Source organism: Mesorhizobium sp. M6A.T.Cr.TU.014.01.1.1, from assembly GCF_004022765.1.
Lineage (GTDB): Bacteria > Pseudomonadota > Alphaproteobacteria > Rhizobiales > Rhizobiaceae > Mesorhizobium > Mesorhizobium mediterraneum.
In genome coordinates, this window is the sequence record NZ_RZPG01000033.1 from 1 (window position 1) to 56,006 (window position 56,006).

The window sequence follows — 56,006 nt, forward strand, 5'->3', positions numbered from 1 at the left end:
CCTCCCCACAAGGGGGAGAGGGACGCTGCCGCGCGCCTTCTATTTATCGCTGGTGCCGAGACATCCGCTATTTGCCGTGGTCAGCGCCTACGAGAGTCCCCCTCCCCCTTGTGGGGAGGGGTTAGGGTGGGGGTACTTCCACATGCCTGCCTGGGCAGCTCTTATCCGCTCATCTTGAAGAAATCGACAAACGCCCTGAGTGCCGGCCGCATCTGGCGGCGGCTCGGGTAGTAGACGAAGAAACCGTCGAAGGGTTGGCACCAATCCTCCAGCACGCGAATGAGCCTGCCATCGGCAATCGCCTCGCGCACATAGTCCTCGAACAGAAAGGCAAGCCCGGCGCCATCGACCGCCGCATTGGCGATCAGATGATCCTCGTCGAGGATCAGTGGCCCTTGCACGGCGAGCTCGATTTCCTCGCCGCCCTTCTCGAATTCCCAGCGGTAGAGGATGCCGCTGGAGAAACGAAACCGGAGGCAGCGGTGGCCGGCGAGATCATTGGGATGCCGTGGCTCTGGCATGGTTCGGAAATAGGACGGCGCGCCAACCACGGCGCCGCGAATGTCGGGGCCGATGCGCACGGCGATCATGTCGCGCTGCAGGCTTTCGCCGAGCCGGACACCAGCGTCGAAGCCGCCTTCGACGACGTCGGTGAAGCGATCCTCGATGACGATCTCCAGCACGATGTCCGGATAGGCCGCGGCAAAGGCGCCGAGCCGTGGCGTCAGCGCCAGATGGGCCGCGGTGCGCGGCACGGTGAGCCTGAGATTGCCGGCCGGCCGGTCGCGCGCCTCGACCGCCGATTCCAGTGCAAGGTCGATCTCCGACAGCGCAGGGCGCAGACGCTCCAGCAATTGCGCGCCCTCCTCCGTCGGGGCGACGCTGCGCGTGCTGCGCGCCAGCAGGCGAACGCCGAGCCGCGCTTCCAGACTGGAGATCGCGTGGCTGACCGCCGAAGGCGCGACGGCGAGCTCCCTGGCCGCACCGCGAAAGCTGCCGCATTGGGCGACGGTTGCCAACACGGCGAGTTGGGAAAGATAGGTTCGGTTCATTGATCTATTCTTTAGAACAACCCGTGCGAATGAGAGCCGATTATCGAACGCGATGCAAGACGCTATTTCCGTCGCATCACAACAAGGAGACGCGTGATGCAAACCCGCAAGCTTGGAAATGAACTTGACGTCTATCCGGTCGGCCTCGGCTGCATGGGGATGAGCTTCGTCTATGGCGGTCAGCCTGAGGCCGACGCGATCGCCACGCTGCGCCGCGCCGTCGAGATCGGCGTCAATTTCTTCGACACGGCCGAAGTCTATGGCCCCTACGAGAACGAGACCCTGCTCGGCAAAGCGTTGAAGCCGGTGCGCGATCAGGTGACGATCGCGACAAAATTCGGCTTTAAGATTCTTGAGGAAGGCAACGGCGTCGAGCGCATGGCTGGCGTCGACAGCCGTCCCGAACACGTCAAGGCGGTCGCCGAAGCCTCGCTCCAGCGGCTGGGCGTCGAGGTGATCGATCTCTACTACCAGCATCGTGTCGATCCCAACGTGCCGATCGAGGATACGGTCGGCGCCATGGCCGAGCTGGTGCGCGAGGGCAAGGTGCGCGCGCTCGGCCTGTCGGAGGCTAGTGCGGCGACCATTCGCCGGGCGCATGCCGTGCATCCGATATCAGCCGTGCAGAGCGAATACTCGCTGTGGAGCCGCGATCCGGAAGAAGAGGTGTTTGCCGTCTGCCGCGAGCTCGGCATCGGCTTTGTCCCATACAGCCCGCTCGGCCGCGGCCTGCTGACCGGCACGATCGCCAAGCCCGAAGCCCTCGGCGCCGACGACTGGCGCCTCACCCTGCCGCGCTTCCAGGCCGACGCCATGGCCGCCAATGCGGCCGTTATCGCCACGCTGGAGAGGATGGCAACCGAGAAGGGCGTCACGCCGGCGCAACTGGCGCTCGCCTGGGTGCTGCATCAGGGCGATTTCATCGTGCCGATCCCCGGCGCGCGAAAAATCCGCCATCTGGAGCAGAACGCGGCAGCGGCACAGATCGCGCTGAGCCAAGCCGAGGTGGCGGCCATCGGCGACGCCCTTTCGCCGGAAAAGGTGGTCGGCAAGCGCTACACCGAAGCGGCGCTGGCGCTGGTCAACGGATAAACGGCGGGCTGGATGAAAATTCAAAGGAGGCGGTTTCGGCTAGGGCAATCGCTTCAGGCTTGAGTTCGCCCCCCTCATCCGGGGCGAGCCGCTTGTCTCGCCGCCGTCCAGCCTCGCGCGGCTCTCCCTTCTCCCTTTGTGGGAGAAGGTGTCGCCGAAGGCGACGGATGAGGGGTGCTCCAGCTTGGCACCGCCGCACTCCGTCCAACACCCCTCATCCGTCTTGGCGCTGCGCGCCAATCCACCTTCTCCCACAAGGGGAGAAGGCAAAAGCCGGCGCGGCGCCCCTTCTTGTTTCCAAATTTATGCTCGCAGCACGCCACCGGTCTGCTTGTGCACATTCTCGACGATGCGCTTGGCCAGCGCCTCGAAATCCTCGTCGGTCAGCGTCTTCTCCACCGGCTGGATCGACACCTCGATGGCGATCGATTTCTTGGCAGCACCCAGCGACGCCCCTTCGAACACGTCGAAGACCGAGACATTGGTGATCAGCTTCTTGTCGGCGGCAAGGGCGGCGCGGGTCAGCGTGGCGGCTTGGACCGCTTTGTCGACGACAAAGGCGAAATCGCGCTTGACCGCCTGGAAGGCGGACAGTTCCAGCTTCGGCTTTGTCCGCGTCGGCTTAGCCTTCGGCTCGGGCACGGCGTCGACGAAAACCTCGAAGCCGCAAAGCGGGCCGGAGACATCCAGCCCCTCCAGCGTCTTCGGATGGAATTCGCCGAATGTCCCCAAAATGACTTTAGGCCCGAGCCTGATCGTGCCGGAACGGCCGGGATGATACCAGGCCGGCCCGCCGGCCTCGATCTGCAGCCGCTCGACCGGCGCGCCGCAGGCTTCGAGCGCGGCGATCGCGTCGGCCTTGGCGTCGAACACACCGACCGGACCCGAATTGCCGGCCCAATTGCGGCCGGAGCCGTCGAGCTTGGCCGTGCCGCGCCGCACACCGGCAGCGACGCGTCGCTGCTGGTCGGCGCCGTCCCCTTCATAGGTGCCCGACACTTCGAACAGCGCGACATCGCCGATGCCCTTGTCGGCATTGCGCTGGGCGGCGGCGATCAGGCCCGGCAGCAGCGACGGCCGCATGTCCGACATGTCGGCGGCGATCGGATTGGCGAGCTTCAGCGCGGTCTGGCCGCCACCGAACAGTTCGGCATGTTTTGCCGGAATGAACGACCAGGTGACGGCCTCCATCATGCCGCGCACCGCCAGCGCCCGCTTGGCCGCCCGGGTGCGGATCTGCAGCACGGTCAGGATCTTGGCGTTGACGGCATCATGGGCGCCGAGCGGCTGCGGCGCGATATTGTCGACGCCATGGATGCGCATGACCTCTTCGACCAGGTCGGCCTTGCCGTCGACATCCGGCCGCCAGGACGGGACCGCCACATTGACGACATCGCCCGCGCCTTCCGGCTTGAAGCCGAGGCGGTTCAGGATGCCGAGGCTCTCGTCCCTCGGCACCTCGATGCCGGTCAGCCGCTTCACTTCCGACAGCGGGAAGGAAACGATCTTCTCGACATGGCCGGCATAGCCGACGACTTCGGTTTCGGTCGGCGTGCCGCCCAAGAAATCCAGCACCAGTCTGGTCGCCAGCTCCACGCCGGGCACCATGAATTCAGGGTCGACGCCGCGCTCGAAGCGGTAGCGCGCGTCGCTGATGATGCCGAGCGTCCTGCCGGTGCGGGCGGTGGTGATCGGGTCCCAAAGTGCCGATTCGATCAGCACGTCAGTGGTGTTCTCGTCGCAGCCGGAATGCTCGCCGCCCATTATGCCGGCGATCGACTCGACGCCGTCCTGGTCTGCTATCACGCACATATCAGGCGTCAGCGTGTATTCGCGGCCGTCGAGCGCCAGCACCTTTTCGCCGTCGCGCGCTCGGCGCACGACCAGGTTGCCGGCGACCTTGTTCGCGTCGAACACATGCAAGGGCCGGCCGCGGTCGAAGGTGACATAATTGGTGATGTCGACCAGCGCGCTGATCGGCCGCAGACCAATGGCGATCAGCCTTTGCTGCAGCCATTTCGGCGACGGGCCGTTCTTCACGCCGCGCACCAGGCGCAGCGCAAAACCGGGGCACAGCTCCGGCGCTTCGATCGTCACCTTGACCGGCGTCTCGCCCTTGCCGGGGATCGCCTCGACCGGCGCGCTCTTAAGTTGGCCGAGCCCGCTCGCCGCCAGATCGCGGGCGATGCCATAGACGCTGGTCGCATCCGGCCGGTTCGGCGTCAAATTGATCTCGATCAGCGGATCGTCGAGATGGGCATAGGCGGCGAAGCTGGTGCCGACCGGCGCATCTTCGGGCAGGTCGATGATGCCGTCATGCTCGTCAGAAAGCTCGAGCTCGCGCTCGGAGCACATCATGCCGTGGCTTTCGACGCCGCGGATCTTGCCGACCGTCAGCGTCACGTCGATGCCGGGAACATAGGTGCCAGGCGCTGCAAAGGCGCCGATCAGGCCCGCGCGGGCGTTCGGCGCTCCACAGACAACCTGCACCGGCGGCCTGCCGTCGCCGGTGTCGACGGTCAGCACGCGCAGCCGGTCGGCGTCGGGATGCTGCACCGCCGTCAGCACCTTGGCGATGACGAAGGGTTTCAGGCTCGCCTTGTCGTCGACATGCTCGACTTCGAGGCCGATCGAGGTCAGCCGCTCGACGATTTCGGCCAGCGAGGCGTCGGTCTCGAGGTGGTCCTTGAGCCAGGAGAGAGTGAATTTCATGACTGTGTTCCGTCTGGTCTTTGCCCGTCAGGCCTGGGCACGCTGGTCTTCAGATGGCGCGGCAAGTCGTCCGGCATGTGCACGAAGGGAAGCTGCTCGCGTACATGGGCGTGGTGCATCGGCTTGAAATAGGCCGGCATGTCCATGGCGCCGAGCATAAAATAGATGTGGTCGGCCAGCCGCTCGTCGACATAGGCGATCGGCGAGCCGCAGACACCGCAAAAGGAGCGCGTCACCGACCCGTTCTCGAACATCTTCAGCGCCTTGCCCGTAAAGGCGACCTGCTCAGTCAGGAACCCGACGAAGGCCGACACCGGCGCGCCACTGGCCCGCCGGCAATCGCCGCAATGGCAATAGCTGACATGGTGCGGTTCGGCCGAAGCCTCGAACCGCACGGCGCCGCAGCGGCAGCCGCCGGTGTGGGCCGCTGTCATGCGCTCAAGCCTGCGAATAGCGTCGGCATGTCGAGCGGCCGGAAGCCGTAATGCGACAGCCAGCGCACATCGGCGTCGAAGAAGGCGCGCAGGTCCGGCATGCCGTATTTCAGCATGGCGATGCGGTCGATGCCCATGCCCCAGGCAAAGCCCTGATACTCGTCGGGATCGAGCCCGCCATATCTCAGCACATTGGGGTGAACCATGCCGCAACCGAGGATCTCCATCCAGTCGGAGCCTTCACCGAAGCGCACCTCGCCCGGCCGCGAACGGTCGCACTGGATGTCGACCTCCATGCTGGGTTCGGTGAACGGGAAGAAGGACGGCCGGAAGCGCATCTTGACCTGTGGCACCTCGAAGAAGGCCTTACAGAACTCCTCCAGCACCCATTTCATGTTGGCGACATTGGCTGTCTTGTCGATCACCAGACCCTCGACCTGATGGAACATCGGCGAGTGTGTGGCATCGGAATCCTGCCGGTAGGTTTTTCCGGGAATGACGATGCGGATCGGCGGCTTCTGCGCCTCCATGGTGCGGATCTGCACCGGCGAGGTGTGGGTGCGCAACAGCTTGCGCTCGCCCTTCTCGTCCGACTGGAAGAAGAAGGTGTCGTGCATCTCGCGCGCCGGATGGCCTTCCGGGAAATTCAGCGCGGTGAAATTGTAATAATCGGTCTCGATATCGGGACCTTCTGCGATGGCAAAGCCGAGATCGCCGAAGATCGCGGCGATCTCGTCGCTGACCTGGCTGATCGGATGGATACGACCGCGCTCGGCCGGCGATTGCCGCACCGGTAGCGTCACATCGACCTTTTCCGCCGCGAGCCTGGCTGCGATCGCCACGTCCTTCAGCTCGGCGCGGCGCGCTGTAAGCGCCTCGGTGACGCGGTTCTTGAGGCCGTTGATAGCCGGGCCTTTTATCTGGCGCTCTTCTGCGCTCATCGAGCCGAGCGTCTTCAGCATTTCTGAGACCGAGCCCTTCTTGCCGAGCGCTGAAACACGCACGGCTTCGATCGCCTGCTCGTCGGCGGCCGACGCAATGTCGGTCATCAGGGAATTTTCGAGAGTTTCCATGTCACTCATGTTTCAGACTCGATTGGAAGCAAAGAAAACCCGCGCCAGCCGTGCCAGCGCGGGTTCCCCAAAATCAGAATTGCGAATGCTTGGGAAGCGCTGGCTTAGGCGACAGCGCTTTCAAAAGCGTTCGGCGTGGTGTTCTTGAGGTATTCAAGCGCGACCTTCGCCTTAGCCACAAGTGCGGCAAATGCCTGCGGCTCGTGGATGGCCATATCCGACAGGATCTTGCGGTCGATCTCGATGCCGGCCTTGTTGAGGCCGTCGATGAAGCGGCCATAGGTCAGGCCATGCTCGTGGGTCGCGGCATTGATGCGCTGGATCCACAGAGCGCGGAACGAACGCTTGCGGTTCTTGCGGTCGCGGTAGGCATACTGCAGCGACTTTTCCACCGCCTGCTTGGCGATGCGGATGGTGTTCTTGCGACGGCCGTAAAAACCCTTGGCGGCTTTCAGGACCTTCTTGTGCTTGGCGTGCGAGGTGACGCCTCTTTTTACGCGTGCCATGTCATGATCTCCTTAAAACGCTGTCCAGACCGAATGCCTTAGAGGCCGTTCGGCAGAAAATTCTTGATGACCTTCTTGCCATCCGGTTCAGCCAGAACCATCGTGCCGCGGGCATTTCGAATGAACTTGTTGGAACGCTTGATCATGCCGTGACGCTTGCCGGCCGCAGCCGACAGGACTTTACCCGTACCTGTGATCTTGAACCGCTTCTTGGCGGCTGACTTGGTCTTCATCTTGGGCATTTTGCTACTCCGTTTATATGCGCATCATCGCGCTTTTTGTTCGCTTCAGGCCGACCAAAGCCCAAAAAGAAAATGAAACCGCCACGGCATGCCCTGCCGGGCGGTTTTTGGGAACGGCGGTCCTATACGTCAAAGCGGGCCGGCGCGCAACACCCAGTGCTCAGCAACACCAGCGCTCATGGGAAACGGAACAGCACCGGCAGTATGCCCGACTGTTGGGCGCCGTCGATCAACTCGAAAAACGGCAAGGCAACGAGGAACACCAATCCGTCCAGCAGCGTCGTGCGCAGCAGGCGCGGCTTGAAGCTGCCGGTGTCGCCTTCCTGATACAGCGAAAGCTTCGGGAAGAAGCGCGGCACCCGCGCCACATAGGCCTGGAATGGAGTGCCGAGCGCCTCCTTCAGGAACTTCTCCTCGCGCAGGATGACGACATGAAAGGCGGCGGCGCAAATCACCGCGAAGCCTACCGTCGCGGTGATCGAGCCCATCTGCGCGCCGACGCCGGCGGCAGCCATCGAGGAGAAGACATAGAGCGGATTGCGGGTAATCGAATAGGGTCCGCCGGTGACCACCTCGGAGGATTTGCGTCCGCCGATATAGAGCGTCGACCACAAACGCCCGACAATGCCGAGAAAGATCAGCAGGATGCCGACCATTTCGATCGTTTCGTGCGGCACGCTTTCGGGAGGAAAGGCAGATTGGCCGAACAGCAGCGCCACGAACATGACGAGCACGAGCACGGCAAGCACCATCCTGCGCGCGTGCTGGTAGCTGCCCAGCGCACGCTTGGCCTGCGCTTGTTCGGCCTGCGCCGATTTAACTTCATTGAGCATGTCGGGAATCCGATCGTCGAGGAACTTTGCCGGCGATCGCAGCGTCTGGCTAAGAAAACAGGCGCCCCGCCGATCGCCGGGACGCCTTTGCAGGATAATTCAGGCGTATTTAATGCATGTCGCCTCTTTTGCCGGCATCCGCAGCTCAATACAGCCAGAAGAGGACGGGAATTACACCGCTTTCCTGTCCGGACTCGATGAGTTCGAAAAACGGTATGGAAGCCAGGAACATCAAGCCGTCGCGCAGCGTGTGATTGAAGACGCGCGGTGTGAAGGTGACCTTAGCCTGATCGCGAAAAAGCCGGGGATTGGGAAAAAACCGCGGCACCCGGGCGAGGTAGTCCTTGTACGGCGCCCCGAGCACGGTCGTCAAATGCCGTTCCTCGCGCAGCGTGACGATGTAGAACGCGGCCGCGCACAAAACCGCCGACGCCACCGAGACGATCACGCTGCCGGTCTGGGCGCCGATGCCGGCGGCCGCTACGGTAGAGAAAAAATACAAGGGGTTGCGCATCACCGAATATGGGCCGGTAGCAACCACTTCGGCCGACTTGCGATCGCCGATATAGAGGATCGACCAGAGCCGGCCGCCGATCCCGATCAGTATCAGGGCGACGCCGTACTGCCCCTCTATGCGTTCGTGGCCAAGCTCATCGTGCGCGGAGCCGCCGAAGATCAGCAAAGCGCAAAAAACGCCAACCAGCAGCGCCAGCAGGATGCGCCGGCGCCGCTGATAGCGGCCCATTTCGTCGAACGACTTTTCGATCGGAGAACGTGCCGCAGCGGCCATGGAACAATCCTTTGCCGCGAGGACCGGCAACCAGGTTCCTTGTCGATGCAACTTGCGGAGAAATCATGGGCAACTTGCGGAGAAATCATGGCGAAGACAAAAACAAAAACAAAAGGCCGCCGAAGCGGCCTTTGCTTTGACGGAATCGCTTTTAGCGGGGTGCCAGCACCATCATCATCTGGCGGCCTTCGAGCTTCGGTTCGGCTTCGACCTTGGCGATCGGCGCCACTTCCTCGCGAACCTTGTTCAGAAGCTGCATGCCGAGTTCCATATGCGCCATCTCGCGGCCGCGAAAGCGCAATGTCAGCTTGACCTTGTCACCTTCTTCGAAAAACCGCCGGACGGCTTTCATCTTGGTCTCGTAGTCATGACTGTCGATGTTGGGGCGCATCTTGATCTCCTTGATCTCGATGACCTTCTGGTTCTTGCGCGCCTCGGCCGCCTTCTTCTGGTTGGCGTATTTCAGCTTGCCGAGATCGAGGATTTTTACGACGGGCGGCACCGCGTTGGGCGATATCTCGACCAGATCGAGCCCAGCCTCTTCGGCCAGCAGCAATGCGTCGTTGATGGAGACATCGCCGTGGTTCTGGCCTTCGGCGTCGATAAGCTGGACCCGGGGGACCCGGATGTCACGGTTGGAGCGCGGGCCCTCCTTGGTGGGCGCCGTTGCTTTGAAAGGTCTGCGAATGGTCGTGGTCTCCTTGAGCCGTTTCGTTCAGGATTTTCAGTTCAGATTTGTGAACGCGCCAATGTGGTGAGCGCGCGGCCGGAGTCAATAGCACAGCGTTCACAGGAAATCACCTGTTCCCTGACCGCAGCCTGCACCAAACGAAGAAACTTGCCGAGCGCTTTTCGTTGAACCGCCAGCCGTGCCAAAAGACCTGCCTGAGGAGTTAGCCATGACCGCACCGATTTTTCTCGACGTCGACGGAACCAGCATCGCTGTCAGGCGCGCTGCGGGTGCTGCACCAGGCATTGTCTGGCTCGGCGGCTACAAGTCGGACATGCTGGGCACCAAGGCCGAGAAGCTGTCGGAATGGGCGAGCGGGCAAGGTCGTGCTTTCCTGCGCCATGATTATTCCGGCCATGGCGAATCGGGTGGCGCCTTTGCCGACGGCACCATCTCGAAATGGCTTTCGCAGAGCCTCGCTGTCTTTCGCCATTTCACACAAGGCAGGCAAATCCTGGTCGGCTCGTCGATGGGCGCATGGATCGCGCTGCGCATGGTTCAGGAATTGCACAAGGCAGGCGAGAACCGCATCGCCGGCCTGGTGCTTCTGGCTCCGGCGCCGGATTTCACCGCCGAGATGGTCGAGCCGGCGCTGACCAAAGCGCAGAAGCGAGACCTTGCCAAAAAGGGTTTTTTCGAGGAGCCGTCGAACTATTCGGCCGAGCCTTACGTCTACACCCGAGCGCTGATCGAGGACGGCCGCAACAACCTGACAATGACCGGGCCGATCGACACCCATTGCCCCGTCCACATATTGCAAGGGCTGGCCGATGCCGACGTGCCGTCGAGCCATGCGCTGAAACTGGTCGGCCTGCTGCCGGCCGACGACGTCACGCTGTCGCTGATCCCCGACGGCGATCACCGCCTGTCGCGGCCGCAGGACCTCGACATGCTGGTGCGGGCGGTCGACGCCATGGTGCGGCAGGCGGGCTAGAGACATGCGCATTTCCATTCCGGTATCCGCCTTCGTCGCGGCGATCGTCGGCTTCGGCGGCACGCTGGCCATCGTCATCGCCGCCGCCAAGGCGGTCGGCGCGACGCAGGTCGAAACCGCGAGCTGGGTGACGGCGATCTGCCTCGCCATGGCGATCGAGAGCCTGTGGTTGTCATGGCGCACCAGGATGCCGGTCATCGCGGCATGGTCGACGCCGGGGGTGGCGCTGATCGCGGCATCGAGCGGCTTTTCAATCGGCGAGGCTGTCGGCGCCTTCATAGTCACCGGGATTTTGCTGATCGCCACCGGCCTGTTCAGGCCTTTGACCAAGCTGATCGCCAGGATACCGGCCTCGGTCGCGTCGGGAATGCTTGCCGGCATCGTCGTCACCTTCGCCATCAACGCGGTGAAGGCCATTCCCGCCGACCCGTGGCTGATCCTGCCGCTGATCGCCGCCTTCTTCGTCATCCGCCTGTTCAATCCGGCGCTCTCGGTGCTGGCGGTGCTGATCGGCGGCGGCGCTGCCGCCTTCCTCACCGGCCGGGTCGGTGGCCTGCCGACGCCGGAGCTTTCGACTTTGACGCTGATTGCGCCGCAGTTCACCGTCACGGCGATCATCGGCCTGGCGCTGCCGCTTTATCTGGTCACCATGGCCTCGCAGAACCTGTCCGGCCTCGCCGTGCTGAGGGCCGCGGGCTACCACCCAGAACCCGGCCCGCTGATCGGTGTCACCGGCCTGCTTTCGCTGCTGTCGGCGCCATTCGGGGCCTCGACCACCAATCTGGCGGCGATCTCGGCGGCGATCTGCACCGGCCCCGACGTCCATCCCGATCCGGGCGAGCGCTGGAAGACCGGTCCCTTCTACGCGCTTGCCTATCTCGTCTTCGCCATTTTCGGCGCCTCGCTGGTGGCGATCTTCGCCGTGCTGCCGCAGAACCTGATCGTGCTGGTTGCCGGACTAGCGCTGATGGCACCGCTCGCCAACGCGCTGTCGATCGCCTTGAAGGAAGACGGCGAGCGCATGGCCGCCACCGTCACTTTTGCCGTCACCGCCTCGGGGCTGACGCTGTTCGGCGTCGGCGCGGCGTTCTGGGGCCTGATTGCGGGCCTGGTCATCCTTTTCCTTGAGACTCTCAAAAAGCGATAATCATTTCAGCTGCTTGTCCGGTTTTGGCTGACACTGTCTTGAATCGCCGTTTTTCCCTTCCCATTTCGATTCCACGCAGCCGGGATTGGCTGTCTCCAACTGAAGGATTGGGAGAAAATGAACACATCTGCATTGATCCGTCCGGCCTGGACGCCGGCAACCATCGCACTGATGGTGATCGGCTTCATGGTGTTCTGGCCGCTCGGCCTCGCCATGCTCGCCTACATCATCTGGGGCGACCGGCTTGAAGGCTTCAAGCGCGACGTCAACCGCGCCACCGACGGCATCTTCGCCGGCTGCCGCCGCAGTTCCGACAAAGCGGCGCGCTGGGGCCACGGCTCCGCCCGCACCGGCAACGTCGCTTTCGACGACTGGCGCGAAAAGGAACTCGAGCGGCTCAATGAAGAGCGCCGCAAGCTCGACGAGATGCTGAGCGAGTTCGACGAATATGCCAGGGAACTGCGTCGCGCCAAGGACCAGGAAGAGTTCGACCGCTTCATGGCGAACCGCAACAAGTCGACGTCGCCTACAACCGGTGGATCAACCGGCTCGACGGGGACCGGCAAACGCGGTGGCAAATCCACGCCAGGCCTACTGGACGAGTAAGGCACTTGCCCCGATAAATAATCAAAAAACGGCGTCGCGTCAGCGGCGCCGTTTCTTTTATGTTCTATTCGTTTTCCTCGAATCACGTATCGTCGCCCCATGTCATTCGGCTTCTTCCGCAACCTGACCAAACCCAGGCCCGCCCCCGTCGTGGAGCGAGAGCATTGTGTTGCCGGCCGCACGCTGCCGCTTAAGATCGTCGAGAGCGACCGGGCGCGGCGCCTGACGCTGCGCATCGATTCCGGCGGCCGTGGCTTGCGCATCACCGTGCCGCCGGGCTTGCGCCGTGGCGAAGTCGAAAAATTCCTGGACCGCCATCAGGACTGGCTGGAGCAGCGGCTGGCCAAGGTGCCCAACCGGCCGCAGGTGCGGCCCGGCATCAAGGTACCGGTGCGCGGCGTGCCGCATCGCATCGTTCATGAGCCTTCGAAACGCGGGACCGTCACGCTGTCGCGCGACGAGCGCGGTCCGCTGATGATCGTGCACGGCGATCGCGTGCACCTGCCGCGCCGCATCGCCGATTTCCTCAAGCGCGAAGCCAAGCGCGAGATCGAGGCGCTGGTGGTCAAGCATACAGGCGCGGTCGGCAAGCGCGCCAAGGCGATCCGCTTCAAGGACACGTCGAGCCGCTGGGGATCGTGCACCTCCGACGGCAATCTGTCCTTCTCCTGGCGCATCATGATGGCGCCATCGCCTGTTATAAACTATCTCGTCGCGCATGAGGTGGCGCATCTCAAGGAGATGAACCACGGCCCGAAATTCTGGAAATTGTGCGAGCAGCTTTGCCCCGACACCGAGCGCTGCAAGGATTGGCTCAAGCGCAATGGCGGCGCGCTGCAAGCGATCATGTTCGAGTAGATCGCCCGATCAATCGTCGTTGGCGGCGTTCAGCTCTTCGGGACGTAAGCCTTCGTCGGTATGGCGCGGCCATGGCAAGAAATTCTTCTCGAAGGCATCGTTGCTGAAATAGGCCAGCGCGCGATGTGCCTCGGCGCCGTTGAAGGCGGCCTTGTCCATCAGATGAGCGATGACCTCGTGGGCCTGGGCGATCTTTTGCCTTAGTTGGGCGACGGTTTGGTCTGCCATGCTTGTTTGCTCCCGCCTGTACTGTCTGAAGTAAGGTAGCGCGTTCCGCGCTGGTGGCAAACATGCGCTTTTTCTCGACTCTTTTGCCGTTTCGTGCCAATCCCGCGCCATGGCGCTCGACATCAAGATATGCGGACTGAAGACCGACAAGGCATTGGCCGCGGCATTGGCCGGCGGCGCCAGCCATGTCGGCTTTATTTTCTTTGCCAAAAGCCCGCGCTATGTCGAGCCGGCGGAAGCCGGCCGCTTGCGCGAAGCGGCAATCGGCAAGGCCAAGGCGGTTGCCGTGACGGTCGACGCCAGCGACGCGTTTTTGAATGAAATCGTCGGGAAAATGCGCCCGGACATGCTGCAGCTGCATGGTTCGGAAACGCCCGAGCGGGTGGTCGAGTTGAAGGCGCGCTATGGCCTGCCGGTGATGAAGGCGCTGTCGGTCAGCGAGGCTGTCGATCTGAAGCGGTTAAAACCCTTCATCGGCGTTGCCGACCGCTTCCTGTTCGACGCCAAGCCGCCGAAGGGTTCGGAACTGCCGGGCGGCAACGGCGTTGCCTTCGACTGGCGCATTCTGGCCGGCCTTGACGCAGGCGTCGATTACATGCTTTCCGGTGGGATCAACGCCGCCAACATCGGCGATGCCCTTCGGCTTGCCAACCCGTCCGGATTAGACATTTCCTCGGGCGTGGAAAGCGCGCCGGGCGTCAAGGATCCGGCGCTGATCGAACAGTTTTTCCGGGCCGTCAGGGCAGCACGCGACAATCGCGCCGCCTGAGGATAGAACCCGGAGCATGTCCCGGAAACGTGGAAACCGGTTTTCCGACAAGGACATGCTCCAAACAAGAAGTAGGAGATCGGCGATGGACAAGCCGGCGATACCCAATTCCTTCCGCACCGGACCCGACGAACAGGGCATGTTCGGCATCTTCGGTGGTCGTTTCGTTGCCGAAACGCTAATGCCGCTGATCCTCGACCTGGAACGGCACTGGAACGAGGTCAAGGACGATCCGGATTTCAAGGCTGAGCTGACTGACCTTTCGACCCACTATGCCGGCCGGCCGTCGAAGCTTTATTTCGCCGAAGGCCTGACCAGGCATCTTCGTGAGGTTTCCGCGGCGAAGGGCCTCGGGGGCGGTGCGAAAGTCTATTTCAAGCGCGAGGATTTGAACCACACCGGCTCGCACAAGATCAACAATTGCCTCGGCCAAATCCTGCTGGCCAAGCGCATGGGCAAGAAGCGCATCATCGCCGAGACCGGCGCCGGCCAGCACGGCGTGGCGTCGGCCACGGTGGCAGCGCGTTTCGGCTTTCCGTGCGTCGTCTATATGGGCGCAACCGACGTCGCCCGGCAAAGTCCGAACGTCTTCCGCATGAAGCTGCTCGGCGCCGAGGTGCGGCCGGTGACAGCAGGCCACGGCACGCTCAAGGACGCCATGAACGAGGCCCTGCGCGACTGGGTGACGAATGTCGAGGATACCTATTACCTGATCGGCACTGCCGCCGGCCCGCACCCCTATCCGGAGCTGGTGCGCGACTTCCAGTCGGTGATCGGCACCGAGGCGCGCGCACAGATCCTCGAGCAGGAAGGCCGGCTGCCGGACACCATTATCGCTTGCGTCGGCGGCGGTTCCAACGCCATCGGCCTGTTCCACCCCTTCCTTGATGACAAAGAGGTTCGCATCATCGGCATCGAGGCCGGCGGCCGCGGCCTCGACGGCATCGAGCATTGCGCCTCGATGAGCGCCGGCGCGCCCGGCGTGCTGCACGGCAACCGCACCTATCTCCTGCAGAACGCCGACGGGCAGATCATGGACGGGCATTCGATCTCGGCCGGCCTCGATTATCCGGGCGTCGGGCCGGAGCATTCCTGGCTGCGCGACTCAGGCCGCGTCGACTATGTGCCGATCCTGGATGACGAGGCGCTGGAGGCGTTCCAGCTGACGACGCGCGTCGAAGGCATCATTCCGGCGCTCGAATCCGCCCATGCCATCGCGCATGCGGTGAAGATCGTGCCCGCCATGGACAAGGACCAGATCGTCATCGTCAACCTGTCCGGCCGCGGCGACAAGGACGTGCATACGGTGGCCAATATGCTGGGCATGGAGATCTGATCATGACCACCCGCATCGACCGCCGCATGGCCAAGCTGAAGGCCGAAGGCCGCCCGGCGCTCGTCACCTATTTCATGGGCGGCGACCCGGACTACGACACCTCCCTGTCGATCATGAAAGCGCTGCCCGGCGCCGGCAGTGACATCATCGAGCTTGGCATGCCGTTTTCCGATCCGATGGCCGACGGCCCGGCAATCCAGGCGGCCGGCCTGCGGGCGCTAAAAGGCGGCCAGACGCTGGTCAAGACGCTGAAGATGGCGTCGGAATTCCGCGCCGGAGACAATGAAACGCCGATCGTTTTGATGGGCTACTACAATCCGATCTACATCCACGGCGTCGACCGCTTCCTGAGCGACGCGCTGGCCAGCGGCATCGACGGGCTGATCGTCGTCGACCTGCCGCCGGAAATGGATGGGGAATTGTGCATTCCGGCGCTCAAGGCCGGCATCAATTTCATCCGGCTGGCGACGCCGACCACCGACGACAAGCGCCTGCCCAAGGTGCTGCAAAACACCTCCGGCTTCGTCTACTACGTGTCGATGACCGGCATCACCGGTTCCGCACTTGCCGACACCGGCAAGGTGGCGGCGGCGGTCACGCGCATCAAGGGCCATACCGACCTGCCGGTCTGCGTCGGCTTCGGCGTCAAGACCGCCGAACAGGCGCGCGTAATCGGCGCCAATGCCGATGGCGTCGTCGTCGGCACCGCGATCGTCAATGCGGTCGCCAATGTTCTGGGGCCGAAGGGCGAAAAAACCGCCGACCCGGCCGAGGCGGTCGCCACGCTGGTCAGCGGGCTTTCGCAAGGCGTGCGTGCGGCTCGCCTTGCTGCCGCCGAATAGTCTTGATCTTCTGGTTGACCATGATCTTACCGAAAACCGGTTTCCACTTTTCGGGATCATGGTCTAACTCTTCGTCAGGACAGGAGCCGAAGCGATGAACTGGATCACCAACTACGTTCGCCCGAAGATCAATTCGATGCTCGGCCGGCGCACCGACATGCCCGAGAATCTCTGGATCAAGGATCCGGAGACCGGCGAGATGGTCTTCCACAAGGATCTGGAGCAGAACCAGTTCGTCATCCCGTCCTCCGGCCACCACATGAAGATCTCGGCCAAGGAGCGGCTGAAATTCTTCTTCGACGACGGCAAGTACGAGACGCTCGAAAACCCCAAGGTCGTGCAGGACCCGCTGAAGTTCCGCGACGAGAAGCGCTACACCGACCGGCTGAAGGACGCCAAGGCCAAGACCGGCCTGGAGGACGCGATCATCAATGCGCTGGGCACCGTCGAAGGCCTGCCGGTGGTGGTGACCGTGCAGGACTTCGCCTTCATGGGCGGCTCGCTCGGCATGGCCGCCGGCGACGCCATTGTTCGTGGCTTCGAGGTCGCCTTGCAACGCAAGCGGCCGCTGATCCTGTTCGCGGCCTCCGGCGGAGCCCGCATGCAGGAAGGCATCCTGTCGCTCATGCAATTGCCGAGGACCACGATCGGCGTCGATCGGCTGAAAGAGGCCGGTCTTCCCTATATCGTCGTTCTGACCAACCCAACCACCGGCGGCGTCACCGCCTCCTACGCCATGTTGGGCGACGTGCACATCGCCGAGCCCGGCGCGCTGATCGGCTTTGCCGGGCCGCGCGTCATCGAGCAGACCATCAGGGAAAAGCTGCCCGACGGCTTCCAGCGCTCCGAGTATCTGATGGAGCACGGCATGGTCGACATGGTGGTCTCGCGGCTGGAGATGCGCCAGACGATCGCACGGCTCCTGAAAATGCTGCTCAAGCTGCCGGAAGAGCAAAAGCCGATGGAACCGGAAATCCTGCCGCCGGCGGCGATCCCGGCGGAAGCACGCCCGCAAGCCTGACGCGACATCCTTCGTCGCGAACCGCGATTGCGCGCCATCTGTGGCGCGCCTAGGATTCTCCCATGACCACGCTTGCCGCCGACCGCGAAATCGAAAGCCTGATGTCGCTTCATCCGAAGGGCTTCGATCTTTCGCTCGACCGCATTTCGCGACTGCTGGAGCGGCTGGGCAATCCGCAGAACCATCTGCCGCCGGTCATCCACATCGCCGGCACCAACGGCAAGGGCTCCTGCGCCGCGTTTTCGCGGGCGCTGCTCGAAGCGTCCGGCCACCGCGTCCATGTCCACACATCGCCTCATCTGGTGAACTGGCATGAGCGCTACCGGCTGGCCGCCGACGGCGGCGGCAGGCTGGTCGAGGACAAAGTCTTTGCCGACGCCATCGCCCGGGTCGCCAAGGCCAATGAAGGCCAGAAGATCACCGTCTTCGAAATCCTCACCGCGGTCACCTTCCTGCTGTTTTCCGAACATCCGGCGGATGCCGTCATCATCGAGGTCGGCCTCGGCGGCCGCTTCGACGCCACCAATGTCATCACCGAGCCGGCAGTGTCGGTGATCATGCCGGTCTCGCTCGATCACGAATCCTTTCTCGGCGACCGTGTCGAACTGATCGCTGCCGAAAAGGCCGGCATCATCAAGCGCGGTTGCCCGGTGGTCATCGGCGCGCAGGAAAGCGAGACGGCGCTGCAGGTGCTTCTCGAAACCGCCGAGCGGCTCGACTGTCCCGCCTTCGTCTATGGCCAGGATTTCCTCGCCTTCGAGGAAAACGGCCGCATGGTCTATCAGGACGAAGACGGATTGATGGACCTGTCGCCACCGCGGCTGCCGGGTCGCCATCAGTTCGCCAATGCGGCGGCGGCGATTGCGGCGGTCAAGGCGGCGGGTTTCGAGATCAGCCATCGCGTCGCCGACAAGGCGATGGCCAATGTCGCCTGGCCGGGGCGGATGCAGAAATTGCCGCAAGGCAGGCTGACTGACCTGGCGCCGAAGGGCGCCGACATCTGGCTCGACGGCGGCCATAATCCGGGTGCCGGCGTGGTCGTCGCCGAGGCGCTGGCCGAGCAGGAGGAAAAGAACCCGCGGCCGCTGTTCCTGATTTCCGGCATGATCAACACCAAGGACCAGAGCGGTTATTTCAGCGCCTTCAAGGGCTTGGTGAGGCATGTCTACACGGTACCGGTGAGCCTCAGCGAGGCCAGCGTGCCGAATGACGAACTGGCAGTCCGCGCCGTCGAGGCCGGCCTGTCGGCCGAACCGGTGAGTTCCGTCGCCAATGCGCTGATGCTGCTGCGCGATACCTGGGACGGACCGCCGCCGCGCATCCTGATCAGCGGCTCGCTCTATCTGGCCGGCGCGGTGCTGGCCGAAAACGGCACGCCGCCGGTTTGAGGCTCTGGTTCACCAGGCCATGATGACGGACTTCGTCAAATCACCACGAGGAGTCAGCCATGATCAACGTAAAGCAGCTCGCTCACGTTTGCATCTTCGCAGATGATCTCGAAGTGACGCGAAGCTTCTATCGGGACGTCCTCGGCATGGACACCCAGTTCAACTTCCTGCGCGACGGCAAGATTTTCGGTTTCTACCTTAATTGCGGCAGCCGCAGCCACGTCGAGGTGTTCCAGAAAGACGGGGCCAACTATAGCGACTTGAACCAGATCAACCACTTCTGCCTTGAAGTGGAAAACCTTGACGCCGCGATCGCCCATGTAAGAGCGAAAGGCGTTGAAGTCACGTCAAAGAAACACGCATGCGATGATACCTACCAGGCGTGGATTCGCGACCCTAACAATGTGAAGATAGAACTGTTTGAATACACTGAGAAAAGTGCGCAGTTCGTCGGAGGCGATCGTATCGCGGATTGGTGATCGTCACGCCTATGGCGGAGACGGCCTCGGTGGGGACTACTTCAGCTCGATCTCGATGAAGGCGTATTCGCCCTCATTGGCGCTGATGACGTCGTGCTCGACGCCTTCCTTGCGGAAATAGGGCGCCCCCTTCTTCATTTCGGCGAAGGATTCGCCGTCCTTGGTCACGAGCTTGAGCTTGCCGTCCATCAGCGGCACGATGACATAGTCGTGGCCATGACGGTGCCAGCCGGTGTTGTCGCCCGGCGCGAAGCGATACTCGGTGACGATGACGCGCTCATTGTCGATGAAGACGGTGGCTTTGGCGGATCCGGTCATGTCGTTCTCCTGCTTTAAGCCAGACAAGAACATGACGCGGTAAGTGGCGAGTGCCAGATCGGCGGATTGGTGACACCAACAAAAAGCCCGGCGCGAGGGCCGGGCTCGTCTGCGAAATTTTCGGTCGGATCAGGCGAGATTGCCGTTGATCCAGTGCGACAGCGCCGTCTTCGGCGCGGCGCCAACCTTCATGTCGGCCATTTCGCCGCCCTTGAAGATCATCAGCGTCGGGATAGAGCGCACGCCGAACTGCGCGGCCAGCTCCGGATTCTCGTCGATGTTGAGCTTGGCGATCTTCACCTTGCTGCCGAGTTCGATGGCGATGTCTTCCAGCGCCGGCGCGATCATCTTGCACGGGCCACACCATTCCGCCCAGAAATCGACCACGACCGGCTCCTTGGCGTCAAGCACATCGGTCTGGAAGTTGCTCTTGTCGACCTTGACGGTGGCCATGCGAAAATCCTTTCGAGAGTTATTGTCGCACCAAATGTGGTGGTGATCGTGGCCTTCTTCAAGCAGCTGTTGTGTCACGCTCCCGTGAGTCGGGCAAGAGCGTCGTCCATGACCGCCGGCGGCAGCTCGATCAGCCGCGGCGCTTCAGTGAACAGCAGCGCCGCCGAGACCTCATGTCCGAGGTAAAGCGGCTGGAGCAGCGCGCGGTAGAGCGCGAGCTGCAGGACATAGGCCGGTGGAACGTCCGCCAGCGCTGCTGGCGCCGGCCGGTTGGTCTTGTAGTCGACGATCGACACCTTGCCTGATGTGACCGCCAGCCGGTCGATCTTGCCGGAGATGGAGCGCAGCTTGCCCTTGACCTCCAGGCTGCCCATGACCGCGACTTCGGCGCGCGACGATGATGCGAACAGCTGATCGAAGCGGCTGTCGGCAAGGATCGCCGCCACCGAGGCCAAGGCCTTGTCACGCTCGCTTTCTGGCCATTGCGCGCCGGCGCGCTTGAGATAGCGTTCCGCGGCATCCCGCCGTTCGGCCTCGGCAATGCCGGGCAGCATCTGCAACAATTTGTGCAGCGCCAGCCCTCGCATCACGGCAAAGCCAGGTTCCGCCTCGGTGTCCAGCACCGGCGAGCCGGTGTCGATCACCGCTTCCTTGGCTTCGTCGATCAGGGCCGAGGCGCCGGACGGCGACAGCGGTCGCGGCAGATCCTCGAAGGGCGGCAAGGGCTGGAACAGGGTCTTCGGCAACGGCTCGAACTGTTGCGTCTGCCGCGCCTCTTCGGTCGCCGCCTGTGCGACCGGCGGCAATTTTGTCACGTGAAACCGATGCACGGTCTCGCCGGTGGCGGGGTGCTGCCGCTCAGCGCTTTCGGGGGCGCCGACCAGCGCGCGGCTGGCGATCGAATGCCAGGTGCCGGCATTCGGCGCCCGCTTGCCGTGATAGCCGCAGACGATCAGGCGGTCCTCGGCGCGGGTCATGCCGACATAGAGCAGCCGGCGGTATTCGTCGTCGGACAGTTCGCGAGCGCGGACCGAAGCGGCCCGTGAAAATCCATTGGCGACATCGCTGGCCGAGCGCCAGAGATAGCCCTTGCCGTCCCAGTGCTCGCCCGAGCCATCGAACGGCATCAGTCTCGGCAGATGCTGGTCGCTGAACGGCGCCGAGCCGCCATCGACAAGGAATACGACAGGCGCCTCCAGGCCCTTGGCGGCATGCACGGTCATGACGCGAACCTCGTCGCGGGTCTGGTCCATTTCGCGCTTGATCTCCGGACCGGCATTTTCCAGCGTCGACAGGAAGGATTCCAGTCCCGGCAGGCCGGTCCGTTCCTCGGCCAGGCAAAAGCTCAGGAACTCGTCGAGGATGTCGCCGGCCTCCGGCCCGAGCCGCGCGATCATCTTCTTGCGCAGGCCGTCGCGGGCGAGAGTTCCGGCATAGAATTCGAACACCGGCTTGAATGCGGCTTCATCAGACCATGTGTCGAGTTGGGCGACGATTGCGGCCAAGGCAGCGCTTTCGCCGGCTTGCTGTCTGAGCGAAGCGATCAACGAGAGGCCGGACGGCCGCTCGCCCGCCAGCGCGAAAAGCATCTCTTCCGAAACATCGAAAACCGGGCTGCGCAGCAAGGCGGCCAGCGACAGATCATCCTGCGGCTGGATGAGAAAGTGGCCGAGCGCGATCAGGTCCTTCACCGCGATATGGCCGGGCAGGCTGAGCCGGTCGGCGCCGGCGACGGGGATGTCGCGGCGCTTCAGCGCGCGCGTCAGCGCATGGACGAAGCGATCGCGCTTGCGCACCAGCACCAGGACATCGCCGGGCCGAAGTTTCTTGCCGCGGCCTTCGATGATCTCGCCGGCGCCGATCCAGCCGGCAATGGTCGCCGCCACGTTCTCGGCAACACGTACCGCCGGCGCATGGGCGTGGTCGACGGCTTGCGTCCAGTCGTCGGGTTCGTCGACGACATCGGCGCCGAGCGACGGCCAGACCTCGACATAGCCCGGCGCATCGGTACGGATCGCCTTGTGGTCCAGCGGGTCGGGATCGTGGCTGATGCCGCGCCGCACGTTCGGGTCGGCAAAGACACGGTCCACCGCCGCAAGCACGTCGTCGGTCGAGCGGAAGGACCAGGTCAGCTTGAGGTCGGCGAAGGCGGCGTTGGCGTCGCGCACCCTTCCGGCAAACAGGATCCTTGAGTCCGCAAAGGAGTCGGGCGCCGCTCCTTGAAAGGAATAGATCGACTGTTTTTCATCGCCGACGGCAAAGACCGTGCGATGAACATTGTCGCGCGCGCCGAGCCCGGCAAAGAATTCCTCGGCCAGCCGCTTCACCACCTCCCACTGGTCGGGACTGGTGTCCTGCGCCTCGTCGAGCAAGATATGGTCGATGCCTTGATCGAGCTTGTATTGCACCCAAGGACCGGCGTCGGGCCGCGCCAGAAGATTAACCGTTCGGGTGATGAGGTCGTTGAAGTCGAGAAAGCCGCGGGCGCGCTTCAAGTGCTCGTAGCGGGCGATGAGCCAGTCGGCGATGGTCAGCGCGGCGCGCGTGCCCTCCAGCATCCTGAACAGGGCCAGCCGGTCGGAGATTTCGAGAATGGCATCGGCTGCCGCCAGATAGCGCTCGGCAAGATCCGGCAACCGGTCGAGCAGCGCCTTCTTGAAGGTCTTTGCCGGCTCATAAGGCTCGCCATCAGCCCGCAGGAAGGCTTTTGCCAGCAGATGCAGCCGGCGAACCGGATCATTCTCGGCGAAGGCAAGGTGGGCGTAGGGCAGCAAATTGTTCAGCACGATGCGGGCATCGGCGGCTTCAGCGGCGCGGGCAAAAGTGGTGAAATAGTCCGGCAGGAAGCCCGGCAGCGGCCAGACGGACGCCGCCAGGCCCTCGGCGGTCTGGCCGGCGCGAAACCTAAACTCGTCGAACAGCGCCCGGAAGCCATCGCCACCGGCCGCGCTGATGAAGGCGCGCAAGCCGTCGCGCTTGCGCACGATCTCGGCCAGCAATGCGTCGAGCCCATGTTCGCCGCCGCGCTCCAGAATGGTGGCGAATGCCTCTGCCAGTCCCGCATCGCCGGCGGCCGTGCCCGAGATCATGTCACGACGGGCGGCGGCGAAGAGCGACGCCTCCATCTGCGGATCGAGCATTTCGAAATGGGCCGGAATGTTGGCTTCCAGCGGGAACTGATGCAGCACCGATTCGCAGAAGGCGTGGATGGTCTGGATCTTCAGCCCGCCCGGCGTCTCCAGCGCCTCGGCGAACAGCCGGCGCGCGCGGCGCATGGTTTCGCGATCGGGCTGGCGACCGTCCAGCGCCTCTACCCTCGCCGCCAGATCGACGTCGGCAAGCGCAGTCCATTCCGACAGCGTCGAAAACACCCGGTTCGACATGTTGGCGGCGGCGGCACGGGTGTAGGTCAGGCACAGGATCTTCGATGGATCGGTGCCACGCAGCAAGAGCCTGATGACGCGCTGGGCCAGCACATGGGTCTTGCCCGATCCGGCATTGGCCGACACCCAGGCGGAATTTTTCGGGTCGGAGGCGCTTGCCTGGCTGGCGGCGGTATCGGTCGGGATGGGATAGGCCTTCTTCATGCCTCCCCTCCCTCGTCGTCGGCGTCGCCGCCGGCGGACCATTCGAGAACGCGGGCGAGATGGTCGTAGTCGCCATCGGTCTCGCCCTCGCGAAATGGCAGCGCCCGCGACAAATAGCCGGTCGTCGGGTCGGCGTAATGGATCAGCAGTTTTTCCAACCGCGCCCAGGCCTCCTCGGCGAGATCGGCGGCGGTTCGCGGCTTGCGGTTGTATTCGAGGATGGACTCCTCGAATACCTCGCCGTTCGGCTTCAGCCTGACGAAGGCCAACTGCGACGGCTCGCGCGCGCCAAGCCCCTTGAAGGCCCCGCGCCTCAGCAGTGCCCCTTCCAGCGCCAATTGTGGCGACAGCAGCGTGTGCGCCTGCGCCTTGGACGGCGAGGAGCCGGTCTTGTAGTCGAGAATGTCGGCCATGCCGCCGGCCAGCAGGTCGACGCGATCAGCGTAGCCGGACAGCGTCACGCCGGACCGGCCGACGCCGGTTTTCTCGGCGCGCTCCTCGGCGTGCCGCATTGTTACGGCAAGGGCGCGGCCGCGCTCCCATTCGATGATCCCGGCGGCGAGCTTTTCGAAGCGCGGCCACCATACCGCCTCGACATCGTGAGGAAGGGCCGCTTCGGCAAAGCATTGGCGGCCGGCGACGATGAGACCGTCAAGCGCCTCCGGCACAAGCGGATCGGCCACGGTCCGCGAGAAAAGATGCAGGATGGCGTGAAACAGCGTTCCGCGCTCGGCAGCACCCGGGTCGCGGATGACCGGGTCGAGCGGCATCAGGCGCAGGATCCTCCTGGCATAGATCGCGTAAGGGTCGCGGCGCAGCGTCTCGATCTCGGTGACCGAGAAATGCTGCGGCCGCACAGCCAGCGGCGGCTGCGGCTGCGGTCGCGGCGCGAAATCTCTCCTTTCGCCGGCATCGAGCGCACGTGCCCAGGACAGGAATTCATCACCACGCCGGCGCAGCACCGCCGCATGGTCCTTGCCGATGAAAGTCAGGAGGCGCTGCAGCCAGCGCGACGGCACCGCCGGCGCGTCGCCCGAGCGGGCGGAGCGCGCCAGCACCACTTTCTTCGCCCCCATCGCCATCTGGAAATCATGGGCGGCCAGGCCGATGCGCCGTTCGGGCGGTTCGAGATCGATGCCGGTCTTCATCAGCCGCGACATGAAGCGGTCGCTTTCCGGCTTGCGCGGCCACACGCCTTCATTGAGCCCGCCGACGACCAGCATGTCGACGCTCTGCAGCCGTGCTTCCAGCGCGCCCCAGATGGCGATGTTCCTGTCGGTGCCTTGTGCCGGCTTGACGGTTTCGGGCGCGATCAGCGCCTCCATCACATCGGGCCATTCGTCAGCCGCGAAGGAGAACGACGCCGAGGCGGCGACCAGCCCGCGCAAGAGCTCGGCGAGCTTCTCACCGGCATCGCCCGCATAGAGTTCGCTCAGGCTGCCATCCGCGGTGCGGCCGAGACCTTCGAGCGTGACGACGCTGGCCCGGGTCAATTCGGCAAGATCGGCTTCGGCTTGACTGCGAAAGGCGATCAGCGGCGCCAGCGCCGCGGCAAGACGGACGAGCAATTCGCGGGCGCCCTCGATGTTGCGCACGGTCAGGCGGGAAAACCAGAAGGGCGGGCGGGCATCGCCCAGGCTGGTGAGACGGATGTCGAAGAGCTCCGGCAACGATGCAATGTCGGGGCGGCCGGTGCCGCCACGCAGCGCCACCAGTTCGATGATCTCCGCCGCATGACGGACGCTTGTGCGTTCCAGGCCGAGGCCAAGCAGCGGGTGCTTGAGCAGCGACAGCAGGGCGACCGGATCGCCGGGCCGGAACGCGGCCTGAAGCGCCAGCCTGAGCAGACTGGCGGCTGGCGTGTTGATGAGCGGCGTGCCGCCCGAATCGTCGGCGACGATACCAAACCGCAACAGCTCGACCGAGACGCGCCGCGCCAGGGCGCGGTCGCCGGTGACGAGCGCCGCACGCTGGCCGGGCTGCTCGACGGCACGTTTGAGCGCGACGGCGATCGCCACCGCTTCGTCGCGTTCGCCGGCGGCTTCGAGAAGCGTCACGTCGGCGAAGGCATCAGTGATGTCCGCGGCGGCAAAGCCAGCGCGCGTCTGCGCCCATAGCTCAGTGGTTTCGGCCGGCCGCAGCGCCTCGCCGACAAGTGCGGCGCGCAGCGCGAGCGGCCTTTCGGCAACGGCGATCTCCTCGACATCGCCGCGCAGCACGCCGATCTTGCCGATCAGTTTTGCCAGGCCGTATTGCGGATGGCCAAGCAAGGCCGGGCGTGCTCCGGGCGCCGCGATTGCCTGGAATGACGGCTCATCCAGCATCAAATCGAGGCCGGGCAGCACGACGGCGCCGCTGGGCAGGCCGGCGATCACCGCAAGCAATTCGGCGGTGGCGGGAATCGACCCGGTGGAGCCGGCGGCGATCACCGGCCCAGTGGGCGGATTGCGCTTCAGCCGCGCCGCTTCCAGCCTTATCAGCGCATTGCGATGCGCGGCGGGGTTGGAGCGGTTGCGTTCCTCGAGGAGATCCGGCCAGTTTTCGGTGACGATGCTCAGGAAGTCGAGCGTCACTTGCCACCAGCCGGCAAGGTTGCCGGTGACCAGATCGGCGAGCCTGGTCCAGTCTGTGCCTTCGGTCTCGATCTCGTCCATCAGCCGGGCCAGGTCGCGCGCCAGCCAGATGGCGTCGGCGGCGGAGGCCGGCACGACGATCTCCTCGTCGAAAAGTGCCGCGACATGCGCTGGCAGGCGGCGCTTCCAGGCGCGCACCAGCGGCGCCAGCAGCAGCAGGCGCTCGATCGCGGCGATCGGCGGCGCAAGATCGATCGCGGCCGATGCGTCGGCCTCGAATGCAGCTTCGTCCTCGTCGAACTCGCCAAGCGGACGGATGACCGGCAGGATCGCCGAGCGGCTACCCAGACGGTCGACGAAGGCGCCGCGCAGCGCCCGCGCGGCGCGGCGCGTCGGCACGTAGATGGTGGCGTCGGCCAGCGCCAGCGGGTCGCCGTCGAAGCGGAAACCGGGAACAAGTCGCCCCGACAGCAGGGCCTCGGCCAGCGTCGGCAGAAACGGCGCTCCGGGCGGGATCGAGAAAACGCGGCGGGAGCCGCTCATTTCAACTCAGTGAAGGCGCTGGTCAACTCGGTAAAAGCACTGGGTGACTCAGCGAGAGCGGCGGCGACGGCGGCTTCCGCAAGCGGAATGGCGTCTGGCGTGCCGACGGTGATCCAATGGCCGTGCATCACCGTGCCGAACAGGCGGCCGGCAGCAATGGCCGCATCGAAATAGGCGTTGAGCGAATGCGGACCGGCCGGCGCATCCGCGAAAAGCCTGGGATGGACGATCGCCGCCCCGGCATAGATCAGGCCTGTCGGGTCGCCTTTCGAACGCCGCAAGGCGCCGTCCGGCGCCATCAGGAAGTCCGTGCCGCCGCTGTGTCCGGTTGCTGACTGGAGATCCGCGAGCATCAGCAGAATATCCATTTTCGCCGCGTCCCATGCAAGGGCGAGGCGGGCAAGGTTGGGCACGCCGCTGTCGATCCAGAAGGTGTCGGCGTTGACGATGTAAAAGGGAGCCCCTCCCAGTTCCGGCAAAGCATGGATGATACCGCCGGCGGAATCGAGCAGTCTTTCGCTTTCATCGGAAATGACGACTTTCGGGGCGCGGCGCGCGGCGACATGGGCGACGATCTGTTCGGGGAAATAATGGACGTTGACCATCGCCTTGTCGACGCCAGCCTGCGCCAGGCTGTCCAGGCTCCAGTCGAGCAATGTCTTGCCTGATATCTTGACCAGCGGCTTCGGCATCGTGTCGGTGATTGGCCGCATGCGCTTTCCCAGCCCGGCGGCAAGCACCATTGCGGTTTTGAGGTGTGTCGTCACAGCGACCGCTCCTCTAGCAGGCCGTGGGCGGTATAGAAATCCCGCAAGCTGGCCAGCCCGGGATGCGCCAGCGCTCGCCTGAGATAGTCGCGAATGCGCGGCAGATGTTTTAGATAATAGGGCTTGCCGTCGCGCTTTTCGAGCCGAACAAAAATGCCGAGTATCTTCGAATTGCGCTGCGCCGCCATGATCGCATAGGTCTCGACGAATTCGTCTTCGTTGAAAGCGCCAGCCTTATGGCGCGCAGCGATATAGGCGTTGAGCGTCCGCTTCTCGATCTCGGGCGAAAGCGTGACGCGCGCATCCATGGCAAGCGAGGCGAGGTCGTAGGCGGACGGGCCGATCAGCGCGTCCTGAACATCGACGATGCCGAGGCGATCGTGACCGGTGCGCTCGCCGCGCCAGATGATGTTGGGCGAATGGAAGTCGCGCAGCATGAGCGTGTATTCGCGCCCCTCCAGCCGGTCGAGGACCGCATTCCATTCCCTGTTATAGCCGGCGCGCAAGGCATCGCTTGCCGGGCCGCCTGATATCGCCGGCACATACCAGTCGACCAGCAATTCGGCTTCGATCATCATGGCGTCGCGGTCGAAAGGCGGCACGTCGTGAAAGACGCCGGGCGCGGCCTCCATTCGATCGGGCCATGATTGGCCATGCATCATGGCAAGCAGTTTGGCCGCCGCTGCGTACCGCTCCGCCACCGGCTGACCATGCTGGCCGAGAAATCCCTCCGAGCCGAGATGCTCCAAGAGAAGAAAGCCTTGGTCCAGGTCTTGCGCATGGATCTCCGGGGCGCTGAAGCCGCCGGCCCGCAACGCCCGGTCGATGGCGACGAAGGCCGAGACGGATTGCGCGGTGTGGGCGATCACCGCATAGGGCTTGCCATCGCGGACCGGCGGCCCGAGCACCAGCCTTGGTGAATTCATCAACACGCGCCGCGGCAGGCCGGCCAGCGAGACGATCTCATAGGAGCGGGCCGATGCGTCGCCGATAAAATATCGTCTCTGCGCTTTGCCCCAGCCAGCTCTTTCCAGAAAATCGCGCATCGCCAGCGATCGCGCCGCGCGCTCGAAGGCAGCGCCTTGTCCCGACAGTCTCGCCAGGCGGTCGTCGCCTTGATGGAGCAGCTCGATCTGGACCGAAGTCTTTGGCAAATAGGACCCTGCCCGTTCCGGCCATTCCACCAGGGCAGCGCCTTGCGCCAGCGCCTCGTCGAAACCCAGCTCGTCCAGCTCGGACGCCGAGGACAGGCGATAGAGGTCGAAATGATGGATGGGAACGCGCGCCTCATAGCTCTGGACGAGCGTGAAGGTCGGGCTCGGCACATCGAGACCGGAATCGTCGGTCATTGCCCTGATCAGCGCCCGCGCCAAACTCGACTTGCCGGCGCCAAGGTCGCCTTTGAGCGCCAGCACGTCGCCGGGGCGCAGCGACATGGCCAGATCCTCGCCCAGCCTTGCGGTCGCAGCCTCGTCGGCGAGAAAACGCTCCAGCACCACGCCTGCCATCGACCGCGCTACTCGGCCGCCGCGCGGATGCCGGACGGCGTGTCGGGAAAGGCACAAATGACCGTGGTGCCCCTGTCCTTGCCGGTCTCGATGCGGACGCTGCCGCCATGCAGCTCGACAAAGCTCTTGACGATCGACAGGCCGAGGCCGGCGCCGCGCCGGCGGCCACCATTGGTGCGCGGCTCGAAACGACGGAACACCGAATCGAGCAGGTCCGGCGGCATCCCGGGACCGTCATCGTGGACGGAGAATTCCACGCCTTCGGCAAGCGAGCGGCAGGCGAGCGTGATGGTGCTCGCCTCCGGAGCGTAGTTCGCGGCGTTGCTCAGCAGATTGTAGAGGATCTGGCGGACGCGGGTTTCGTCGCCGTGGAACGTCTTTGGCGCGGTGGCCGCGTCAATCTTGAGCCTGATCGCATGCTCCTCCAGCCGGTCGGCAACAAGCTCGGCGGCGGCGGCGATGGTCCGGTCGACGTGAACTTCGGAGATGTCGAGTTCCATGATGCCGGCATCCACGGTCGCCAGGTCGAGGATGTCGTTGACGATGGTGAGCAGGACCGAGGAAGACGAGCCGACATGCTCGACATATTCGCGCTGCTTCTGGCTCAATGGCCCGGTCGACGGCAGCGAGAGAAGCTCGGTGAAGCCGATGATGTTGGTCAGTGGCGAGCGCAATTCGTAGGAGACGTGCTGCACGAACTCGTTTTTGAGCTGATCGGATTTTTCCAGTGCCTCGTTCTTGTCCTTCAGGGCCCGCTCGACATTGACGCTGTCGGTGACGTCGACGAAGGTCATCATCACCTGCCCGTTGGGCAGTGGGATCATCGCGTAGCGCAGCACGTTGCCGTTGTTCAGCTCGGTCTGGCCGTGGCGGTCGCGGCGCTCATCGTCGAAACCGGTGATGGCGGCAACGAACCCGGCCCAGGGACTGTCGGCGGCGCGCCGGTCGCAAAGATCGCGGATCGTGGAGACGTGGACGTTGGGCTTGGCGGCGTCGGCGTCCAGTCCCCAAAGTGCTGCGAATGCCGGGTTCGACAATCTGAGCCTTCCGTCCGGGCCGAACACGGCCACGCCCTCGGCAAGATTGTCGAGCGTCTCGCCCTGGACCCGCACCGCGGTCTGGTAGCGGCTTTCGAGGTCCATCTTCTCGGTCAGGTTCTCGAACACCCAGGTCACGCCGCCCTTGGGCTGCGGATTGGCGACAACGCGGATGGTCTTGCCGTCCGGCAGATGCCACCAATGTTCCTGCGACTCGACCGCGCGATAGGCGCCTAGCAGGCTCTCCTTCCAGCGCCGCCATTCGGGCTGCTCGGCGATCTTGCCTTCGCTGCGCAGCCGGTCGAGCAACAAGGCGTTGTCTGGGGCGCTGTGCAGGAAGCCGCTGTCGAGGCCCCATAGTTTCTGGAACGCCTGGTTGAAAAACCGCAGCTTCTCGTCGGTATCGAAAATCGCCACGGCGGTGTTGAGTTGATCGAGCGTGTCGGCATGGCTCCGCACGGTCCGCTCGTACTCGTTACGGATGATCTCGATGCCGCTGGTGTCACAGGCAAGACCCGCCGAACCATCCGCGCCGGCGAAGTCGGTCACAGCGAACATGCGGCGGTCGCCTTCGATGACGGTGGAAAGCGCCTGCTCGAAGACGGGATGCGACTTGTGCTGCGCAGCGATCGCATCGCGCGCCTGGCCACCCAGGAATTCCTTCGCGTCGCGAACGGCCGCTTCGGCATTTTCCGCTTCGACTGCTTTGGCATAGGCGCGGTTGACCCATTTCAACCGCCCGTCGGCCGTGCGCAGCCATGACGGCATGCTGAGCGCGTCGAGAAGGCCGAGCATCGTGTCATAGTCGGTGGCGAGGCGCTGGTTCTCGATTTTCAGCCTGGCCTCGCTTCGCTGCGTTTCAGACAGCGAGACGAAGCGCACAAGCACGTGTGCTGCGCTCTTGCGACCGTGCACTTCGAGCGGCGCACCGACCTGCGATTCGATGACGAGATCGAACGGCCTCGCCTTTTCACGCAGTCCCGCCACGGCATTCTCGAGCGCCGCCGCCGAGCGCGGCATCAGCCAACGGCCGAAGGCGAGGAAAGCGGCGCGGTCTTCCGGGGCGCCGCTTTCGATCGGCAATGTCCCGACGAGCTCGGGTTTCTTGTTTTCCGAGGCCCATACGATGACACGCTGGTCGCGCAAATTGAGCAGCGCCTCGGAGCGCCGCAGCGCAGCGTTGACGTCGGCCAGGCGGGCTCTGAGTTCGACATTCTGTGCCGAGGTGCGCGCTCTTTCGCGGATCAGGGCGATGGCCGAGACAAGTGCCGCGCCCATGACGCCGACAAACATGGCGAGCTGCATGACCTCGACCGTGGAGACCGACAGCCCGGCTTTTTGCGCAGCGACGGTTTCAGCATGCGCCGCAAAACCGAGCAGCGGACCGGCGAGCGCGGAAGAGGCAAGCAATTTTCCGACGCGAGCGCCAGCGCACCATAAGAGGCTTCCGCCTGTTGCAGCGGAATCCGTGGTCACCGAATCGTTGTGGCCGCCGGAAACGGCCTGTCCCGCGCGAGGCGGGTTATCCCCCGGCATGTCTTGGTCCTCTTCGCCGCCTGAATGCAAGACCGCCCTGATGCGTGCGTCGGCCCTCGTCCCCGGACCCGCGAATCAGCACCATAGCGCTTGCGCGAATCGGCGTGAAGAATCAATCAGCGCAAAAATAAAGCCGGGCGAAAAGTCAATCGCCCGGCATCAATATCTAGTGGTAATTTAAGCTTTGGTTAATAGCGGTAGTGTTCCGGCTTGAACGGCCCCTGCGGGGTCACGCCGATATAGGCGGCCTGTTCGCCGGACAGTTCGGTAAGCCGGGCGCCAAGCTTGTCGAGATGCAGGCGCGCGACCTTTTCATCGAGATGCTTCGGCAGGACATAGACCTGATTCTCGTACTGGCCGGGCTTGGTGTAGAGCTCGATCTGCGCCAACACCTGGTTGGTGAAGGACGCCGACATGACGAAGCTCGGATGGCCGGTGGCATTGCCGAGATTGAGCAGGCGGCCTTCCGACAAAAGGATCATCCGCTTGCCGTCCGGGAAGGTGATCATGTCGACCTGCGGCTTGATGTTGGTCCACTTCAGATTGCGCAGCGACGCCACCTGGATCTCGTTGTCGAAGTGACCGATATTGCCGACGATCACCATGTCCTTGAACGACCGCATGTGGTCGAGGGTGACGACGTCCTTGTTGCCGGTGGTGGTGATGATGATGTCGGCCGTCGGTGCGGCATCCTCGAGCGTGACGACTTCGAAGCCGTCCATCGCCGCCTGCAACGCGCAGATCGGATCGACCTCGGTGACCTTGACGCGGGCGCCGGCGCCCTTGAGCGACGCCGAAGAGCCCTTGCCGACGTCGCCATAGCCGCAGACGACCGCGACCTTGCCGGCCATCATCGTGTCGGTGCCGCGGCGAATGCCGTCGACCAAAGATTCCTTGCAGCCGTATTTGTTGTCGAATTTCGACTTGGTCACGCTATCGTTGACGTTGATGGCCGGGAACGGCAGCAGGCCTTTCTTCTGCAACTGATAGAGCCGGTTGACGCCGGTCGTCGTCTCTTCGGTGACGCCGCGGATCGCTTCCTTCTGCTTGGTGAAGAAGCCGGGCGAAGCCGCCATACGCTTCTTGATCTGCGCAAACAGGATCTCTTCCTCCTCGCTGCCCGGATTGGAGAGCACATCCTCGCCGGCTTCGGCGCGCGCGCCGATCAGGATGTACATGGTGGCGTCGCCGCCATCATCCAGGATCATGTTGGAGGTGCCGCCATCGGCCCACTGGAAGATCCTGTCGGTGTAGACCCAGTAGTCTTCGAGCGTCTCGCCCTTGATGGCGAAGACCGGAATGCCGGCCTCGGCGATGGCCGCGGCCGCATGGTCCTGGGTCGAGAAGATGTTGCAGGAGGCCCAGCGGATATCGGCGCCGAGCACCTTCAGCGTTTCGATCAGCACCGCCGTCTGAATGGTCATGTGCAGCGAACCGGTGATGCGCGCGCCCTTGAGCGGCTGCGCCTTGCCGAATTCCTCGCGGCAGGCCATCAGACCCGGCATTTCGGTTTCGGCGATCTCGATCTCCTTGCGGCCCCAGCCGGCAAGAGAGATGTCGGCGACCACATAGTCTTTGCTACCCGTCATGGCAGTGCTCCGATCAAGAATTGTCTTCGGGATGCGCCCGCGCCAAAGGCGTTTCGAAGGGCGCGAGTTGCCGGCCTGACTAGCAGATCGCCGGTCGGACGACAATGGGATATAAAGAAATCTTTATCCGTGCATGTCTTCGGAAGCGATTTTCGGAAAGCACGATGCGCAAATTCGAGTCCAAAGGACGTGCGGCGCTCCAGGCGTCAGGACTCTTCGCCGAAGCGGGAGGCGACCAGTTTCTCCAGTGCGTCGATGACCTGCTCGGCCTCCGGGCCGCTGGCGGTGACGCGGATCGAATAGCCGGGGCTCGCCGCCAGCATCATCAAACCCATGATCGAGGTGCCGCCGACCTTGACGCCGTCCTTCTCGACATGGACGGAGGCGTCGAAGCCGCTGGCAACCTGAACGAACTTCGCCGAAGCGCGGGCATGCAGGCCACGCTGGTTGACGATTGGAAACTCCCGGACGATGTCATCCTTCTTGGCCGACAGCGCGTTCATTTGCTGCTCAAAAGCTGGCTGGCGACATTGATGTATTTGCGGCCGGCTGCCTGCGCCTCGTCCAGCGCTGCGCTCATATTGTCGCCCTTGCGAATGCTGGACAGCTTGATCAGCATCGGCAGGTTCATGCCGGCAATGACCTCGGTACGACCGGATTCCATCACCGAAATGGCGAGATTGGAGGGCGTGCCGCCGAACATGTCTGTCAAAACGATGACGCCCGCCCCCGTGTCGACACGGGCAACGGCGTCGACGATGTCGCTGCGGCGCTGCTCCATATCGTCATCGGCGCCGATCGCCACGGTCTCGAAACTGTCTTGTGGCCCGACGACATGTTCCACGGCATGGCGGAATTCGGCGGCCAGTTGACCGTGCGTTACAAGCACGAGTCCGATCATTCTTTGGTGGCTCCCGTCATCGCCGCTTCATAAGGCGTTTCATACTCGCCGGCCATTCCAGGCGGCGGGAGCGCTATCTTGTCGACGCGAGACGCGTTGACAAGCCCAAAATTGCATAGGCCTAGGCCATTTTGACGCATTGCAGCAAAAAACCGGAACCGGATCATAGAAAAGGCGCGATGGAGAGCCGTGCCATCACCGCCGGCAAGGCCGTGGCGGCGTTGCGCTCGGCAAGGTCGATACGCGGCACCGGACAGCCTGCCACCGGTTCGCTGATTTCCTCCTGGAAACGGGCCATTTCTGCCTTCGGCACCAGCCGGACATGCAGGTCGATCACTCCACCCGGCTCGAAGGGCAGCGGGCGCGGCATGAACCCAGGCACTTCGGCGAGACCGGCGATGGTCGCCGGCACGCCACAGACCAGCCGCCCGGCGTGGGCCACGGCGAGCAGCCTGTCATCGCCGATAAGCCGCGAAAACAGCCCGCGCGCGCGGCAATGATCCAGGAGCGTCAGCGCCAGCGTCGTCTTGCCGGCGCCGGACGGTCCGGTGATGAGGACGCCGCGCTCGCCGATCAGCAGCGCCGTTCCATGAATGTTTTCAGCGCGCATAGATCAGCCTTCGGCCGGCAACGTCACGACGAAGCGCGCGCCCTTGATTTCGCCGGGTTTGGTGCCCGGGATGTTCTCGGCGGTCAGCGTGCCGCCATGGGCTTCGACGATCTGCCTGCTGATCGACAGGCCAAGCCCTGAATTCTGGCCGAACGCCTCGCCGGCCGGCCGGTCGGTGTAGAAGCGTTCGAAGATGCGGTCGATGTTGTCTGCTCTTATACCGGGACCATTGTCGTCGATGGTGATGATGTTGACCTTGCCGGCGCGCGCCAGCGAGATAGTGATGTGGCCGCGCTCTTCAGGAACGAAGGAGCGGGCATTCTCGATCAGATTGGTGATGACCTGGCCGATCCTCAGATCGTGGCCGGCGACGAAGTAGCCCTTGACGCCCTGCGGCGGCTTGGCGACCTTGAACTCGATCTCGACCGTCTTTTTGTTGCGCGTGGCCGTGCGTGAAACGTCGACCAGATCCGTGATGAACTTCTTGAGATCCACGGTTCCTGCGTCTTCCCGCGCGAGCTCGGCGTCAAGACGGGAGGCATCGGAAATGTCGGTGATGAGACGGTCCAGCCGCCTGACGTCGTGCTGGATGATATCCATCAGCCGGCTGCGCGACGTGTCGTTCTTGGCCAGCGGCAGGGTCTCCACTGCGCTGCGCAGCGAGGTCAGGGGGTTCTTCAACTCGTGCGAGACGTCAGCCGCGAAACTTTCGATCGCCTCAATGCGGGCATAGAGCGCATTGGTCATGTCGCGCACGGCGATCGACAGATTGCCGATCTCGTCCTGCCGGTCGGAGAAATCAGGGATTTCCTCGCGGTTCTTGACGCCGCGCCGCACCCTGACCGCCGCCGCCGACAGCCGGCGCAGCGGGTTGGCGATGGTCGAGGCGAGCAGCATCGACAGGATGGCGGTCACAAGGGCGGCAATGCCGAAGACGCGCAGGATCGCCTTGCGCTCGGCCGCGACGATCCTGTCGATGTCGCCGCCTTCCGTCGACAGCATCAATACGCCGAGAACGGCGCGGAAGCGCTGGATCGGCACGGCGACCGAAACAATCTGCTCGCCCTGTTCCGAGATCCGCACGATGGTCGACGGGCTGCCGGTAAGCGCCTTGACCACCTCCGGAAATGCAGCGCCATTGCCGCCCGGCTGCTCATGATAGACCGGCAGCGCGGTGTTGCGGAAGAAATCGAAGACGAATTTCTGGATACGCTCCAGAAGGTCGGGCTCTTCCGCGGAGACCGGCGGCAGGTCGTAGCGAAGGATCTGGCCGCGCGAATAGAGATGGCGGGAATCGAGCAGCAGGTTGGCGTCGCGGTCATAGATGCGGGCACGCGTCCGCGTCGGCGAAATCAAGCGCCTGAGCACCGGCGCGACGCGCTCCGGATTGATCGGGAAATCCAGATTGTCGAGCTGATCGGAGCCGGGACCCAGGCTTTCGCCGGCCTGCAGTTCCAGCAGTTTTTCCGGATCGATGCTGATCGAATCGGTCTCGACCGTCGCCGATGCTGCGATCGCGCCGGCGATGATCTCGCCCTGGGTCATCAGGCTCTCGACGCGGGCATCGATCAGCCCGTCGCGAAACGTGTTGAGGTAGAGAATGCCGGTGACCAGGACGGCCAGGCCGGCGAGGTTGAGGAAGAGAATGCGCCGCGTCAGGCTGGAAAAGATATGATGTCCGAGGAAGCGGCGCATCGGCACCGTGATCCTCGACAGGAATGCGGGCAGAATCCGCGACGGGCGCCGGCCGCCCGTCCGTCTCACTCGCTCTACGTCCACTGCCATCGAATAGCAGCCCCCGCTCGGTCTTTAGTTTTGAGCACGTCGTTGTCCCAAAACCGGGACCACTTTTGGGCGACATGCAATAACGTTTTCGATGCATGTCGTTGTCCCCAAAACCGGGACCACTTTTGGGCGACATGCATCAATTCATGCTTCGCGGAACCGGTATCCGACTCCGTAAAGGGTTTCGATCATCTCGAAGTCATCATCGACGGCCTTGAACTTCTTGCGAAGCCGCTTGATGTGACTGTCGATGGTGCGGTCATCGACATAGACCTGCTCATCATAGGCCGAATCCATCAGCGCATCACGGCTTTTTACCACACCGGGACGCTGGGCCAGAGAATGCAGGATCAGGAACTCGGTGACGGTAAGCGTCACCGGCTCGCCCTTCCAGGTACAGGTGTGGCGCTCCTGGTCCATGACAAGCTGGCCGCGCTCGAGCGAACGTGCCTGCTGGTTGGGCGTCTTGGCCGACGCCTCGCGGGCGCTGGCACGGCGCAGCACGGCCCGAACCCGCTCGACCAGAAGACGCTGCGAGAAGGGTTTGCGGATGAAGTCGTCGGCGCCCATCTTGAGGCCGAAAAGCTCGTCGATCTCGTCGTCCTTGGACGTCAGGAAGATCACCGGCAGGTCGGATTTCTGGCGCATCCGGCGCAGAAGCTCCATGCCGTCCATGCGCGGCATCTTGATGTCGAGGATGGCGAGATTCGGCGGACGCGCCGCCAGGCCCTCCAGCGCCGATGCCCCATCCGTGTAGGTTTCGACGCGATACCCCTCCGATTCGAGGGCGATCGACACCGAAGTCAGAATGTTGCGATCGTCGTCGACAAGCGCGATTGTTGCCATTTCAAGTGGCTCCCTCATGAGCTGTCCCTTCTTTGGTCGAGAAGGGGCTTTTGCAGGACAAATTAGGTACAAAATGTGGCACAGGCTCAGTCCGCTGTCACGAGCGGCATGCCGGCGGCCACAATCTCACCTCGATATGGATTGGACTGATAAAGACCGCCAATCCTTTGGGCAACCGCCTGATTTTTTGCATATATAAACGATTTAAACAACTTTCAAAATATTTAAATCGATTAATTATTTGATATCATTTGGCTTTTCTGGTTCTGACGCTTACAGTCTCCGTCGTGGGGGCTCCGGAAATTCGCCGGCCAGGATGCTCAAATCGAAGAAGGAACCCTCATGTCGGAAGCCGGCAAACGCAATCCCGCATGGGCGATCGATCGGATCGGCCTGAAAACCACGGGCGCGGTGCGCTATAATTTCGGCGTGGCGGCCCTTTACGAGGAAGCGATCCGCCGCGGCGAGGCCCGGACAACCGCGCATGGCGCGCTCGTCGCCGAAACCGGGCAGCACACCGGCCGCTCGCCCAAGGACAAATTCATCGTGCGCGACGAGACCACCGGGCCGCATGTGTGGTGGGACAACAACAAGGCGATTTCGCCGTCCCAGTTCGACGCGCTGCTCGCCGATTTTCGCGCCCATGCGGCGGACAAGGATCTTTATGTGCAGGATCTGGTCGGCGGCGCCGACGAGGACTTGAAGCTGACGACCAGGGTCGTCACGGAGCTTGCCTGGCACTCCTTGTTCATCCGCAATCTGCTCATTCGTCCGGAAGCCGCCGAGCTCGAGCATTTCGTGCCTGACATGACGATCATCGACCTGCCGTCATTCCGCGCCGATCCCGTCCGCCACGGCACCCGCACCGAAACGGTGATCGCCGTCGATCTCTCGCGCATGATCGTGCTGATCGGTGGCACCTCCTATGCCGGCGAAATGAAGAAATCGGTGTTCACCGTGCTCAACTATCTGTTGCCGGCGAAGGGCGTGATGCCGATGCATTGCTCGGCCAATGAAGGCGCTGGCGGAGACGCGGCCATCTTCTTCGGCCTTTCGGGAACCGGCAAGACGACGCTGTCGGCCGACCCGTCGCGCACGCTGGTCGGCGACGACGAGCACGGCTGGGGTCCGGATGGCATCTTCAATTTCGAAGGCGGCTGCTATGCCAAGACGATAAAGCTTTCGGCCGAAGCCGAGCCGGAGATCTTCGCCACCACGCAGCGCTTCGGCACGGTGCTGGAGAATGTGGTGCTCGACGCGGACCGTGTGCCGGATTTCGACGACGGCAGTCTCACCGAAAACACGCGCTGCGCCTATCCGCTCGACTTCATCCCCAACGCCAGCAAGACGGGCCGCGCCGGTCACCCGAAAAACATCATCATGCTGACCGCCGACGCATTCGGCGTGATGCCGCCGATCGCCCGGCTCACTCCGGCGCAGGCGATGTATCATTTCCTCTCCGGCTATACCGCCAAGGTGGCAGGGACCGAAAAGGGCGTCACTGAACCCGAAGCGACGTTTTCGACCTGTTTCGGCGCACCGTTCATGCCGCGCCATCCGTCGGAATACGGCAATCTGCTGCGCGAGCTGATCGCCCATCACGGTGTCGATTGCTGGCTGGTCAACACCGGCTGGACCGGCGGCGCCTATGGCACCGGCAAGCGGATGCCGATCAAGGCGACGCGGGCGCTGCTTGCCGCGGCACTCGACGGCTCGCTGAACGGGGCCGATTTCCGCACCGACGCCAATTTTGGTTTCGATGTGCCGGTGGCGGTCGCTGGCGTCGACCGCGCCATTCTCGATCCGAGATCGACCTGGGCCGACACATCAGCCTATGACCTGCAGGCGGCGAGGCTGGTCGGCATGTTCGCCATCAATTTCGAAAAATTCGAACCTCATGTCGACGCCATTGTGCTCGGCGCCGCCCCGCGCATGCGCGAAGCCGCGGAATAATCGCCGGGCGGATATCCTGCACCTCAAGGCCCGGACCGGGATCGGGAACGCCCGACCCCGGGGATCGGGCCTTTTCTTTTTTCGCTTGCCGCGCCATGACTGCGGCATGAACGCCGACGACAAGATCATCATTGCCGACGATGCGGTGATCCATCCGGATGACCTGCATGAGGACTTCATCCGCTCGTCCGGCCCTGGCGGCCAGAACGTCAACAAGGTGGCGACGGCGGTGCAATTGCGCTTCGATGCGGCGAATGCGCCGGGCCTGTCGGAGCGCGTCCGCGAGCGAACCATAAAGCTGGCTGGCCAACGCGCCACCAAGGACGGCGTCATCGTCATCGAGGCCGGACGCTTCCGCACGCAAGAGCAGAACCGGGCTGACGCCCGCGCGCGGCTTGCGGAACTGGTCGCCAAGGCCGCCGAACCGCCGCCGCCGCCGCGCAAGAAGACGAGGCCGTCGAAAGGCGCGGTAGAAAGGCGGCTGAAGACTAAAGCTGGGCGCGGCACAATCAAGAAACTGCGCGGCCGGGTGGACGACGATTAGAGCGACGTGCGTCCACGATGTGGCAGGCGCGACATCGATCCCGCGGTCGAGACGGCTTCCAATTCAAGGTTGCAGATGGCAAGTTCTGTATTCGCCGCAGCAAGGGAGACCACAGATGGGCATGTTTGATTTCGTCAAGGGCGCGTGTCCAAGGTGCAGGCGGACGAATTGCAGGTCGCCGCACCCGAGTCCGGCACGCCCGCTACCGCGGCCAAGGAACCGACCTTCTACACGGTCAAGAAAGGCGACAACCTCTGGAAGATCGCCGAAAAGAGCTACGGCAAGGGCAAGGGTGCGAAGAACCCGATCATTTTCGAGGCCAACAAGCCGATGCTGAGCCACCCAGACAAGATCTATCCGGGGCAAGTCCTGCGCATACCGGACCTCGACTAAGAGACTGTTTGGAAACTCTACTCCGGCGGCCATCTGATGGCGTTTTCTGCGCTTCCGGTGCTCACGTGCTTAAGTACGCTCCGCTCCGGTTCTCGAAACCACCACCATATGACTCGCCAGAGCGAATTTCGAAACAGTCTCTAAGCCCGGTGCAATCGCGACAAGAGAAGAACGGCGGCTTTCGGGTCGCCGTTCTTGTTTGTTGGTGGCATTGTCCGCCAGATGAACCTAATGGAGCGACCAAGCTGATGCTCGTTCTGCCCAAAGGCGTCCGCCACATGCCCGGCTATCTGTCCCGTCCGGTGCAGGAAGCGCTGGTCGAGGATGTGAGACGGGTCGTACAGGGGGCTCCCCTGTTCGTGCCGGCCATGCCGCGCACCGGCAAGGAGATGAGCGTGCGCATGACCAATTGCGGCCCGCTCGGCTGGGTCACCGACAAGGAGCACGGCTATCGCTACCAGCCGACGCACCCGGTGACCGGAACGCCCTGGCCGCCGATCCCGGACGTGCTGCTCGAGTTGTGGCGGGACGTGTCTGCCTATCCGCATCCGCCGGAGGCTTGTTTGGTCAATTTCTATTCGCCGGACGCGAAGATGGGCCTTCACCAGGACCGCGACGAGGAGGATTTCGCCGCGCCGGTCGTGTCGGTCTCACTGGGCGACGATTGCCTGTTCAGGGTCGGCCAAAGCACGCGCGAAGGCGGCACAAAATCGTTCAGGCTGAAAAGCGGCGACGTCGTCGTGCTTGGCGGCGAAGGCCGCCTCTCTTTTCACGGCGTCGACCGCATCTATCCCTCGACCTCGGCGTTGCTCAGGAATGGCGGACGGATCAATCTGACGCTGAGGCGGGTGACGACGCCGACGTGAGGCGCCCGACCGTCAACGGGCCGGGGCGGACATAGTCCTCGCGTAGATAGATGCGCAGGGCACCGTCTTCGGCGAGCACGTGGTAACGGGCCAGGATCGCGTCAAAGCCAAAACGCTCGGTCAGTTGGCTTGTCCAGTTGGTGTTGTTTTTCTTGAAGATGATGACATCCGCGCGCAGGCGCTCAAATTCTTCGCGCTTGCTTTCGGCGTAGCGCACCATGATGGCTTGGTAACGTGTCGCCTCGGCGGTGTCACCGGAGAGGACCGCCTGCTGGGACAGGCGGAGCGAGAACGCTCCAAGCCAATCGCTGACATGGGTCGAAACGAACTGCCCGTCGATCATGCGGTTCAGCGGATGTCCAGAGGAAATGTCCGGGCTGATCAACGCAACGGTCGGCCGATCGGTCGCGGCGCGAATGGCGGCAACCAGCGCGGGGTCTGGCTTCTGAGTGCTCCAGTACGGCAAGAAAGCGATTGCCACCCCCGCCAGCGCCCAAGCTCGCGAAGGTGTCGTCACAAAAGACAACAGCCTTGGCTGCTGCTGCTTGATCCTGGGCAATGCCAGCAGGCAGAGAATGGCTGCCACGGCGCAAAAGATGGCGGGATAGGCATGATAGGCCCAGCCTTTCGCCTGGTAGAACAGCGGGAACATGCCGGCGACCGACGCGGTCAGCGCTACCGCCGCCAGCTCCGGAAATCGCCCGGCCGGCCACAGCCACCACGTCAGGAATACGAGAAAGCCCCACGTAAAACCGTAGACGATCACAATCGGCAGAAAGACGCTGACCTTTGCATAAACATCCGCCATCAGGGGATAAACGTCGCGCAGGAATTCCGGATGGATCAATGTGACCGCGCCGAAATAAGCGATGCAGACGCCGCCTATGACCCAGTGCTCCGGAGCGAAAACCGATTTCAGACTGCATTGGCGTGCTGCGACGAGCAGTGCCGGCGCCAACACCATGATCGCGTAGTAGGGCTTGATCAGCAACAGAACACTGCCCGACAGGCCGGCAAGGGCTGCAAGACCCAAGCCTGGTTGCGCCTTTGCATCTCGGCGCGCGCGCCAGGCATGAAGTGCGAGCAGCGGCATGAAAAGCGCTATGCCGATATGCTCTCGCTCGCTGAAGGCGTTGCCGGGAAAGACCACCAGCATTGCGTAGAAAGCTGGCGCCAATGCAAATAGTGATGCTGCTTCGGCGAAACCCGCACGCTTGACGATCACGCCCGAGAACGAAAGTCCGACAAGTGCGGCAAGATAGGTCCAGGCCTGAACCAGGACTTCCGGGGCGATTCCCAGCAACCTGGCCGCAGCCACTGGCGGCAGATAGAGCCATACGCTGAATGGAGGGTTGGTCTCGTAGATTTGCGTGTAGAGCCGCTCACCAGAGAGTATCCGCTCGCAGACGGTGATCAGCCAACTCGTATCCGGAATAGTTCCCCAGCGCACCTGACAGGCGATCGACAAGACTGTGAGCGCAGCAATCGCAAGGACATTGCGGCCAGGATGCAGCGACGCCGCAAAATCCCGACTGCCCCACCGGCCCCAGCCGCCAGTCTCGTTCGCGACGCTCACGGTGCTGTCCTGCCCCGGAACGTTGACATATGTGCTCTCCGATAAAACGATTGGATAGCCCTTACCATGTTCTCTGTAGCCTCTCCCTCGATCAGCCAATCGGCCGGACGGAACTAGTTCGAAACGGGCGTCAATTGGCGCGCGCCGCCGCGCAGAAAGACGGTGATCTCCGGCTCGGCGTGCAGCACGTGATAGTCGCTCAAGGCAGCCGCGACCCGCTCGTCCTGCAGCATCAAGGCAGTCCACGAGGGGGAGCCTGACAGCACGATATCGGGCTTCTCCGCTGATATCTCGGCGGCGTATTCGCCGATCACCCGATCGCGGATCCCTTCAAATTTCCGTTTCTGTCCGTGTTCATCGGCCTTGCGAGCAAGTATTTCCGCATTGAACACCGCCCAGGCGCCCGGGTGACGCGACATGAACCTGCCGCCGACCAGCCTGGTGAGAGGATGGCCCACCTGCATCCGATCCGCGATCGACATGATCGTCGGGTTTTCGATCGTGGCGCTGATTGTGGCGGCGGACCGCTCCATCGGCTCGTTGTCCGCAGTCAGCGCAGCGTATTGTGCTCTAATCGTTATTTGCAGCACCAACACGCAGCCGAAGACAAGGCCGGCTTTGCGAACGAAGCCTGCAGCGCGGAACTCACCGAACCGCGGAAGCTGGACAGCGAATGCAAGTACCGCCACAACCACCATCGGCAGCGCGTGATTGGGCCAACCCTTGCCCATGACGACGAAGGCGGGGATGAACCCGAGAGCGGCCAAGAGCGGAATCCGGACGTCCCAATGCAATCGCCTGATGTCGCCCGCTGCCAGCAGGACGGCCGCGGCCAGAAGCAGCACTATCTTCGGCCAGTTTGCCATCATCTCGACGACCGAAGCTCTCAGCGGCAGATACACCTCCCTGACGAAGGGCAGTATTTCGCTGAAATAGGCGCGGTCGAAGATCGCAATGGAAGCCACATAGATGACGATGACCGCAGCGCCGAGAAGATTTTCCACAGCGAAGAACGGCTTTAGAGACCGTCGATGGAGCGCAAGGCACAGCGAGGGCAGCAGGAAGGCCAGGGCAAAATGCGGCGGTTTGAGCATGATAACGGTGGCCGCGCCCAGCCCCGCCAGAACGCGCTCCACGGTCGAGCCTGCGACGAAGTCCGGCGTTCGCTGGCGTGCGCACTGCAATGCCAACCAGGGCAGAATGGCAATCAGCGCGAAATGCTCGCGCTGGCCGAATTGGTCCGGCAGGAAACACAGGACCATGAACAGCGCGACCGGAGCTGCCAAGAGAGCGTTAGGCTGTCGGTAAATCGGGTCGACGCGGGCGAGAATGCGGGCGGAAACAACCAGGCTGGCCAAGCTCAGGCAGACGACACCGAGCGTCAGCCAGACTTCGGCGCGTATGCCGCTAAGCTTTTCCAAGAGCATAAACGGCATGTAGAGAAAGATCGAGAAAGGCGGATTGGTCTCTATGATGTCGGTGTTCAGTCGCTCTCCGCCGAGCAACCGATCACACGCAACCAGGAGCCATGACACATCGACATTGGTCGGCGTCACAACCGTCGATAACCAGGCAGCATACGCCACGACCACGCCGGCCAGCAACAACGGAGCAGCACCTGCGCCGCCGACAAACCGCGAGAAACGGCCTATGGTAGGCAGCGGTTCACCGAGGGATCGCGCGCTAGAGACCACGAAACACCCAGCGCCCGAGGACGACATAGTTGATGACCGGCACGGCAATGCAGGTAAGCAGGATCGGGACTGAAGCAGGGACGCCGAGCATCTGGGTCAAAAACCCCGGCAGAGCGACCGCGATAGCGAGGCCCGAAGCGGTGAGCAGGAGGAAGCGAGGCAGTTCCATTGCGTGGCTGCCGCCAGAGATGAATGTGAAATATTTATGCCCGGTATAAGAGAACAGCGCGGCGATGGCATAAGCCGCAAAGGATGTGAGTGCTGCCGGCAGGCCAGCCGTTGCCTGTCCACGCGACAGCAGGAAAGCGCAAACGGCATAGATCAGCGTCGATGCAATCCCGATCAGGGCAAAGCGCGACAGGCGACGATACGAGCCAGTAGCCGACATGGCGCGGTCAGGCTGCCAGTTTCTCGTCGAAGCGACCGGTTTCGACGGCGCCGTCCTTGCGAAACACCGCCAGCAGCGAAACACCAAACGGCAGGCTTGCGTTTGGCACGATCCGGCCCTCCGCCGAAAACATGGCCTTCATCGCTGCATTGAGCGGCTTCGGCGGCGTCGCGTGGCCCGCTGGCCTGGCCGGTTTGCGCAGCCTGTCCACCAGTCGTGCCAACACTGCTGCGGGAAACAGCGCGGCATTGGTATAGCTCAGCCGGTCGATCGTGAAGCCGGCCTTTTCAATGCGCTCACGCAGCAGATTGCGGGAATAGCGCCGCATGTGGTGCAGCCCCACATCGTGGGTGCTCCACAGCCATTGATGTGCGGGCACGGTAAGGATGACGCGGCCGCCTGGTTTCAGCATTTGACGGATTGCGGCCAGCGATGCTTCGTCCTCCGCGACATGCTCCAGCACGTCGAACAGGCAGATGAGGTCGCAGCTTTGCGGCGCAACAGGAATATTGTCCGGCAGATGGCCGGCAAGAAAGTCGCGGCCGGTCTTTTCCCCGGCGATCTCGCGCGCGAGATCACTCATTTCCACCGCCGTCACCGCGCCGAACTGTTCCAGCATCTGGATGTTGCCACCGGTGCCGGCGCCGATCTCGACGATGCGCGCCTTTGCGGGCAGGTCGAGGTGGCGAATGACCGCCTCCGCGATGGCGCGCCGCCCACAGAACCACCAATGCTCGTCTTCGGTGGCGGCCATCTGTCGGTAGGCATCGAGCTCCATCAGTTCATCCCCTCATATTTGCGACGCACGATGTAGATCGGACGCTGCTTGATCTCGGCGTAGACCCTGCCGAGATACTGTCCGATGATGCCGATGCCGAGCAACTGGATGCCGCCAAGGAAAAGAACACTGACCAGCAGCGAAGCGTAGCCTGGCACATCCGCGCCAAAGATCATCGTCTTGGCGACGATCAGCAGGCCGTAGAGAAACGACAATGCCGAGATCGTCGCGCCGACATAGGTCCAGATTTCAAGCGGCGCGGTGGAGAAGCTGGTGATGCCTTCGAGCGCGAAGTTCCACAGCCTCCAGCCGGAGAATTTCGACTGGCCGGCGATGCGCCGATCGCGGACATATTCGACGGTTGCGGTGCGGAAGCCCACCCAGGCGAACAGGCCCTTCATGAAACGACGGCGTTCGGGCAAGGAGCGCAGCGCTTCGATGACCTGACGATCGATCAACCTGAAGTCGCCGACATCGTGCGGGATCTTCTGCTGTGCGATCCAGTTGTGAACGCGGTAGAACGTCGAGGCGGAGCGCTGCTTTAGAAAACTGTCGCTCGACCGATTGGCTCGCTTGGCCAGAACGACCTCGAAACCTTCGCGCCATTTTTCGACAAGCAGCGGAATGACATGCGGCGGGTCCTGCAGGTCGACATCCATGGGAATTGCGGCATCGGCATCGCAGCTGTCGAGACCGGCGGTCATCGCGGCCTCCTTGCCGAAATTGCGGGAAAGATCGATCACCCGAATACGCGGATCGGCTTGCCGGGCTTCGATCAGCCGTTCGAGCGTCGCATCGCTGCTGCCGTCATTGATGAAGATGAGATCGAAGGTAATGCCATTTTCCTGCAGCGGATCGATGCTTTCGCATACGGCCTTCAGAAATGGGGCGATCGCGCCTTCCTCGTTATGCACCGGCACGATCAGCGCAATCGTGGCGATCCCGCTCCCCGGATGTGCGACGCGGTCAGCTGCCGGTCGATCAATATGAAGGAAAGGCGCGTTCATTGTTTGCCGGAGCCCGCAGATCAGGCTCGACAATAGAGAGGCTGGGTTAAGATGACTTTAAGGAATGGCTCGGAATTTCACAGCTTCCTGAGCGCCACCTCCTCAACCAGATGATTGGCGCCCTTGCGCAGGATGAGATCGGCGCGGGCTCGCGTCGGCAGGATGTTCTCGCGCAAATTCTTCAGGTTGATGTTGGCCCACAAGCCTTCGGCGATGGCGCGGGCCGCTGCTTGCGAAAGTTGCGAATAGCGGTGGAAGAAGGAATCCGGGTTGCGGAAGGCAGTCTCGCGCAGCCGCATGAAGCGGGCGATGTACCAGTGATGGATCAGCTCCTCTTCGGCATCGATATAGATGGCGAAGTCGAAGAAATCCGACAGGAAAGGCACGATCTTGCCGTCCTTCGGCAGCTTGCCGGGCTGAAGCACGTTGATGCCTTCGAAGATCAATATATCCGGCCGGTCGATGGTCTGGAACTCGCCGGGAATGACGTCGTAAGTCAGGTGCGAATAAACAGGCGCGCGGACATTGCGCTGCGCTGATTTGATCCCCGACAGGAAACGCAGCAGGGCGCCGACGTCATAGCTGTCGGGAAAGCCCTTGCGTTCCATCAGGTTGTTGCGGCGCAGGATTTCGTTGGGAAGCAGGAAGCCGTCGGTGGTGATCAGATCGACCTTGGGGCTCGACGGCCAGCGCGCCAGCAATTCCTTGAGCACGCGCGCCGTGGTCGATTTGCCGACCGCAACGGAACCGGCAATGCCGATGATGAAGGGCGTTTTGACGATATCCACCGCGTTGAAGAAGGCCTGGCGCTGCCTGAACAGCAGCTGGCTCGCCTCGACATGGGCCGACAAAAGCCGCGACAGCGAAAGATAGATGCGCTTGACCTCTTCGAGGTCGACCGGATCGTTGAGCGAGCGCAGGCGACGGATCTCGTCCGCGCCCAGCGTCATCGGGGTGTCGGCGCGGAACTGCGACCATTGCTCCGCCGAGAAGAAACGAAAGGGTGAGTATTTCTCGGTGGGGGCGAGCTGGTCCATCGAGTTTCCTACCCTCCGCAGCGATCAGCCCCGGTCCTGCCGAGACGCCTTTTCGGCGATGCCCGAACGACTGGTGCGGCGCTCGAGTTCGGTCAGGACATCGGCTAGCGGAACGCCGGCGACGCCCAGAACGACGAGCCAATGATAGATGAGATCGGCGCTTTCCGAAACGAGCGCTTGTCTGTCACCCCCAACGGCCGCGATCACTGTTTCGACCGCCTCTTCGCCGAACTTCTGCGCCGCCTTGTCGATGCCGCGCGCGAACAGCTTTGCCGTCCATGAATCCGCATCGCCGGAATGCGCGCGCTCCCTGATGATTGTCTCCAGATCGGAGAGCGAAAACTCAGCCATGGCGCCATCTATCTGCTTGTTTAAGCATAATCTTTTCCGATAACCCGGTCCCCACTTTTCATGCTTTAGAGCCGATCGCCCGATGAGTCCAGCCGCATCGGCAGGCCGGCGCGGGCCATATGCGCCTTGGCTTCGGCGATGCTGTAAGTGCCGAAATGGAAGATCGATGCCGCCAGCACCGCCCCGGCATGGCCATCGCGAATGCCCTCGACCATGTGATCGAGCGTGCCGACGCCGCCGGAGGCGATGACCGGCGCACGCACGGCGTCGGCGATCGTGCGGGTCAGCGCAATGTCGTAGCCGGCCTTGGTGCCGTCGCGATCCATCGACGTCAGCAGGATCTCGCCAGCGCCGCGATCGACCATCTGCCGAGCGAATTCGACCGCGTCGATGCCGGTCTTCTCGCGGCCGCCATGGGTGAAAATCTCCCAGCGGTCGGCTTCGCCTTGGCCCGACACTTTCTTGGCGTCAATGGCGACGACGATGCACTGGTTGCCGAACTTGTCGGCCGCTTCGGTGACGAAATCGGGATTCTTCACCGCCGCCGTGTTGATCGACACCTTGTCGGCGCCGGCCAAAAGCAGCTTTCTTATGTCGGCGACCTGGCGCACGCCGCCGCCGACTGTCAGCGGCATAAAACATTGTTCGGCGGTGCGGGCGACGATGTCGAAGATGGTCTCGCGGTTGTCGGACGAAGCGGTGATATCGAGGAAGCAGAGCTCGTCGGCACCAGCGGCGTCATAGGCCTTTGCTGCCTCGACCGGATCGCCGGCATCGATCAGGTCGACGAAGTTGACGCCCTTGACGACGCGGCCGTTCTTGACATCGAGACAGGGGATGACGCGGGCTTTCAGCATCAAATCCTCTCAAGCGCGGCAAGAAAATCGCCAAGCAATTGCCCGACGACAGGCGGAACTTCGCCCTTGGCGTCAAAGGCAGGGTCGTAGGCAGACAGGGTGATGCCGACAATCGGGATCGACTTGGCCAGCCCGCAAACCAGTTGCCGCAGTTGCTCCGGGTTTGGGCCCCCCGACTGCGCATAGCGGTTCACTTGCAGCACATCCGGATCGTGAACGTCCAGATCCAGATGCAGGTGTACTTGGGCCGCGCCGGCCGCCTTCAGCTTTCCAACGTTGTCGAGCGCATCGGCCCATTGAGTGCGAATGATCGGCAGCGTCTCTAGAAGCCGCCCTTCATCGGAATCGAGGTCGCGCGCATCGACCAGCATGCACCGCGATGGATCGATCGCCTGGAAGCGGGGAATTGTGGCTGTCATCGGACGCCAGCAGAGCCCCAGCGTCGTCGCCAGCGCCATGCCGTCGAGGAAGCCGTAGGCGGACGTCTCGGGCGTGTTGAGATCGCCATGCTGATCGATCCAGATGATCGAATCCGCGGCGTCGCCAGCCACCGCACCGGCGGCGGTCAGGCAATTTCCGGCGAGCACGATGGGAAAACGCTCATCGTCGCGCGCCAGATCGACCTTGGTGGCGACTGCCCGGCAAACCGCGAAGCCTGTCGCGATTTCGCGTCTCTGGGCATCGCCGACCTCGCCGATGTCCTCGACGACGACATCGTGGCCGCGGAAGGTAAGTTCATCGACAAGGCCGCCGGCAATGATGGCGTCGGGACCCTGGCCAAAGCCGGCATGGTAAAGGCCACTGTCATAGGGTGCGAGGATGATCGAGAGTTTCATCGAGCCCTCGCCTTCTGCGATCCGGCCGCCAGGATCGCCAGTGCCTCGGCCGGATCGATACGCCCATCATAAAGCGCGCGGCCCGAGATGGCACCTTCGAGTTTTTGCGCATCGGGCATGGTCATGCGCACGATATCGGCGATCGAGGCCAGACCTCCAGAGGCGATGACCGGGATCGAAACCGCATCGGCGAGATCGATGGTGGCGTCCCAGTTGATGCCAGTCAGAACGCCGTCGCGATCGATATCGGTGTAGATGATGGCGGCGACGCCGGCGCCCTCGAATTTCTTCGCCAGTTCGATGACGCCGAGGCTCGAGGCCTCTGCCCAGCCCTCGACCGCCACCTTACCGCCCTTGGCGTCAATGCCGACGGCGATCTTGCCGGGGAATGCCTTGCAGGCCTGCCTGACCAGATCGGGATCGCGCACGGCCACCGTGCCGAGAATGATGCGGGCCAGCCCGCGATCGAGCCAGTCCTCGACCTGCGCCAGGGTACGGATGCCGCCGCCAAGCTGCACCGGATTTTTCGTCGCTTTGAGGATGGCGCCGACCGCCGCGCCGTTGACGCTCTGGCCTTCGAACGCACCGTTGAGGTCGACCACATGCAGCCATTCAAAGCCCTGTTGCTCGAAGGCCCTGGCCTGCGCTGCCGGATCATCATTGTAGATCGTCGCGGTCGCCATATCGCCGTGCTTCAGGCGCACGCATTTGCCGTCCTTGAGGTCGATGGCCGGGAACAGGACCACCGTTCAGGCGCCTTCGACAATGACGAAGTGACCGGTCGAGGCGGCAAGCCTGTACTTCAGGGCTGCCCGGTATTCAGGCGACTCGTAGCATTCTATCGCCTTGTCGTAGGACTCGAACTCCACCAGGACATGACGGTTGCCTGTCGGCCCTTCCGGGTTCGCGTGACGCCCGGCCCGCACGGGAAACTTCGCACCATATTTCGCAAAAGCCGCGGCGTTCGCCTCGATATATTGCTTGTAGACCTCGGGATCGCGGACATCGACCATCGCCATCCAGTAGCCTTTTTTGCTCATATCAGGGCCTCCAGCGCAGGAAATTGGTGATCAGCGCCAGGCCAAGCGCCTGGCTCTTTTCGGGATGGAACTGCGTGCCGGCGAGATTGTCGCTGATGACAGCGGCCGTAACCGGACCACCATAGTCGGCAATCGCCAGCACGTCGTCCGCTTTCCTGGCGTCAAGATGATAGGAATGAACGAAATAGGCGTGCAGTCCCTTGGCGCCGGTTGGAATGCCGGAAAACAGCGGATGCTTGTGCGTGAGCTCGATGGTGTTCCAGCCGATCTGCGGGATCTTCAGCGCAGGATCGGCCGGGGTGATCTCCTTGACGTCGCCGGCGATCCAGCCAAAGCCTTTTGTAACGGTCTTTTCCAGGCCCCGCTCCGACATCAGCTGCATGCCGACGCAGATGCCGAGGAACGGCCGCCCCTTGACGATCGCGACCTCCTCGACCGCTTCCCACATGCCGGCCACAGCGCGCAGCCCGGCCGCGCAATCGGCGTAGGCGCCGACGCCGGGCAGGACGATGCGGTCGGCGGTTCTGACACGCTCGGCATCGGCGGTCAGGTCGATGGCGGCGGCGATGCCGGCTTCGTGCGCGGCGCGCTCGAAGGCTTTGGTGGCCGAGCGCAAATTGCCCGAACCGTAGTCGATGATCGCGACCCGCATGTCAGGGTCTTCCCGGCGTGTGGTTCAGCCCTAGCGCTATGCCCATATGTGCTGGCCGGGCATGGGCGGCGTCGGGAACGATGCGTTGCGCGGGCGCTTGCTCATCCGAATGCGCTTCGACTTCCAGCACATAGCGCGTATCGGCATCATCGAGCCCGTCGGCCTCGACGACACCCCATTCATGCCAGCCACGGCGGCGCAGTGCGGCAATCCGCAAGGCCTGCCCTTCCAGCCCGACATAGAGCGATACAAGCAGCGACAGCAGCGGACCCGCCAGCCCCAGGCTCAATCCTTCCGCAAGCATCGAAAGGAGAGCCATGGCGACAAAGGCCAAGGCTGCCTCGATCCACAACCGGTGCCAGAGCAGCCACAGCGGCGGCACGAGAAAGCCGACCAAGGAAAAACCATCCCTGACAAAGACCGTCATATCAGACTTTTCGCTGCGGCCGGGCGGCTCCATAACGACATAGATGGCCATAAGGCTATCCCTTCAGAGATCCCTTGGTGGAGGGAACCGCATCCGGCTGGCGCGGGTCGCTTTCAAGCGCGAAACGCAGCGCACGCGCCACAGCCTTGAAGCAGGTCTCGGCAATGTGGTGATTGTTGGCGCCGTAGTGGTTGGTCACATGCAGCGTGATCCCGGCATTCTGCGCCAGGGCCTGGAAGAATTCGCGCACCAGTTCGGTGTCGAACGTGCCGATCTTTGGCGACGAGAACACAACGTTCCAGACAAGGAAAGGACGGCCGGAGACGTCGATCGCCGCACGCGTCAGCGTCTCGTCCATGGCGAGATCGATCGAGGCATAGCGCATGATGCCGCGCCGCTCGCCCAGCGCCTTGGCCAGAGCCTGGCCGAGCGCGATGCCGGTGTCCTCGACCGTGTGGTGGTCGTCTATGTGCAGATCGCCCTTGGCCTTGACCGTCATGTCGATCAGCGAATGACGCGACAGCTGGTCCAGCATATGGTCGAAGAAGCCGACGCCCGTCGAAATATCGGATTTTCCCGAGCCGTCGACCTGGACCGATACCGAGATGTCGGTTTCCCCAGTCTTGCGGCTTGCGTTGGCGGAACGGGGCGGCATGACCTCATCCTTGTCCAGAGTTCAGACGTTCCAAGCGTCCACATGCTTGAAAACGAGAGCCTTCTAGCAGCATGATCCGGCGATTGCCAGTTGCCATGCCAGGGGATATCGAGCCTGGCAGATGACCGGTTTGCAATCATCGGACCTATGCATACATATGGCCGATCAAGTCACTCGTAACGCACCAATTGCCTTCGGGATCGGTGCTGATCGGAGCAGAAAATGTCTGATAAACTGACCATGCACGCCACGACCATCGTGACGGTGCGCAAGGGCGGCAAGGTGGTCATCGCCGGCGACGGCCAGGTCAGTCTCGGCCAGACCATCATGAAGGGCAACGCCAAGAAGGTGCGCCGCATCGGCAAAAGCGGCAATGTCATTGCCGGTTTCGCCGGCGCCACCGCCGATGCCTTCACCCTTCTGGAGCGACTCGAGGCCAAGCTCGAACAATATCCGGAGCAATTGACGCGGGCATGCGTCGAACTCGCCAAGGACTGGCGCACCGACCGCTATCTGCGCCGGCTGGAAGCGATGATGCTGGTCGCCGACAAGTCGGTCTCGCTGGCGCTGACCGGCACCGGCGACGTGCTCGAACCCGAACATGGCGTCATGGCGATCGGTTCGGGCGGCAACTACGCGCTGGCCGCGGCGCGCGCGCTGATGGACAGCGACAAGGATGCCGAGGAGATCGCCCGCAAGGCGATGCAGATCGCATCCGACATTTGCGTCTACACCAACAACAATTTCGTCATCGAAACACTCGATGCCGGCTGAGCAGGCCGTGCCATGATCCCGAAAAGTGGAAACCGGTTTTCGGCGGAAATCATGGCCAAACAAGAGAATAGATATGATTTTCGGCCGGTGACCGAGGCGGACTTGCCGATGATCGCGGCATGGTTGGCCGAGCCGCATGTCGCCGAGTGGTGGGATGATCCCGAGACGGAGATCGCGCAGATCCGCGAGCATATCGACTCGATTTCCGTCGAACCGCTGATCATCGAGCTCGACGGCGAGCCGATCGGCTACATGCAGAGCTACGACCCGCATCTGGAGGACGGCCATCCCTATAGCGACCAGCCGTTCGGCACGCTCGGCATCGATCTGTCGATCGGCAGGCCTGAGCTTGTCGGACACGGCCACGGCTCGGCAATTGTGCGGCAGTTCGTGGAACAGCTGTTCGAGGAAGGGGCGCCGCGTGTCATCATCGACCCGGATCCGGCCAACGGACGAGCCATCCGCGCCTATGAAAAGGCCGGTTTCAGAGCTATCGATCGAAGGCAATCGGAATATGGCGACGTTTTGCTGATGGCGATTGATGTCGAAGTGGGCGACGCCGAAGAGGGGCAGTAACAGCATGAGCACAACCGGCGCCGACAAATCCGTCTCGGCCTACGAAGACAGCTGGCGGATGGGACTTCTGCTCGTCCTCGGCCTGATCATATTCCAGGCCGGAGCCCTTTACGGCATGGGCCGAACGCCAATCTGCACATGCGGCTATGTCAAGCTATGGCACGGCATCGTGCAGAGCTCGGAGAATTCCCAGCATATTTCCGACTGGTACACATTCTCGCACATCATCCATGGCTTCCTGTTCTACGCGCTGGCGTGGGCTCTGTTCCCGCGCTCGCCGATCGGGCTCAGGCTGGCATTTGCGGTCGTCATAGAGGGCGGTTGGGAACTTCTCGAGAACAGCCCTTTGATCATCGAGCGCTATCGCGCCGGCACAATTTCCCTGGATTACTATGGCGACAGCATCATCAATTCGGTGGCAGACACGCTGGCGATGGTGGTGGGATTTGTGATGGCGCGGAGGCTTCCTATATGGGTGATCGTGACCCTCGCTCTCATCTTCGAATTCGGTGTCGGCTACATCATCAGGGACAATCTGACACTCAACGTGATCATGCTGCTGCATCCGTTCGAGTCCATCCGGCAGTGGCAAAGTGGAATTTAGTGATATGAGCACATTCTCGCCCCGCGAAATCGTTTCGGAACTCGATCGCTTCATCATCGGCCAGAAGGACGCCAAGCGCGCCGTGGCCATCGCCTTGCGCAACCGCTGGCGCCGCCAGCAGCTCGAAGGCCAGATGCGTGAAGAGGTGATGCCCAAGAACATCCTGATGATCGGCCCGACCGGCGTCGGCAAGACCGAGATCTCGCGCCGCCTGGCACGCCTTGCCGGTGCGCCGTTCGTCAAGGTCGAGGCGACCAAGTTCACCGAGGTCGGCTATGTCGGCCGCGACGTCGAGCAGATCATTCGCGACCTGGTCGAGATCGCCATCGGGCTGGTGCGCGAGAAGATGCGCGAGGATGTCAAGGCGCGCGCCCATATCAATGCCGAGGAACGCGTGCTGGAAGCGCTCGTCGGCAAGACGGCGAGCCCGGCCACGCGCGACAGTTTCCGCAAGAAGCTGCGCGACGGCGAGCTCGACGACAAGGAGATCGAGATCGAAGTGGCCGACACCGGCACGGGCGGCATGCCCGGCTTCGAGATCCCCGGCATGCCGGGCGCCAATATCGGCGTGTTGAACATCAACGACATGCTGTCGAAAGCGATGGGCGGCCAGAAGACCAAGACGCGCAAGACGACGGTGAAGGAATCCTACACGCTGCTGGTCGGCGACGAGTCCGACAAGCTGCTCGACCAGGATGAGGTGGTGCGCAGAGCGCTTGAATCGACCGAAAACGACGGCATCGTCTTCCTCGACGAGATCGACAAGATCGCCTCGCGCGAGGGCGGCATGGGCGCCGGTGTTTCCCGCGAAGGCGTGCAGCGCGACCTGCTGCCGCTTGTCGAAGGCACAACGGTCGCGACCAAATACGGACCGGTGAAGACGGACCACATCCTGTTCATCGCATCGGGTGCGTTCCACGTCGCCAAGCCGTCCGACCTGCTGCCGGAACTGCAGGGCCGTCTGCCGATCCGCGTCGAGCTGCGGGCGCTGGAGAAGGACGATTTCGTCCGCATCCTGACTGAGACCGAGGCCAGCCTGATCAAGCAGTATATCGCGCTGATGAAGACCGAGGGCGTCGACCTCGTCTTCACCGACGACGCCATCGATTCGCTGGCCGGCATTGCCGTCGATCTCAACGCCAGCGTCGAGAACATCGGCGCCAGGCGGCTGCAGACGGTGATGGAGCGGGTGCTGGACGAGATCTCCTATGACGCGCCGGATCGCCACGGCACGTCGGTGACCATCGACGCCGCCTATGTGCAAAAGCATGTCGGCGACCTGTCCAGAAACACGGATTTGTCGCGTTTCATCCTGTAAGACGGCGCCGGCCAAGCCCGGTGCCCGGGCGACGGGCGATTTCCGGACATTCCGCAGTGTGTGGCCAAATGGAAGCATCTGGCCACCTTTTGTCTCAGTTGTCGAAGGGCTCTCGACTCGACCTGGGGCTTTACCTAGTTTGCCCGGCGACTATTACAGGCGGCGGCGCATGAAAAAACTGATCCTCGTCATTCTCGGGCTGACGCTGGCGACAGCCATGTTCGCTGCGCAAGCGGCGACGATGGTGCCGCCGGGCAACAGTCATGCCGAGCAGCCCAACATACCGGGCGCCTCGAGCCGGCGCACCCAGGCCACCAACACCACTTTCCAGGCAAAATACCGCAAGGTCTATGCGCTGCTGCAGAACGACGCCGATCTTCGCGGCAAGATCAGCCAAGCGGCGGCGACCTATGGCATCGATCCGATGCACATCGTCGGCGCCATCGTCGGCGAGCACACCTACAATGTCGACGCCTACGACCGGCTGCAGACCTACTACGTCAAGGCGATCTCCTATCTGTCGAGCAAGCTGTCCTTCGCCTATGAAGGCGAGGA

At 63.0% G+C, this 56,006-nt stretch carries 56 protein-coding genes and 1 pseudogene (1 of these 57 running past the window's edge); 20 read left to right on the forward strand and 37 right to left on the reverse strand.

From position 1 onward, the window contains the following. Positions 1–161: 161 nt before the first annotated feature. Positions 162–1,052 carry a LysR family transcriptional regulator gene (locus EN885_RS28435; RefSeq protein ID WP_095484445.1) on the reverse strand — a complete coding sequence of 297 codons (891 nt, stop codon included), beginning with the start codon at positions 1,050–1,052 and terminating at the stop codon, positions 162–164. A 96-nt stretch (positions 1,053–1,148) separates the two neighbouring features. Here EN885_RS28435 and EN885_RS28440 point away from each other — a divergent pair, with 96 nt between their 5' ends. After that, positions 1,149–2,144: an aldo/keto reductase gene (locus EN885_RS28440; protein ID WP_128243699.1), complete on the forward strand. Its 996-nt coding sequence runs from the start codon at positions 1,149–1,151 to the stop codon at positions 2,142–2,144. Positions 2,145–2,447: 303 nt separating this feature from the next. Here the strand turns inward: EN885_RS28440 and pheT are convergent, their stop codons facing one another. The 8 genes from pheT to infC form a co-directional block, all read right to left on the reverse strand. Beyond that, positions 2,448–4,856, reverse strand: a complete 2,409-nt coding sequence (gene pheT / locus EN885_RS28445) for a phenylalanine--tRNA ligase subunit beta (protein ID WP_126103979.1) — start codon at positions 4,854–4,856, stop codon at positions 2,448–2,450. Beyond that, the gene (locus tag EN885_RS28450) at positions 4,853–5,290 is read right to left on the reverse strand and encodes a GFA family protein (RefSeq protein ID WP_095484449.1); all 438 of its coding nucleotides are present in this window, start codon (positions 5,288–5,290) and stop codon (positions 4,853–4,855) included. The genes pheT and EN885_RS28450 overlap by 4 nt, the downstream gene beginning before the upstream one ends. Continuing rightward, on the reverse strand, positions 5,287–6,372 hold the full coding sequence (gene pheS, locus EN885_RS28455) for a phenylalanine--tRNA ligase subunit alpha (protein WP_095484450.1): 1,086 nt from the start codon (positions 6,370–6,372) through the stop codon (positions 5,287–5,289). Before pheS ends, EN885_RS28450 begins: the two co-directional genes overlap by 4 nt. Before the next feature lie 95 nt (positions 6,373–6,467). Then, the gene (rplT, locus tag EN885_RS28460; RefSeq protein WP_006201247.1) at positions 6,468–6,869 is read right to left on the reverse strand and encodes a 50S ribosomal protein L20; all 402 of its coding nucleotides are present in this window, start codon (positions 6,867–6,869) and stop codon (positions 6,468–6,470) included. Positions 6,870–6,907: 38 nt separating this feature from the next. Then, positions 6,908–7,111: a 50S ribosomal protein L35 gene (rpmI, locus tag EN885_RS28465; RefSeq protein ID WP_006201248.1), complete on the reverse strand. Its 204-nt coding sequence runs from the start codon at positions 7,109–7,111 to the stop codon at positions 6,908–6,910. Positions 7,112–7,287: 176 nt separating this feature from the next. Beyond that, positions 7,288–7,944, reverse strand: a complete 657-nt coding sequence (locus EN885_RS28470; protein ID WP_128243700.1) for an isoprenylcysteine carboxylmethyltransferase family protein — start codon at positions 7,942–7,944, stop codon at positions 7,288–7,290. A gap of 145 nt (positions 7,945–8,089) precedes the next feature. Further along, complete coding sequence (locus EN885_RS28475) at positions 8,090–8,734, reverse strand: isoprenylcysteine carboxylmethyltransferase family protein (protein WP_128243701.1); 645 nt, start codon at positions 8,732–8,734, stop codon at positions 8,090–8,092. 151 nt (positions 8,735–8,885) lie between these two features. Then, complete coding sequence (gene infC, locus EN885_RS28480) at positions 8,886–9,422, reverse strand: translation initiation factor IF-3 (protein WP_095484453.1); 537 nt, start codon at positions 9,420–9,422, stop codon at positions 8,886–8,888. 211 nt (positions 9,423–9,633) lie between these two features. Here infC and EN885_RS28485 point away from each other — a divergent pair, with 211 nt between their 5' ends. The 4 genes from EN885_RS28485 (at position 9,634) to EN885_RS28500 (ending at position 13,009) form a co-directional block, all read left to right on the forward strand. After that, complete coding sequence (locus tag EN885_RS28485; RefSeq protein ID WP_128243702.1) at positions 9,634–10,398, forward strand: alpha/beta hydrolase; 765 nt, start codon at positions 9,634–9,636, stop codon at positions 10,396–10,398. Positions 10,399–10,402: 4 nt separating this feature from the next. Then, positions 10,403–11,545 carry a benzoate/H(+) symporter BenE family transporter gene (locus EN885_RS28490; protein ID WP_128243703.1) on the forward strand — a complete coding sequence of 381 codons (1,143 nt, stop codon included), beginning with the start codon at positions 10,403–10,405 and terminating at the stop codon, positions 11,543–11,545. Between the two features lie 117 nt (positions 11,546–11,662). Next, a complete protein-coding gene (locus tag EN885_RS28495) occupies positions 11,663–12,151 on the forward strand; it encodes a DUF2852 domain-containing protein (protein ID WP_095484456.1) in 489 nt (162 codons plus the stop codon). Positions 12,152–12,250: 99 nt separating this feature from the next. After that, positions 12,251–13,009, forward strand: coding sequence for a M48 family metallopeptidase (locus tag EN885_RS28500; RefSeq protein ID WP_095484457.1), 759 nt, complete (start codon positions 12,251–12,253; stop codon positions 13,007–13,009). A 9-nt stretch (positions 13,010–13,018) separates the two neighbouring features. Here the strand turns inward: EN885_RS28500 and EN885_RS28505 are convergent, their stop codons facing one another. Next, entirely contained in the window at positions 13,019–13,237 is a 219-nt protein-coding gene (locus EN885_RS28505) for a hypothetical protein (protein ID WP_095484458.1), read from the reverse strand. A gap of 109 nt (positions 13,238–13,346) precedes the next feature. On the opposite strand from EN885_RS28505, the gene EN885_RS28510 reads away from it, so the two are divergent. The 6 genes from EN885_RS28510 (at position 13,347) to EN885_RS28535 (ending at position 19,072) form a co-directional block, all read left to right on the forward strand. Then, complete coding sequence (locus EN885_RS28510; protein ID WP_128243704.1) at positions 13,347–14,006, forward strand: phosphoribosylanthranilate isomerase; 660 nt, start codon at positions 13,347–13,349, stop codon at positions 14,004–14,006. Positions 14,007–14,091: 85 nt separating this feature from the next. Then, on the forward strand, positions 14,092–15,342 hold the full coding sequence (gene trpB / locus EN885_RS28515; protein WP_128243705.1) for a tryptophan synthase subunit beta: 1,251 nt from the start codon (positions 14,092–14,094) through the stop codon (positions 15,340–15,342). Between the two features lie 2 nt (positions 15,343–15,344). Beyond that, on the forward strand, positions 15,345–16,184 hold the full coding sequence (gene trpA / locus EN885_RS28520) for a tryptophan synthase subunit alpha (protein WP_128243706.1): 840 nt from the start codon (positions 15,345–15,347) through the stop codon (positions 16,182–16,184). Positions 16,185–16,278: 94 nt separating this feature from the next. Beyond that, positions 16,279–17,205 (forward strand): acetyl-CoA carboxylase, carboxyltransferase subunit beta, encoded by a 927-nt coding sequence (gene accD / locus EN885_RS28525; protein WP_128243707.1) that lies wholly within the window; start codon positions 16,279–16,281, stop codon positions 17,203–17,205. Between the two features lie 62 nt (positions 17,206–17,267). After that, on the forward strand, positions 17,268–18,593 hold the full coding sequence (locus EN885_RS28530) for a folylpolyglutamate synthase/dihydrofolate synthase family protein (RefSeq protein ID WP_128243708.1): 1,326 nt from the start codon (positions 17,268–17,270) through the stop codon (positions 18,591–18,593). 59 nt (positions 18,594–18,652) lie between these two features. Continuing rightward, positions 18,653–19,072 carry a VOC family protein gene (locus EN885_RS28535; RefSeq protein ID WP_128243709.1) on the forward strand — a complete coding sequence of 140 codons (420 nt, stop codon included), beginning with the start codon at positions 18,653–18,655 and terminating at the stop codon, positions 19,070–19,072. A 36-nt stretch (positions 19,073–19,108) separates the two neighbouring features. Here EN885_RS28535 and EN885_RS28540 read toward each other — a convergent pair whose 3' ends face one another. The 13 genes from EN885_RS28540 to EN885_RS28605 all read right to left on the reverse strand — a co-directional run bounded on the left by EN885_RS28540 (position 19,109) and on the right by EN885_RS28605 (position 37,125). Then, positions 19,109–19,390: a cupin domain-containing protein gene (locus tag EN885_RS28540; protein ID WP_128243710.1), complete on the reverse strand. Its 282-nt coding sequence runs from the start codon at positions 19,388–19,390 to the stop codon at positions 19,109–19,111. 129 nt (positions 19,391–19,519) lie between these two features. After that, complete coding sequence (trxA, locus tag EN885_RS28545; protein ID WP_027152031.1) at positions 19,520–19,843, reverse strand: thioredoxin; 324 nt, start codon at positions 19,841–19,843, stop codon at positions 19,520–19,522. Positions 19,844–19,917: 74 nt separating this feature from the next. Further along, positions 19,918–23,430 carry a double-strand break repair helicase AddA gene (addA, locus tag EN885_RS28550; protein WP_128243711.1) on the reverse strand — a complete coding sequence of 1,171 codons (3,513 nt, stop codon included), beginning with the start codon at positions 23,428–23,430 and terminating at the stop codon, positions 19,918–19,920. Continuing rightward, entirely contained in the window at positions 23,427–26,546 is a 3,120-nt protein-coding gene (gene addB / locus EN885_RS28555; RefSeq protein WP_128243712.1) for a double-strand break repair protein AddB, read from the reverse strand. The genes addA and addB overlap by 4 nt, the downstream gene beginning before the upstream one ends. Then, on the reverse strand, positions 26,543–27,289 hold the full coding sequence (locus tag EN885_RS28560) for a nucleotidyltransferase family protein (RefSeq protein WP_128243735.1): 747 nt from the start codon (positions 27,287–27,289) through the stop codon (positions 26,543–26,545). Before EN885_RS28560 ends, addB begins: the two co-directional genes overlap by 4 nt. Before the next feature lie 20 nt (positions 27,290–27,309). Beyond that, positions 27,310–28,821 carry a tRNA (adenosine(37)-N6)-threonylcarbamoyltransferase complex ATPase subunit type 1 TsaE gene (gene tsaE, locus EN885_RS28565; protein ID WP_128243713.1) on the reverse strand — a complete coding sequence of 504 codons (1,512 nt, stop codon included), beginning with the start codon at positions 28,819–28,821 and terminating at the stop codon, positions 27,310–27,312. Positions 28,822–28,829: 8 nt separating this feature from the next. Continuing rightward, positions 28,830–31,394 carry a PAS domain-containing sensor histidine kinase gene (locus EN885_RS28570; RefSeq protein WP_128243714.1) on the reverse strand — a complete coding sequence of 855 codons (2,565 nt, stop codon included), beginning with the start codon at positions 31,392–31,394 and terminating at the stop codon, positions 28,830–28,832. 188 nt (positions 31,395–31,582) lie between these two features. After that, entirely contained in the window at positions 31,583–32,983 is a 1,401-nt protein-coding gene (ahcY, locus tag EN885_RS28575; protein WP_095484471.1) for an adenosylhomocysteinase, read from the reverse strand. Between the two features lie 206 nt (positions 32,984–33,189). Continuing rightward, positions 33,190–33,486: an HPr family phosphocarrier protein gene (locus EN885_RS28580; protein ID WP_126103994.1), complete on the reverse strand. Its 297-nt coding sequence runs from the start codon at positions 33,484–33,486 to the stop codon at positions 33,190–33,192. Continuing rightward, a complete protein-coding gene (locus EN885_RS28585; protein ID WP_029347440.1) occupies positions 33,483–33,884 on the reverse strand; it encodes a PTS sugar transporter subunit IIA in 402 nt (133 codons plus the stop codon). The genes EN885_RS28580 and EN885_RS28585 overlap by 4 nt, the downstream gene beginning before the upstream one ends. Before the next feature lie 163 nt (positions 33,885–34,047). Then, a complete protein-coding gene (locus EN885_RS28595; protein ID WP_126103995.1) occupies positions 34,048–34,494 on the reverse strand; it encodes an HPr kinase/phosphorylase in 447 nt (148 codons plus the stop codon). Between the two features lie 3 nt (positions 34,495–34,497). Further along, on the reverse strand, positions 34,498–36,279 hold the full coding sequence (locus EN885_RS28600; RefSeq protein ID WP_127206473.1) for a sensor histidine kinase: 1,782 nt from the start codon (positions 36,277–36,279) through the stop codon (positions 34,498–34,500). A 144-nt stretch (positions 36,280–36,423) separates the two neighbouring features. Then, positions 36,424–37,125, reverse strand: coding sequence for a response regulator transcription factor (locus EN885_RS28605; protein WP_023796909.1), 702 nt, complete (start codon positions 37,123–37,125; stop codon positions 36,424–36,426). Positions 37,126–37,467: 342 nt separating this feature from the next. Here EN885_RS28605 and EN885_RS28610 point away from each other — a divergent pair, with 342 nt between their 5' ends. The 4 genes and pseudogenes from EN885_RS28610 (at position 37,468) to EN885_RS28625 (ending at position 40,881) form a co-directional block, all read left to right on the forward strand. Next, positions 37,468–39,078, forward strand: coding sequence for a phosphoenolpyruvate carboxykinase (locus tag EN885_RS28610; protein WP_127291149.1), 1,611 nt, complete (start codon positions 37,468–37,470; stop codon positions 39,076–39,078). A gap of 106 nt (positions 39,079–39,184) precedes the next feature. Then, positions 39,185–39,622 carry an alternative ribosome rescue aminoacyl-tRNA hydrolase ArfB gene (gene arfB / locus EN885_RS28615; protein WP_077374749.1) on the forward strand — a complete coding sequence of 146 codons (438 nt, stop codon included), beginning with the start codon at positions 39,185–39,187 and terminating at the stop codon, positions 39,620–39,622. A 144-nt stretch (positions 39,623–39,766) separates the two neighbouring features. Then, positions 39,767–40,015: pseudogene (locus tag EN885_RS28620) on the forward strand (LysM peptidoglycan-binding domain-containing protein); the annotation flags it as partial. 248 nt (positions 40,016–40,263) lie between these two features. Beyond that, positions 40,264–40,881, forward strand: a complete 618-nt coding sequence (locus tag EN885_RS28625; protein WP_128243715.1) for an alpha-ketoglutarate-dependent dioxygenase AlkB — start codon at positions 40,264–40,266, stop codon at positions 40,879–40,881. On the opposite strand, the gene EN885_RS28630 is transcribed toward EN885_RS28625, so the two are convergent. From EN885_RS28630 to hisB, 14 genes are all read right to left on the reverse strand, one after another. Next, entirely contained in the window at positions 40,844–42,556 is a 1,713-nt protein-coding gene (locus tag EN885_RS28630) for a hypothetical protein (protein WP_128243716.1), read from the reverse strand. The genes EN885_RS28625 and EN885_RS28630 overlap by 38 nt on opposite strands. A 14-nt stretch (positions 42,557–42,570) precedes the next feature. Beyond that, entirely contained in the window at positions 42,571–44,043 is a 1,473-nt protein-coding gene (locus EN885_RS28635) for a hypothetical protein (protein ID WP_206616859.1), read from the reverse strand. A gap of 97 nt (positions 44,044–44,140) precedes the next feature. After that, on the reverse strand, positions 44,141–44,539 hold the full coding sequence (locus tag EN885_RS28640) for a GtrA family protein (protein ID WP_095485060.1): 399 nt from the start codon (positions 44,537–44,539) through the stop codon (positions 44,141–44,143). A gap of 7 nt (positions 44,540–44,546) precedes the next feature. Continuing rightward, positions 44,547–45,317, reverse strand: coding sequence for a class I SAM-dependent methyltransferase (locus EN885_RS28645; RefSeq protein ID WP_128243717.1), 771 nt, complete (start codon positions 45,315–45,317; stop codon positions 44,547–44,549). Beyond that, a complete protein-coding gene (locus EN885_RS28650) occupies positions 45,317–46,324 on the reverse strand; it encodes a glycosyltransferase family 2 protein (protein ID WP_128243718.1) in 1,008 nt (335 codons plus the stop codon). The genes EN885_RS28645 and EN885_RS28650 overlap by 1 nt, the downstream gene beginning before the upstream one ends. Before the next feature lie 77 nt (positions 46,325–46,401). Next, positions 46,402–47,361 (reverse strand): type I pantothenate kinase, encoded by a 960-nt coding sequence (gene coaA / locus EN885_RS28655; protein ID WP_095484481.1) that lies wholly within the window; start codon positions 47,359–47,361, stop codon positions 46,402–46,404. A gap of 24 nt (positions 47,362–47,385) precedes the next feature. Further along, positions 47,386–47,712 carry a phosphoribosyl-ATP diphosphatase gene (locus tag EN885_RS28660; RefSeq protein WP_128243719.1) on the reverse strand — a complete coding sequence of 109 codons (327 nt, stop codon included), beginning with the start codon at positions 47,710–47,712 and terminating at the stop codon, positions 47,386–47,388. 65 nt (positions 47,713–47,777) lie between these two features. Then, positions 47,778–48,572 carry an imidazole glycerol phosphate synthase subunit HisF gene (hisF, locus tag EN885_RS28665; RefSeq protein WP_164897937.1) on the reverse strand — a complete coding sequence of 265 codons (795 nt, stop codon included), beginning with the start codon at positions 48,570–48,572 and terminating at the stop codon, positions 47,778–47,780. After that, positions 48,569–49,405 (reverse strand): arginase family protein, encoded by an 837-nt coding sequence (locus EN885_RS28670; RefSeq protein WP_128243721.1) that lies wholly within the window; start codon positions 49,403–49,405, stop codon positions 48,569–48,571. The genes hisF and EN885_RS28670 overlap by 4 nt, the downstream gene beginning before the upstream one ends. Continuing rightward, positions 49,402–50,151 carry a 1-(5-phosphoribosyl)-5-[(5-phosphoribosylamino)methylideneamino]imidazole-4-carboxamide isomerase gene (gene hisA / locus EN885_RS28675; protein WP_128243722.1) on the reverse strand — a complete coding sequence of 250 codons (750 nt, stop codon included), beginning with the start codon at positions 50,149–50,151 and terminating at the stop codon, positions 49,402–49,404. Before hisA ends, EN885_RS28670 begins: the two co-directional genes overlap by 4 nt. A gap of 3 nt (positions 50,152–50,154) precedes the next feature. Next, on the reverse strand, positions 50,155–50,445 hold the full coding sequence (locus EN885_RS28680; RefSeq protein ID WP_128243723.1) for a DUF1330 domain-containing protein: 291 nt from the start codon (positions 50,443–50,445) through the stop codon (positions 50,155–50,157). A 1-nt stretch (position 50,446) separates the two neighbouring features. After that, positions 50,447–51,097 carry an imidazole glycerol phosphate synthase subunit HisH gene (gene hisH, locus EN885_RS28685; RefSeq protein ID WP_128243724.1) on the reverse strand — a complete coding sequence of 217 codons (651 nt, stop codon included), beginning with the start codon at positions 51,095–51,097 and terminating at the stop codon, positions 50,447–50,449. A gap of 1 nt (position 51,098) precedes the next feature. Next, positions 51,099–51,575 carry a DUF2628 domain-containing protein gene (locus EN885_RS28690; protein ID WP_128243725.1) on the reverse strand — a complete coding sequence of 159 codons (477 nt, stop codon included), beginning with the start codon at positions 51,573–51,575 and terminating at the stop codon, positions 51,099–51,101. 4 nt (positions 51,576–51,579) lie between these two features. Further along, positions 51,580–52,179, reverse strand: a complete 600-nt coding sequence (gene hisB / locus EN885_RS28695) for an imidazoleglycerol-phosphate dehydratase HisB (RefSeq protein WP_128243726.1) — start codon at positions 52,177–52,179, stop codon at positions 51,580–51,582. Between the two features lie 222 nt (positions 52,180–52,401). On the opposite strand from hisB, the gene hslV reads away from it, so the two are divergent. The 5 genes from hslV to EN885_RS28720 form a co-directional block, all read left to right on the forward strand. Continuing rightward, entirely contained in the window at positions 52,402–52,953 is a 552-nt protein-coding gene (hslV, locus tag EN885_RS28700) for an ATP-dependent protease subunit HslV (RefSeq protein ID WP_095484490.1), read from the forward strand. Between the two features lie 51 nt (positions 52,954–53,004). Continuing rightward, complete coding sequence (locus tag EN885_RS28705) at positions 53,005–53,529, forward strand: GNAT family N-acetyltransferase (protein ID WP_095485061.1); 525 nt, start codon at positions 53,005–53,007, stop codon at positions 53,527–53,529. 4 nt (positions 53,530–53,533) lie between these two features. After that, a complete protein-coding gene (locus EN885_RS28710; protein WP_095485062.1) occupies positions 53,534–54,133 on the forward strand; it encodes a DUF2585 domain-containing protein in 600 nt (199 codons plus the stop codon). 4 nt (positions 54,134–54,137) lie between these two features. Next, complete coding sequence (gene hslU, locus EN885_RS28715; RefSeq protein ID WP_095484491.1) at positions 54,138–55,451, forward strand: ATP-dependent protease ATPase subunit HslU; 1,314 nt, start codon at positions 54,138–54,140, stop codon at positions 55,449–55,451. Between the two features lie 169 nt (positions 55,452–55,620). Beyond that, positions 55,621–56,006: the 5' end (the start) of a DUF1402 family protein gene (locus EN885_RS28720; protein WP_128243727.1), read on the forward strand. 574 nt of this gene lie beyond the right edge of the window; only the first 386 of its 960 coding nucleotides appear in the window; it begins with the start codon at positions 55,621–55,623; its stop codon lies off the right edge, out of view.

Excerpts from the sequence above, each read along its gene's own strand:
- EN885_RS28530 (WP_128243708.1), top strand. The coding sequence starts at position 17,268 with ATGACCACGCTTGCCGCCGACCGCGAAATCGAAAGCCTGATGTCGCTT.
- trpB (WP_128243705.1), top strand. The coding sequence starts at position 14,092 with ATGGACAAGCCGGCGATACCCAATTCCTTCCGCACCGGACCCGACGAA.
- hslV (WP_095484490.1), top strand. The coding sequence starts at position 52,402 with ATGTCTGATAAACTGACCATGCACGCCACGACCATCGTGACGGTGCGC.
- EN885_RS28670 (WP_128243721.1), bottom strand. The coding sequence starts at position 49,405 with ATGAAACTCTCGATCATCCTCGCACCCTATGACAGTGGCCTTTACCAT.
- EN885_RS28470 (WP_128243700.1), bottom strand. The coding sequence starts at position 7,944 with ATGCTCAATGAAGTTAAATCGGCGCAGGCCGAACAAGCGCAGGCCAAG.
- tsaE (WP_128243713.1), bottom strand. The coding sequence starts at position 28,821 with ATGGCAGGCGTGGTGCTGGAGCGTTTTCTCGCCGACGAGGCTGCGACC.
- EN885_RS28605 (WP_023796909.1), bottom strand. The coding sequence starts at position 37,125 with ATGGCAACAATCGCGCTTGTCGACGACGATCGCAACATTCTGACTTCG.
- EN885_RS28560 (WP_128243735.1), bottom strand. The coding sequence starts at position 27,289 with ATGGTGCTTGCCGCCGGGCTGGGAAAGCGCATGCGGCCAATCACCGAC.
- EN885_RS28490 (WP_128243703.1), top strand. The coding sequence starts at position 10,403 with ATGCGCATTTCCATTCCGGTATCCGCCTTCGTCGCGGCGATCGTCGGC.
- trpA (WP_128243706.1), top strand. The coding sequence starts at position 15,345 with ATGACCACCCGCATCGACCGCCGCATGGCCAAGCTGAAGGCCGAAGGC.
- EN885_RS28450 (WP_095484449.1), bottom strand. The coding sequence starts at position 5,290 with ATGACAGCGGCCCACACCGGCGGCTGCCGCTGCGGCGCCGTGCGGTTC.
- EN885_RS28650 (WP_128243718.1), bottom strand. The coding sequence starts at position 46,324 with ATGAACGCGCCTTTCCTTCATATTGATCGACCGGCAGCTGACCGCGTC.
- accD (WP_128243707.1), top strand. The coding sequence starts at position 16,279 with ATGAACTGGATCACCAACTACGTTCGCCCGAAGATCAATTCGATGCTC.
- EN885_RS28540 (WP_128243710.1), bottom strand. The coding sequence starts at position 19,390 with ATGACCGGATCCGCCAAAGCCACCGTCTTCATCGACAATGAGCGCGTC.
- EN885_RS28435 (WP_095484445.1), bottom strand. The coding sequence starts at position 1,052 with ATGAACCGAACCTATCTTTCCCAACTCGCCGTGTTGGCAACCGTCGCC.
- EN885_RS28600 (WP_127206473.1), bottom strand. The coding sequence starts at position 36,279 with ATGGCAGTGGACGTAGAGCGAGTGAGACGGACGGGCGGCCGGCGCCCG.
- hslU (WP_095484491.1), top strand. The coding sequence starts at position 54,138 with ATGAGCACATTCTCGCCCCGCGAAATCGTTTCGGAACTCGATCGCTTC.
- EN885_RS28500 (WP_095484457.1), top strand. The coding sequence starts at position 12,251 with ATGTCATTCGGCTTCTTCCGCAACCTGACCAAACCCAGGCCCGCCCCC.
- coaA (WP_095484481.1), bottom strand. The coding sequence starts at position 47,361 with ATGGACCAGCTCGCCCCCACCGAGAAATACTCACCCTTTCGTTTCTTC.
- EN885_RS28495 (WP_095484456.1), top strand. The coding sequence starts at position 11,663 with ATGAACACATCTGCATTGATCCGTCCGGCCTGGACGCCGGCAACCATC.
- hisB (WP_128243726.1), bottom strand. The coding sequence starts at position 52,179 with ATGCCGCCCCGTTCCGCCAACGCAAGCCGCAAGACTGGGGAAACCGAC.
- EN885_RS28640 (WP_095485060.1), bottom strand. The coding sequence starts at position 44,539 with ATGTCGGCTACTGGCTCGTATCGTCGCCTGTCGCGCTTTGCCCTGATC.
- addA (WP_128243711.1), bottom strand. The coding sequence starts at position 23,430 with ATGAAGAAGGCCTATCCCATCCCGACCGATACCGCCGCCAGCCAGGCA.
- EN885_RS28535 (WP_128243709.1), top strand. The coding sequence starts at position 18,653 with ATGATCAACGTAAAGCAGCTCGCTCACGTTTGCATCTTCGCAGATGAT.
- hisH (WP_128243724.1), bottom strand. The coding sequence starts at position 51,097 with ATGCGGGTCGCGATCATCGACTACGGTTCGGGCAATTTGCGCTCGGCC.
- EN885_RS28625 (WP_128243715.1), top strand. The coding sequence starts at position 40,264 with ATGCTCGTTCTGCCCAAAGGCGTCCGCCACATGCCCGGCTATCTGTCC.
- EN885_RS28710 (WP_095485062.1), top strand. The coding sequence starts at position 53,534 with ATGAGCACAACCGGCGCCGACAAATCCGTCTCGGCCTACGAAGACAGC.
- EN885_RS28580 (WP_126103994.1), bottom strand. The coding sequence starts at position 33,486 with ATGAACGCGCTGTCGGCCAAGAAGGATGACATCGTCCGGGAGTTTCCA.
- EN885_RS28570 (WP_128243714.1), bottom strand. The coding sequence starts at position 31,394 with ATGCCGGGGGATAACCCGCCTCGCGCGGGACAGGCCGTTTCCGGCGGC.
- EN885_RS28705 (WP_095485061.1), top strand. The coding sequence starts at position 53,005 with ATGGCCAAACAAGAGAATAGATATGATTTTCGGCCGGTGACCGAGGCG.
- trxA (WP_027152031.1), bottom strand. The coding sequence starts at position 19,843 with ATGGCCACCGTCAAGGTCGACAAGAGCAACTTCCAGACCGATGTGCTT.
- EN885_RS28510 (WP_128243704.1), top strand. The coding sequence starts at position 13,347 with ATGGCGCTCGACATCAAGATATGCGGACTGAAGACCGACAAGGCATTG.
- EN885_RS28660 (WP_128243719.1), bottom strand. The coding sequence starts at position 47,712 with ATGGCTGAGTTTTCGCTCTCCGATCTGGAGACAATCATCAGGGAGCGC.
- addB (WP_128243712.1), bottom strand. The coding sequence starts at position 26,546 with ATGAGCGGCTCCCGCCGCGTTTTCTCGATCCCGCCCGGAGCGCCGTTT.
- EN885_RS28680 (WP_128243723.1), bottom strand. The coding sequence starts at position 50,445 with ATGAGCAAAAAAGGCTACTGGATGGCGATGGTCGATGTCCGCGATCCC.
- pheS (WP_095484450.1), bottom strand. The coding sequence starts at position 6,372 with ATGAGTGACATGGAAACTCTCGAAAATTCCCTGATGACCGACATTGCG.
- EN885_RS28585 (WP_029347440.1), bottom strand. The coding sequence starts at position 33,884 with ATGATCGGACTCGTGCTTGTAACGCACGGTCAACTGGCCGCCGAATTC.
- rplT (WP_006201247.1), bottom strand. The coding sequence starts at position 6,869 with ATGGCACGCGTAAAAAGAGGCGTCACCTCGCACGCCAAGCACAAGAAG.
- EN885_RS28505 (WP_095484458.1), bottom strand. The coding sequence starts at position 13,237 with ATGGCAGACCAAACCGTCGCCCAACTAAGGCAAAAGATCGCCCAGGCC.
- EN885_RS28440 (WP_128243699.1), top strand. The coding sequence starts at position 1,149 with ATGCAAACCCGCAAGCTTGGAAATGAACTTGACGTCTATCCGGTCGGC.
- EN885_RS28690 (WP_128243725.1), bottom strand. The coding sequence starts at position 51,575 with ATGGCCATCTATGTCGTTATGGAGCCGCCCGGCCGCAGCGAAAAGTCT.
- pheT (WP_126103979.1), bottom strand. The coding sequence starts at position 4,856 with ATGAAATTCACTCTCTCCTGGCTCAAGGACCACCTCGAGACCGACGCC.
- EN885_RS28485 (WP_128243702.1), top strand. The coding sequence starts at position 9,634 with ATGACCGCACCGATTTTTCTCGACGTCGACGGAACCAGCATCGCTGTC.
- ahcY (WP_095484471.1), bottom strand. The coding sequence starts at position 32,983 with ATGACGGGTAGCAAAGACTATGTGGTCGCCGACATCTCTCTTGCCGGC.
- rpmI (WP_006201248.1), bottom strand. The coding sequence starts at position 7,111 with ATGCCCAAGATGAAGACCAAGTCAGCCGCCAAGAAGCGGTTCAAGATC.
- EN885_RS28595 (WP_126103995.1), bottom strand. The coding sequence starts at position 34,494 with ATGCGCGCTGAAAACATTCATGGAACGGCGCTGCTGATCGGCGAGCGC.
- EN885_RS28475 (WP_128243701.1), bottom strand. The coding sequence starts at position 8,734 with ATGGCCGCTGCGGCACGTTCTCCGATCGAAAAGTCGTTCGACGAAATG.
- EN885_RS28645 (WP_128243717.1), bottom strand. The coding sequence starts at position 45,317 with ATGGAGCTCGATGCCTACCGACAGATGGCCGCCACCGAAGACGAGCAT.
- arfB (WP_077374749.1), top strand. The coding sequence starts at position 39,185 with ATGAACGCCGACGACAAGATCATCATTGCCGACGATGCGGTGATCCAT.
- EN885_RS28610 (WP_127291149.1), top strand. The coding sequence starts at position 37,468 with ATGTCGGAAGCCGGCAAACGCAATCCCGCATGGGCGATCGATCGGATC.